Below are 57,671 nucleotides of genomic sequence, written 5' to 3'. Positions count from 1 at the left end.
CCGCCCGCCGCCGCGAAGACGGCGCGCAGCCCGGGGACGTACGGCAGCAGCGCCGGCACCGCCTGTGCCGCCGCGTGGAGCCGCTGGTCCATCTCCCCGGCAAGGTGCTCCGTCTGCGTCCGGTGCAGCCGCTCGGTCGGCAGCGCCGTCGCCAGCGCGAGGTGCACCTCGGCCGTCGCCCGGCCGAGGGCGTGCGCCTCGCTGGTGAACTCCCTGCCGTCCGCCAGCGCGTCGAGGGCGAGCCGCCAGCCGTCCCGGGAGTCCCGCAGGTACGGCTGGAGGACGCCGAGCGTGCTCGCGCCCGACTCGAACCAGGCCACCGGCGCCGGTACCCGCGAGCAGCCGGCGCGCGCGAGCGCGAGCGGCAGCTCCAGGTCGGGATTGGCGCCGGGGCTGACCCGGCGGAAGATCTTCAGGATGTACGTATCGCCGTACACGAGCGAGGAGTTGGACTGCTCGGCGTCCAGCATCCGGGGCGCGAGCGAGGGCGGCAGTTCGACGGTGCGGTGGAAACCGAGCGGGCCGATCCGGCCCGGTGTGCGCAGCCGTTCGTAGAGCAGCCCGGCGAGCCGCGGATCGCGCAGCCCTTCGTAGACCGCCCGGCCGGCCAGCGGCCCCTGCCGGATCCGCCCGATCAGGGCGGGGGCGAGGCGGGGCGGCAGCTGGGTCCGTACACCCAGGAGCAGTTGATAGCAGTCGGCGGGCGTACCGGCCGGGCGGCCCGGCTGTTCCACCCGTACGAGCAGGTGCAGCAGCCCGGGTCCCGCGCCGTCCAGCGGCAGCAGCTCGGTGGCCGCTTCCAGCGTGAATCCGATGACCCGGCGGCCCTTGCCCGCGAACCAGCGCTGCCGGGGCAGCCATTCATGGAGCAGGGGAGCGAGTGACGGGAGGAGGGCGGCCGGGGCCCGGGTGGTGGATGCGGTCTCCGGCATGGCATCGCGTCCTTTCCCCGGGGGGCGCAGATTCGAGTTCGTGTGAATCGAGTTCAAATGCGCAAAGTGTCCCGGATGGCGGCTTCGACTGTCCGGATGTGCGGGACGTGTCGGGAGGGGAAGATCCGTACGGGCCCGACAAGAAGGCCCGTATGGACCTGAATCGACCGTGTGTGGGACACAGTGCCCAGGGTGGCGCGGGGGAAACCCGCTCCACCCCGGGCAGTTGGCCGTTCTTCGGTCAGATCTTCGGTCGGTGGTCCGTCAGTGGTTCGGTCGGCTCGTGGCCGACCGGGCCTTCAGGCGGAACCAGTAGAAGCCGTGACCCGCCAGGGTGAGCAGGTACGGCCACTGTCCGATCGCCGGGAACCGCACCTGGCCGATCAGCTCGACCGGGCTCATCCCGTCGAACTGCCGCAGGTCCAGCTCCGTCGGCTGCGCGAACCGCGAGAAGTTGTTCACGCAGAGGACCAGATCGTCGCCGTCCTCCCGGAGGAAGGCGAGCACCGCCGGATTGGACGAGGGCAGTTCCGTGTACGAGCCGAGTCCGAAGGCCCGGTTCTGCTTACGGATCTCGATCATCCGCTTCGTCCAGTGGAGCAGCGAGGACGGCGAGGCCATGCCCGACTCGACATTGGTGACCTGGTAGCCGTGGACCGGGTCCATGATGGCCGGCAGGGTGAGCCGGCCCGGGTCGCAGGACGAGAAGCCCGCGTTCCGGTCCGGTGTCCACTGCATCGGGGTCCGCACCCCGTCCCGGTCGCCCAGCCAGATGTTGTCGCCCATCCCGATCTCGTCGCCGTAGTACAGCACCGGCGAACCGGGCAGCGAGAAGAGCAGTGCGGTGAACAGCTCCATCTGCTTGCGGTCGTTGTCGAGCAGCGGGGCCAGCCGCCGGCGGATGCCGATATTGGCCCGCATCCGGGGATCCTTGGCGTACTCCGCGTACATGTAGTCGCGCTCTTCGTCCGTGACCATCTCGAGCGTCAGCTCGTCGTGGTTGCGCAGGAAGATGCCCCACTGGCAGTGCGCCGGGATCGCCGGCGTCTTGGCCAGGATCTCGGAGACCGGGTGGCGCGACTCCCGCCGTACCGCCATGAAGATCCGTGGCATCACCGGGAAGTGGAACGCCATGTGACACTCGTCGCCGCCCGAGGCGAAGTCCCCGAAGTAGTCGACCACGTCCTCGGGCCACTGGTTCGCCTCGGCGAGCAGCACCGTGTCCGGGTAGTGGTCGTCGATCTCCTTGCGGACCTGCTTGAGGAAGGCGTGGGTGGCGGGGAGGTTCTCGCAGTTGGTCCCCTCCTGCTGGTACAGGTACGGCACGGCGTCCAGCCGGAAGCCGTCGATGCCCAGGTCCAGCCAGAACTTCAGCGCCGAGAGGATCTCCTCCTGCACGGCCGGGTTCTCGTAGTTGAGATCCGGCTGGTGCGAGAAGAACCGGTGCCAGTAGTACTGCTTGCGCACCGGGTCGAAGGTCCAGTTCGACGTCTCCGTGTCGACGAAGATGATCCGGGCGTCCTGGAACTGCTTGTCGTCGTCGGCCCAGACGTAGTAGTCGCCGTACGGCCCGTCGGGGTTGGCGCGCGACTCCTGGAACCACGGGTGCTGGTCGCTCGTGTGGTTCATGACGAAGTCGATGATCACGCGCATTCCGCGCTGGTGCGCCGCGTCCACGAACTCCACGAAGTCGGCGAGATCGCCGAACTCCGGCAGCACGGAGGTGTAGTCGGCGACGTCGTAGCCGCCGTCCCGCAGCGGGGACTTGAAGAACGGCGGCAGCCATAGGCAGTCGACGCCGAGCCACTGCAGATAGTCCAGCTTCGAGGTGATGCCCTTGAGATCGCCTACGCCGTCCCCGTTGCTGTCCTGGAAGGACCTGACGAGCACTTCGTAGAACACGGCCCTTTTGAACCAGTCCGGGTCACGGTCCTTGGCGGGCGTGTCCTCGAACGTGTCGGGGACGGGTTCGTTGACAGTCATGATGTGGGTGACCCTCCGGTCTGCGGGGACGGTCGCAGGGTGAGGATGTGCGCGGGCGTGATGCCCGGCTCGAGGCGCACATAGTTGGCCCTGCCCCAGTGATAGGTCTCGCCGGTGAGCTCGTCGCGCACCGGCACGGTCTCGGGCCAGTCGAGGCCGAGTTCCGGCATGTTCAACGAGACCGTGGCCTCCTGGGTGTGGTGAGGATCGAGGTTCGCGACCACCAGAACGGTGTTCGAGCCCGAACGCTTGCTGTACGCGATCACCGCGTCGTTGTCCGTCGTGTGGAACGTCAGGTTCCGCAGACGGCGCAGGGCCGGGTGGCGGCGCCTGACCCGGTTGAGCGTGGTGATGAGCGGGGCGATCGACGCGCCCGAGCGCTCGGCGGACTCCCAGTCACGGGGGCGCAGTTGGTACTTCTCCGAGTCGAGGTACTCCTCACTGCCGTCCCGTAGCGGAGTCCCCTCGCAGAGCTCGTAGCCGGCGTACACGCCCCAGGTGGGCGAGAGGGTGGCGGCGAGCACCGCCCGCACCTCGAAGGCGGGCCGGCCGCCCTGCTGGAGGTAGGCGTGCAGGATGTCGGGGGTGTTCACGAAGAAGTTCGGCCGCATCTGCGCCGCCACGTCTCCGGACAGCTCCGTGAGGTACTCCGTCAGCTCCGCCTTGGTGTTGCGCCAGGTGAAGTACGTGTACGACTGCTGGAAGCCGATCGCGCCGAGGGTGCGCATCATCGCGGGCCGCGTGAAGGCCTCCGCCAGGAAGATCACGTCCGGATCGGCCCGGTTGATCTCGCCGATCACCCGCTCCCAGAACACCACCGGCTTGGTGTGCGGGTTGTCGACGCGGAAGATCCGTACGCCGTGGTCCATCCAGTGCCGCAGGACCCGCACGGTCTCGGCGACGATGCCGTCCATGTCCTGGTCGAACGCGATCGGATAGATGTCCTGGTACTTCTTCGGCGGGTTCTCGGCGTAGGCGATCGAGCCGTCCGGGCGGTGGTGGAACCACTCCGGGTGCTTCTCCACCCACGGGTGGTCCGGGGAGCACTGGAGCGCGAAGTCCAGCGCGATCTCGAGGCGCAGCTCGCGGGCGCGTGCCACGAAGGCGTCGAAGTCCTCGATCGTGCCCAGGTCCGGGTGGACGGCGTCGTGACCGCCCTCGGGAGAGCCGATCGCCCAGGGGACCCCGACGTCGTTCGGGCTCGCCGAGAGCGCGTTGTTGGGACCCTTGCGGTGGGTGGTGCCGATGGGGTGGATGGGCGGCAGATAGACCACGTCGAAGCCCATCGCGGCGATCGCCGGGAGCCGTTCGGCAGCGGTACGGAAGGTCCCGGGGACGGTCCTGCCGCGGACCTTCTTCACGCCCTCCGAGCGCGGGAAGAACTCGTACCAGGAGCCGAACAGCGCGCGCTCGCGCTCCACCTGGAGGTGCAACGCGGGGGAGGAGCTGACCATTTCGCGCAGCGGATGCCGGTCCAGGGCATCGGTCACCTGCGGGGCGAGCGCCGCCGCGAGCCGCGCGGCGGCCGAGCGGTTCTCGTCGCGCAGCGCGTCCGCGGCGGCCAGCACGGCCTCGCGGCTGCCGCCCTTCTTCGGGACGCCCTTCGCGGCCCGCTCGTGGAGCTCGGCGCCCTCGGCGAGGACGAGTTCGGAGTCGATCCCCGCCGGGATCTTGATTTTGGCGGCGTGCCGCCAGGTGGCGAGGGGGTCGCTCCATGCCTCGACCGTGTACGTCCACAGGCCCTCGACGTCCGGCGTGACCTCGGCGCCCCACCGGTCGGTACCGGGGGCCAGTTCACGCATCGGGGTCCAAGGGCCGGGGCGTCCTGACGGGCGACGCAGCACGACGTTGGCGGCGACGGCGTCGTGGCCCTCGCGGAAGACGGTGGCCGTCACCTCGAAGGTCTCACCGGCCACCGCCTTCGCGGGGCGGCGGCCGCAGTCGACCAGCGGGCGGACGTCCAGTACGGGAATACGTCCCATGAGCGGATTCACAGCATCACCTGAGGGTTTACGGGGGTGCGGGTGGTGGTGCGCTCTTTGTAGCTCCGTCGACGGCTGGCGGGTTGCGGGCATGGCCGCTCCTGTCCGCGTTCACTCGGATGGCGGGTCTACGGGGGTGTACCGGAGGAGCCTTCCACCGACTTCCGGTGGCCAATCCGGCGCTTTGTTAACTACTAGGACGTAGGCGTACGGACAAGCACACGGCACGCACAAGATTCCGGCCCCGTCCTTGTGGGACGGGGCCGGTTCACGAACGAGCGTACGGATGGGGCCTGTCGAGACGTTGTGTTGATCGGGGGCGGCACGAGCGCCGTCGAGTCGTCTCGACCGAGCTGCTCGGCTGTCTCGTTCTCAACCCTGCGATGACGGCCTCAACCCTGCGCGGACGGTGACTGTTCCTCCGCGTCACCGGCCCACACCTGCCACGGCTGACGAGTCACCCACTCGTCCACCGGCGCCGCGCGCACCCCGAGAACTTCGGCCGAAACACCGTCGTCCGCCGCCAGCAGGAGAGGGTCGGCGCCCGTCGCCATGTAGTGGTAGATCCCCGCGACTCCGGCCGCCGTCTCCGGCCCGAGCAGTTGGGCGAGCCCGCGCTGGAAGACCGCGGGGGGAAGCTGTACGTACCGCACCGTCCTGCCGAGCCCGCGGCCGAACGCGGCCGCCAGATCCGGGCCGGTCAGCGAGTGCGTCCCGCCGATGTCGAAGGTGCGGCCTTCGAGGCCGTCCACGGTCAGCGCCGCGTACACGGCCTCCGCCAGATCCCGGTGCGACAGCCACGCCGTCGGCGTCGACGGGGGCAGCGGATAGGCGAGGACGCCCTCGTCGACGAGGGCAGGGCCGTTCCACGGGGAGAAGAGGTTGTCCAGATAGATCGGAGGCCGTACGACGACCAGCGGGACGCCGCTGTCGCGCAGCACCTCCTCGACGATCCGCCGGGTCTCGAAAGCGGGCACCGTGGTCGGGCCCTGCGGGACACGGGTGTTGGCGTTGTGGACCAGGCGCTCGACACCGGCGTCCAGGGCCGCGAGGGCGATGTTGCGGGCGTACAGCCTTACCCGCTCCGGCTCGTACACCAGCGGCATCGTCACCACGGCATGGGTCGTCCCCTCGAAGAGCCGCCGGACGTCCTTCGCGTTCGACAGGTCGCCGGGCACGAAGGAGGCGCCGGGCAGGGGAGGGCGGTCGCCCGCGCGGCGGCGGGTGAGCGTACGTACCCGGTGGTGCCGCTCGCCGAGCAGACGCGCCACCGCGCCGCCCTGGAAACCGGTCGCTCCTACGACCGCCACCCGCATCGGTATCTCACTGGACATGTGTGGTTGAGGCCCTTCGATAGGCTGTCGCTGTTGCCGTGACGGCCTTCTCAGGCTGGCGGCGGTGGCTTCGTCCGTTCAATTAACAAACCGGGGCGGAAGTTGAAGGATCGTCCATGGACATGGCGGGAACCGACCGTGACGACCGACACGGGGCCGAGCACGACGACCTCCTGAGCGAACTGCTGCAACCACTGCGCCTCACCGGCGTCTTCGACAGCCGCTGGCACGTCCGCGCGCCCTGGGCCATCGAGGGCGACGCCGAACAGAGCTGCGCCGTGCTGCACTACATCGTCGAGGGCGGGTGCTGGATCACGGGCGACGACCGGACACCGCTGGAGCTGCACGCCGGCGACCTCATCGTCTTCCCGACCGGCACCGCCCACCGGCTCGCCGACCGGCCGGACCGCCAGGGCATACCGCTCAAGGCCGTGCTGCCCGAGCGCCGGCCCGGCACGTCCGGCGAGATCGTCATCGACGGCACCGGCCCGGAGAGCCGGCTGCTGTGCGCCGGACTCCACTACGACCTCAGCGCAGCCACCGGCCTCTACACCTCGCTGCCCTGGGCACTCGTCCTCGACGGCGCCCAGGTCGACCGCGAACCGCTGCTCCGCGACACCCTCCGCCTCCTGGCCTCGCCCGACCGCCCGGTGGGCCCCGGGGACCGCCTGATCACCCTGCGCGCCTTCGAGATGGCGTTGGTCCTCGCCCTGCGCCCGCTCCTGCGGGAGCTCGCCGACAACCCGACGTCGCTCCCGATGCTCCGCCACCCGGGCATCAGCCGCGCCCTGGTGGTGATCGCCACGCGCTTCGCCGAACCGTGGACGATCGACTCCCTGGCCCGCGAGGTCGGCATGTCCCGCTCCGCCTTCACGGCCGCCTTCCGCGCCCTGGTCGGCGAGTCCCCGGCCCGCCACCTCACCAGCCGCCGCATGCAGGAAGCGGCCCGCCTCCTCACCGAGACCTCGTTGGCACAGTCCGGCGTCCCGGCCAGGGTCGGGTACCAGAGTGCGGTCGGCTTCCATCTGGCGTTCAGGAAGTGGTTCGGGGTGACGCCGGGGGAGTACCGGACGGGCGTGAGCAGCGCGGCCTGAGCCGCTCACGACCCTCGGGTCGACTCCCGCCGGGCGGCAGACGCTCCTGACCGACGTTGGGGGTCCGCAGCGGGGCGTTCGGACACGTCGGCCTCGGTGAATGTGCCGGCGGCCGCTGCAGGTCGGAATCTCTTGAGAGGAGTGGGCTGTGAGGATGCAGGAGCTTGTGTCTGTATCCTCCAGATCCGCGAGGAAGGTTGCCGCCTCTTCACCGAGGCCACCCGGCTCCCAGTCATGACACCCAAGAATGACGACCGCATATCCGTCCATGCCGTCGGTGACTCGAAGAAAGTCTCGATACGAGGACTCAAGAGACTCTCCGAAACGGCGCTCCAGCTCCTCCCAGGCGCATTGATATGTGTGCGGTACATCGACGGCAGAAGCGCCCTGTCAGTACGGCACAGGCTCGGAGGGGAAGCAGACCGCCCGGTCGCTCCGACAGATCTTGGCCTCCGGGTCGAGCTCCCATCCGTGTCCGGGGTGGTCGAACGTCAGGAAGGTGACCATGCGGCCCGAGGGAAACCTCGCGACCGCCTGGTGCACCGGTCCCATTTCCTTGCTGCGCTTGACGTGGTCGAAGCGCTTCGGACCGCCCTCTGCGATCACGAAGACCACTCGCCGGACCTCGTCGAGACTGTCCTCGCTCGCCACCCGGTCGCTGTCACCGACGTGCGTGAGAAGCAGACCGGGCGCCGGCGCCTCTTCGGGAAGCCGCCCGCATTTGAACGAGCTGTAGCTTCCCCGGACCATGCCGTAGCAGAAGGTGCGCCCGTCGGGCATCCACGCCAGCTCGCCGGATTCTGCGCTCAGTCGATGGATGACGGCGACCTCGTCGACAGGTGGAACCTTGTACCCCGTCGGCACCTGGTGAGTGAACGCCGCCCGCAGGAAGGCGAGGTCACGTTCGCCGACCGCCTCGTCCAGCGGCCGCGCCGGCACCCTCTCGTACGGCCGTGGCGTGACGGCTGGTCGTATCGCGGCCGAGGGCTTCACGGCCGGCGCCTTCGAGTGCTCCCGCGGCTGCTCCGTCCCCGACGTACATCCAGCCACTGCCACCAGCAACGTGGCTGCAGTGCTCATGAGAAACCGTCGCCTCACCACAAATCCCCCCCGGGTGTACGGATCTTGTCCGGCAGACGATAGCGCCGAACCATCGGGCCGTCCGGGGCAACGGTTCACTGCCGGTTCGCCGAGTGGTCGAAGGCAAGAGTGTGGGCGGTGAGCTGGACTGGTCGAGGTGCGCGCTCCTTGTTCGATGGCGGTTCCGCGTAACCGCACGCCGTCCCTGCGCGGCGGCCGCCTGGTTCGGAGGGCCAGCACCAGGCGGCCGTGCGGCGGGCGGGTTCGGGGCTTGGCTGGGTGCCCGGATGTTCGAGCTGCCGTGTCAGGCGCGTGCCTGTGGGAGTGCTTGTCGTAACTCCCGGCGTCCGGGGCAGCGGCGGCTGTCGGTGATCACCGCTCGTCTCCCTCCCGTCTGCGCCAGCCGGTTGCGAGCAGGTCGAGCGCGTCCGGCAGGGGAGGGAAGTGTGGTGCGCAGGTGGGGCAGGCGTAGACGTTGAAGCCCGGGCCGGAGGCCTGGTGGACCTCGGAGACGGTGATCGGGGTCGTGGTGACCCGCGCGCAGCGGACGCACATGCGGACCGGCTTGCGGGGGCTGGGTGGTGCGGCGGTGGCTGCGCACCGGTGGCAGATCCGGTGCCGGTCGTTGTCGGTCGTCGTGACCGTGATCAACGGGCCTCTGCCCGTACCGCACGCCTCGCATGCGCCCTCCATCAGGCCACCCCCAGCCCGTGCATGTCCCGTGTGTCCAGGTCGATGCCGAAGTCCGCCGCCAGCACCAGGGCGAGCCGTCGCTGGAGCTGGCGCGCCCGTCGTTCGTGCGCGACGAGGTACGGCCGGACCATGGCCGTTTCGTCGGCGTCCAGCGGCTCGTCGAGCCCGTACGGGGAACGCGGGGTGGAAGGTCGCGCCGGCTCCGGGGGCTGGAGCGCGGGGCGGAACGCGACGGTGCGTGTCCGGTGCCGGTCGCTGGGACTCGGCGCGAGCAGCAGCCTCACCCAGAGGGCGAGGGCGCGGATAAGGTCTGACATGTCGACGCTCCTTCGAAGCGTTGGCCATGCCCCCGGACCCGTCGGAAGGTCGCGGGGGTCTCGTCTTTGGACGAGCATACTGAAGTATACCGAGGCGTACTGAAGATGCGAAGAATACCGAGGCGTACTCAGATGGCCTCATGTCCATTGATCGAACTCGCGCGATGTGGCCGCAGATCGCGGCAGTCATCGTTGAGCGCATCCGCAACGGCACCTATCCCCCTGGCGGCAAGGTCCCGAGCGTGGTCCAGCTGGCCAACGAGTTCGGCGTGGTGAACTCCACGGCGCAGCGGGCCATGGAAGCCGTACGGAAGGAAGGGCTCACGCGGTCCGAGGCCGGCATGGGGACCTACGTGCTGAGGCCGGAGGAGCGGCCTCCCACCGAGTAGCGCGCCTCCCAAGTACGCGAACCCCTTGTGAACCCGAGTTGGCTGGACGGTTCTTAAGGAGCGCTGGACGGACGTTCATTGCCTCCCGCCGTCCTCGCGATGAAGGCTCGGGGCGGTGCCCGCCCTGCGGGTGCTGTCGTGGTTCGCGAGGAGAGGCGATGCTGACGTGACGAGGTCCGGGCACGAGTATCTGGAGGCGCTGCGCGACGGGCGCGAGGTCTGGCTCGACGGTGAGCGGATCAAGGACGTCACCACGCATCCCGCCTTCCGGGCCACCGCCGCCTCCTTCGCCCGGCTCTTCGACCTCGCCCATGACTCGCCGCAGGCGCCCGCCCTCGTTCAGGGCGGGGTGCATCGCGCCTACGCCGTGCCCCGGTCGTACGAGGATCTGGTCGCGCGCCGACGGGCGTACAAGGTGTGGGCCGAGGCGAGTTACGGGTTCCTCGGGCGGACCCCCGACTACATGGCCTCCGGCGCCGCCGGGTTCGCCGCCGTGCCCGAGGTGTTCGACACCGAGTGTTTCGGAGGGGCCGAGAACGCCCTCGCCTATCACCGGCGGCTCGCCGAAGGCGGACTGCACTGCGCGTTCACGCTCACGAACCCGTCCGGCGAGAGCGTGCGGGTCGTCGAGGACCGGGCCGACGGGATCGTCGTACGCGGCGCCAAGACCATCGGCACCGGCGCGGTCTTCGCCGACGAGATCCTCGTCGGGACGATCGAGCCGCTCGCCGCCGGGGACCTCGACCGGGGGCTGACGTTCTCCTTACGCGTGGACACACCCGGGCTCAAGCTCATCTCGCGGGTCTCGTACGAAGGGCAGGCCCGGTCCGTCTTCGACCAGCCGCTCTCCTCCCGCTACGACGAGAACGACGCGCTGCTCGTCTGCGACGACGTCTTCGTGCCGTGGGAGCGCGTGCTGACCTACCGCGATCCCGCCGCCACCGCCGCGATGTGGTGGGACACCCCCGCCTATCTGAACCTCGTGCACCAGTCCGCCACCCGCTTCTGGACCAAGCTGGAGTTCCTCACCGGACTCGCCGTTCTGATCGCCCGGTCGAACGGCACCGACACGCTGCCGGCCGTCACCCAGGCGATCGGGCGGCTCCTCGGGATGGTCGCGCAGGCCAAGGCCTTCGTGCTCGCCGCCGAGGCGTCGTACGAGGAAGTGGACGGCGGGCGGGGCGGCGTGCGGCCCGGGCGGGACATCTCCTTCGCCCAGCGCATCATGGCCGGCGAGCTGTACCCCCGGGCCGTCCAGGACATCAAGCTGCTCGCGGGCGGCGCGCTCGTCCAGACACCGGCGAGCGGCCGCGACCTGCTCCACCCCGAGCTGGGGAGGCTCGTACAGCAGTACTTCCGTACGCCCGGGCATCCCGCCGAGGACCGCATCAAGCTTCTCAAGCTCGCCTGGGACGCGCTCGGTTCGGAGTTCGCCGGCCGGCACGAGCAGTACGAGCGCTTCTACCACGGCGCCCCGCACGTCTATCTGACCATGCAGACCTGGGCGGGCGCCGCCGACCACTGCGAGGGCCTGGCCCAGGCCTGTCTGGACGGGTACGACCTGGGGACGACGCGGTGACGACGTCCCGCCCGCCGCGCGGCGCTCTCGCGCTGCTCGCCGCCACACAGCTGCTGCTCATCCTCGACACCGCCGTCGTCAACGTCGCCCTGCCCTCCATCGGTGCCGACCTCGGCGCCGGAGCCGCCGGGCTGTCCTGGGTGGCGAACGCGTATCTCATCACCTTCGGGGGGCTGTTGCTGCTCGGAGGGCGGGTCGCCGACCTGCTCGGGCATCGACGGGTGTTCCTCGCCGGGCTCGGGCTGCTCGCGGTCGCCTCCGCCGTCGGGGCCCTCGCGCCCGGACCGGGTGCACTGATCGCCGCTCGTGCCGCCCAGGGAGTCGGTGCCGCGCTCGCCGCGGCCGCCGCGTTCGCGCTGCTGCTGGTCCTCTTCCCCGACGGGCCCGCCCGGCACAAGGCGCTCGGCGCGTTCGCCGCGATGGGCGGCCTCGGCGGTGTCCTCGGGACCGTACTCGGCGGAGTCCTCACCGATCTCCTCGGATGGCGGTCCACGCTGTGGCTCAACGTCCTCGCCGCCGTGCTCCTGGGCGCCCTCGCCCTCCGTCTGCTCGAAGGGGCCCGCGGCGCCGAGGGCGGCAGCCGGTTCGACCTCACCGGGGCCCTCACCGGCACCGGCGGCCTCGGGCTCGTCGCCTACGCGCTCGTCGGCGCCGCCGAGACCGGGTGGCTGTCCCCGACGACCCTGACCGCCGGCGCCGGCGGGCTCGCTCTCCTCGCCGCCTTCGCCGTCGTCGAGACGCGCACGCCGGTGCCGCTCGTCCCGCCTGCCGTCCTGCGACGGCCCGCCCTCCGGCGCGCCAACATCCTCAGCGGCCTCGCCCAGATGACGTTGTTCCCGATGTTCTTCCTGGTCAGCGTCCATCTGCAGAGCGTCCTCGGGTACACGCCCCTCGGCGGCGGTCTCGGCCTGCTGCCCCTCTCCCTCGTGGTCGTCGCCGTCGCGCCACAGACCGGCCGGCTCATCTTCCGGCTCGGACTGACCCGGACCATGACCCTCGGCTTCGCGCTGCTGTGCGCCGGCACGATCTGGCTGGCCCTCGCGCTCACCCCCGACGGCGGCTTCCTCACCACCGTCCTCGCCCCGAGCCTCCTCCTGGGCGCCGCCCTGCCGCTCGTCATGGTCACCACGAACGTGGCCGCCACGGCCGATGCCGCCCCCGAAGAGACCGGACTCGCCTCCGGGCTGGTCAACACGAGCCAGCAGTTCGGCTCGGTCCTCGGCCTCGCCGTCCTCGTGGCCGTCGCCACCACCCGTACCGAATCAGCCACCGCGGCCGCCCAGACCGACGGCTTCCGGGCCGCTCTGCTCGTCGGAGGGGCTTTCGCCGCCCTCGCCACGTTGATCTCCGTACGCTTGCGCCTGCCCATGCCCACCCCGGCGCCGCCACGCCGCGGGCGAGTGGCCGAACCACGGTGACCACGTAACCTCGGCGAGCGAGCCGAAGGGGAGTGCGCCCGTCGACGCGCGCCCCGGAGGTGAGCGAGCCCCCGACCGGAAGGGGCATTCCGTTGGCCCTGTACGACCTTGTCGCGCCCCGACTCGAAGAACGCGGCGACCCTCGCTACTGCTTAGCCGACATATGCGCCGCCGACCCGCTCGGCGCCGACGCCGTCCTCGCCGCGTTGCCCGCGATGAACGCCGACGCCGACGCGCCCGCGCTCACGGTCGCCCTGCGCACCCTCGTCCCCGACCCCGACCTGGCCGCCGAGTGGAGCGTGATCGACGCGCTCGCCGCGATGCGCGACCTCGGCATCCTGCTCGGCTCGCTCAAACGGCACGGCGTCCAGCCCGTGGCCGCCGTCCCGGAAGTCCTCCCGGTCCTCGAACTGCTGGGCCGCCGCACCGACATGGTGCCCCGCGACACCGTGCACCATTACACGACCTGGAACCCGTCCGGCCCCCGCCGGCGGATGTACACCGGCCACCCCATGGAGGCCCATCTCCAGGAAGCCGTCCGGATGGTGTTCCCGGGACTCGTCGCCGCCCTCGACACCTGCTCCCGGCTCGCCCGGCTCGAACCGTACGACCCCGGCTTCGCCTGTGCCCTCGACCGCATCGGCCGGCACCTCCGGTCGACGGTCGACTCCATCGACCACACGGTCACCCACGTCAGCCCGGAGTTCTTCGCGCTCACCCTGCGCCCCTACTTCGAGGAGGTCGACATCGCGGGACGCGACTACCTCGGCCCCGCCGCGGCCCAGGTCCCGCTCTGGCTGGTCGATCTGACGCTCTGGCAGTGCGACCGCTCGAATCCGGCCTACGACGCGTTCCTCGCCGGCTCCCTCCAGTACAGCCTGCCGTCCTGGCGGGACTTCCACGACCGGCACGCGGGCGGTGTCTCCGCCGTCAGCAAGCTCTCCGCGGCCATCAGCTGGGAGAACGTCGAGCGGCTTCCCCCGCAACTGGCCGCCTCCGCGCAGGCGCTCGGCCGGGTGCTCCGCATCCTCAAGACCTTCCGCGCCCGCCACCTGGGTGTCGCCCGCAAGGCGTACGCGGACGATCTGCGGCTCTACGACGAGGGGAGCGGCGGCGCCCCGATCACCCTGCTGCGTTCGATCCTCGACCTGACCCGGGACAACGAGACGTTGGCGCGCCACGCGACCGGAGCCCGCTCGGAGTGCGTGACGGCTCTCAGTCGCCCGGACCGTTCGGACCGCTCGAACCCCTCGGACGGAGACCGTTCCGGTCGCGCGAGCGACCCACGTTCCGGCGGATCGTCGTGTTGAGGGAGGGCCCGATGACCTACGGCACCCCGTACGATCCCTTCCTCCCGGACGGTGGGCGCGGTCTGCCCGGCGGCGGGCTTCTGCACATCGTCGTCGCCGGAGGCGGCATCGCCGGGCTCACCACCGCCCTCGCCCTGCACGCCGCCGGATTCGACCGCGTCACCGTCGTCGAGTCCGCCAGGGAGAACCGCTCCGTCGGCGCCGGCCTCAACCTCCTGCCGCCCGCCGTCCGTGAGCTCGACGCGCTCGGGCTGCTCCCGCGCCTCGAAGCCGGTGCCCTGCGCACCCGCGAACTGCGTTACTACCACCGCTCCGGCGGCCTGATCTCCCGTGAGCCGCGCGGGCTCGGTGCCGGGTACCGCTGGCCGCAGCTCTCGATCCACCGCGCCCATCTCCAGCAGGTCCTCGCCGACGCCGTACGGGAACGGCTCGGCGCGGCCGCCCTGGTCACCGGGGTCCGGGTCACCCGGGTGGAGCCGCTGCCCGACGGCCGGCCCCGTGTCCAGCTGGAGCACCGCGACGGCGCCCGGCGCGGCCGGGCCTCCCTGGAACCCGATGTGCTCGTCGGCGCGGACGGCATCCGCTCCGCCGTCAGGGCGGCGCTCAACCCCGGTGAGGGCAGCCCGCCCTGGAACGGGCAGCTCGTGTGGCGCGGGGTCTCGCGGATGCCGGCCCGCGCCGTCGGCTCGTTCATGTTCATCGCGGGCGACGACCGGCAGAAGGCCGTGGTCTACCCGATGCGCCGGTCGGGCGGCGACGTCCTCGTGAACTGGGCGCTCGCCCGGCCCGCCGACGCCGCGGACGAGGAGTACCGGGGGGACTGGAACCGTCCCGTCCCTGTAGAAACGTTCCTGCAGTATTACGAGGGGTGGGAGTTCGACGGCGTCAGCGTGCCCGAGGTGCTGAGAGCCGCCGACACCGCCCACGAGTACCCGATGGTCGACCGCGAGCCCCTCGACCGGTGGAGCCACGGCCGTACCACCCTGATCGGCGACGCGGCCCACGCGATGTACCCGATCGGGTCCAACGGAGCCACCCAGTCCGTCGTCGACGCCCGGGCCCTCGCCCACGCCCTCACGCTCCACCGTGACCCGGCGGAGGCCCTCGCCGTGTACGAGCGCGACCGCAGACCCGCCACCACCGCACTCCAGCTCGCCAACCGGCGGCTCGGCCCCGAGGTCGTCATCGATCTGGCGCACCAGCGGGCCCCGCACGGGTTCACCGACATCCACGAGGTGATCCCCGCCGCCGAGCTGGCCGCGATCGCCGCCCGCTACGCGGCCACCGGCGCCTGCGAACCGACCGCCGTCAACCAGGGATCGCCCTACACCGTGCCGCTGGGCGCACTGCCCTGACCTCGCGCGCCGCCCCGGCACCGCGCGCTCCCCCGACACCGCGCCACCGCCCGTGCCACGGCGCGCGACCCCCGCGCGCCGTGGTCCGGGAGGACGACGTGGCCTACCGTCAGGGGGATGCTCTGTCGGCTGCACAGCGTGGTGCGTCCGCTCCGCTCCGTACTCCCCTGCGAAGGTGGAACGCGTGAAGGCAATCCGTCGATTCACCGTGCGTCCCGTCCTCCCCGACACCCTTCGACCCCTCACCGAACTGGCGCGGAACCTGCGCTGGTCCTGGCATGAGCCGACCCGTGAACTCTTCGACTCCCTCGCTCCCGTCGCCGGCTCCTGCGACGGCGCCGACGGCGCCGGCCGGCCGGGGGCCCGCTGCGGCGAGGACGTCGACCCGGTTCAACTCCTCAGCACCGTCTCCGCCGACCGCCTCGCCGCACTCGCCGCCGACCAGGACTTCCTGGCCCGGCTGCGCGCCGCGGCCGAGGACCTCGACCACTATCTGCACGCCCCCCGCTGGTACCAGGAGCAGAACGGCAGGCTGCCCGCCTCGATCGGGTACTTCTCACCCGAGTTCGGGGTGACCGCGGCACTGCCGCAGTACTCCGGCGGTCTCGGCATCCTGGCCGGTGACCACCTCAAGGCCGCCAGCGACCTCGGCGTCCCTCTCGTGGGCGTCGGCCTGCTCTACCGCCACGGCTACTTCCGGCAGTCACTCTCCCGCGAGGGCTGGCAGCAGGAGCACTACCCCGTCCTCGACCCCGGCGAGCTGCCCGTCGCACTGCTCCGCGAGAACGACGGCACACCCGCCCGGGTCACCCTCGCCCTCCCCGGCGGCCGCAGTCTGCACGCCCACATCTGGATCGCGCAGGTCGGCCGCGTGCCGCTGCTCATGCTCGACTCCGACGTCGAGGAGAACGCGCCCGCCGAACGCGAGGTCACCGACCGGCTGTACGGCGGCGGCAGCGAGCACCGGCTGCTCCAGGAGATGCTCCTCGGCATCGGCGGCGTCCGCGCCGTCCGCACGTACTGCCGGCTCACCGGCACTCCCGCACCCGAGGTGTTCCACACCAACGAGGGCCACGCCGGCTTCCTCGGCCTCGAACGCATCCGGGAGCTGGCGGGCGAGGGGCTCGACTTCGACGCGGCACTGGAGACCGTCCGCGCGGGAACGGTCTTCACCACCCACACGCCCGTCCCCGCCGGCATCGACCGCTTCGAGCGCGGCATCGTCGCCCGCCACCTCGGCGAGGACGGCGAGCTGCCCGGCGTCGACGTGGGCCGCATCCTCGCCCTCGGCGACGAGACCCCGCTCGGCGGCGAGCACGGGCTCTTCAACATGGCCGCCATGGGCCTGCGGCTCGCACAGCGCGCCAACGGCGTCTCCACCCTCCACGGGGCCGTCAGCCGCGGGATGTTCGCCGGTCTGTGGCCGGGCTTCGATCCGGAGGAGGTGCCGATCGGCTCGATCACCAACGGGGTCCACGCGCCGACATGGACCGCGCCGGAGGTCGGCCGCTGTTCGGCGGGGGCCGACGACCGGGAGCTGTGGGAGCTGCGCAGGACCCTGCGCGAACAGCTCGTGACCGAGGTACGGGAACGGCTGCGGGCCTCTTGGCGGCAGCGGGGCGCCGCGGCCGCCGAACTCGGCTGGACGGACTCCGTCCTCGACCCCGACGTGCTCACCATCGGCTTCGCCCGCCGGGTCCCCTCGTACAAACGGCTCACGCTGATGCTGCGCGACCCCGACCGGCTGCGGGCATTGCTCCTGCACCCGGAGCGGCCGGTGCAGCTCGTCGTCGCGGGCAAGGCCCACCCCGCCGACCACGGTGGCAAGCGGCTCGTGCAGGAGCTGGTGCGGTTCGCCGACGATCCGCGGGTGCGGCACCGGATCGTCTTCCTGCCCGACTACGGCATGGCCATGGCGCGCAAGCTGTACCCGGGCTGCGACGTCTGGCTCAACAACCCGCTGCGCCCCTTGGAGGCCTGCGGGACCAGCGGGATGAAGGCCGCCCTGAACGGCTGTCTCAACCTGTCGGTCCTGGACGGCTGGTGGGACGAGTGGTTCGAGCCCGACTTCGGCTGGGCGATCCCGACGGCCGACGGGGCGGCGGCGCAGGACGAGGAGCGCCGTGACGACCTGGAGGCGGCCGCGCTCTACGAGCTGATCGAGCGCCGTGTCGCCCCGCGCTTCTACGACCGGGGCGCGGACGGGGTGCCGGCCCGCTGGACGGAGATGGTCCGCCGAACGCTGGGCGACCTCGGCCCGAAGGTGCTCGCGGACCGGATGGTGCGCGAGTACGTGGAGAAGCTGTACGCCCCGGCGGCCCTGGCCCACCGGGCGCTCCCGGCGCGCACCGCCCGGGAGCTGGCCGACTGGAAGGGGCGGGTGCGCGGCGCCTGGCCCAAGGTCGCCCTCGACCACATCGAGATCGGTGAGGTCGGCGAGGACCTGGCCGACGCGGAACTCGGTGCGACGACGGCGGTACGGGTCCGGGTGGCGCTCGGCGAACTGCGGCCGGACGACGTGGAGGTCCAGGCGGTCGCCGGCCGGGTCACCCCCGACGACGCGCTGGTCGACACCCGGGTGTGCGCGCTGAAGCCCGCGGGCGGACCGGATCTGGAGGGCCGGGTGCCGTACGAGGGCTCCCTCGTCCTGGACCGGACCGGCCCCTACGGCTGCACGGTTCGGGTGCTGCCCTCCCATCCGTTGCTCGCCTCGCAGACGGAGCTGGGTCTGGTGGCCCTGCCGACGGAGACGACGGGGGAGGGGGCGGGCGTTCTGTTGCGCTGACCTGACGCGCTGACTGGTATGGACCAAGGTCTTGACGTGTCCATGGAGCGGCCTCTAGGTTCCACGCTCGACGCGGAGTTCATTCACCCGCTCGACGTTCACATACAGGAACGAAAGGCACCCCCCACATGCGCCTCAAAGCCCTGGTCCCCGCCCTCGCCACCGCCCTGGCGGCGGCCGTCGCCGTCACATTGGCCCCGACGGCCGCCGCCGGACCCGAACAGGCCCCGGCGGCCCGCCCGGCCGCCCCCGCCGGGGCCGCCGCCCCCGCGACCTTCACCCACCCCGGCGTCGTCGTGAGCCGGTCGCAGCTCGACTTCGTACGGGCGAAGGTGCAGGCGGGCGCGCAGCCCTGGAAGGCCGCCCACGACCAGATGATGGCGAGCTCCTACGCGTCCCTGACGCGCGCGCCGAAGCCGCGCGCCATCGTCGAGTGCGGCTCGTCCTCCAACCCCAACAACGGCTGCACGGACGAGCGGCAGGACGCGGTCGCCGCCTACACCCAGGCGCTCGCCTGGTACATCACCCGCGACGACCGGCACGCCCGGAAGGCGATCGAGATCATGGACGCCTGGTCGGCCGTGATCAAGGACCACACCAACTCCAACGCCCCGCTCCAGACCGGCTGGGCCGGCTCCTCCTGGCCCCGGGCCGCCGAGATCATCAAGCACACCTACACCGGCGGCTGGGCGAACTCGGGCCGCTTCGCGACCATGCTCCGCAACGTCTATCTCCCCGAGATCATCAACGGCGCCGCGACGAAGAACGGCAACTGGGAACTCATCATGACCGAGGCCGCGCTCGGCATCGCCGTCCATCTGGAGGACCGCGCGGCCTACGACAAGGCCGTGAAGACCTATCTCGGCCGGGTCCCCGCGTACATCTACCTGTCCACCGACGGCGCCACGCCCAAGCCGCCGCCGAACAGCAGCATCGACACCCGCGACGAGATCGTGAAGTACTGGCAGGGCCAGTCCACCTTCGCCGACGGCCTCTCCCAGGAGACCTGCCGGGACTTCGGCCACACCGGCTGGGGCCTCGCCGCCGCCGTCCACACCGCCGAGACCAGCCGTATCCAGGGCGCGGACCTCTACCCCCAGGTCTCCGAACGGCTGCGGCACGCGCTGGGCTTCCACACCAAGTACGAGAACGGTACGGCGATCCCGTCCTGGCTCTGCGGCGGCACGGTGAAGCCGGGCCTCGGGCGGGTGACGGAGGTCGGCTTCAACGCCCTCAACGGGCGCATGGGGATCTCCATGACCAACACGCAGATCTACACCGAGGGACACCGGCCCTCCGGCACGGACAACTATTTCGTCTCCTGGGAGACGCTGACCCACGCGGGGAACCCGAACTGACGCCGGCTCATCCCACGAGTGCCTTGTCGGCGAGCCGCCCGTCGACGAGGCACAGGCGGTAGACGGGAACGGCTGCCGTCATCGTCGCCCGGTAGTACAGACACCGGTCCAGACCGTGCGGCTCCGGCGGGGCGTCGGCGGGCGGTCCGTCCAGCGGGTGCGGCGGGAGGCGTTCGGCGTCGGCGGAGAGCGGATCGCCGACGCGCAGCGAGACGTAGTCGTCCCGGTCCAGGAAGGACCGGGACTGCGTCCACAGCCCGAAGAGCAGCATCACGAGACCGAGCGCGGCGACCAGCGTGAGCGGGATCCAGATCGCCCGCGCGAGGCCGCGTCGCACCTCCCGCCGGGCCAGGTCCCGCTCCCGTACGGAGGTGGGCGCGGCGGGCGCGGCAGGCTGCGCCCCCGCGGCACCGGGCTCCAGCGGCAGCACCGCCCGCACGGCGAACCCGCCCGCCCCGTCCGGACCGTGACTCAGTCGCCCCCCGGCCAGCCGCACGCGCTCGTCGAGCCCGACGAGTCCGGTACCGCCGGAGCCGGGTCGGGCGGGGCGGTCGCCGACCCGGCCGGACAGGCCACCGGCCCGCGCCTCCCGCTCCGTACGGGCACGGTCCGACACGATTTCGGCCGTGCCCGTGCGGCTCCGCGGGTCGCCGGCGTCACCGGCCGGCACCCGTCCGCGGCTCGACGGGCCGTCGGTCTGCTGCGTCCGGGCACGGCCCGACCCGACGTCGGCCGTGCCCTTACGGCTCCGCAGATCGCCGGCAGCCTCGCTCCCGGGGCCGTTGGACACCGACACCGTCAGCATGCCGTCCGCGCGCTCCAGCGCGACCCGGACCGGGGCGCCCGGCGCGTGCTTGGCAGCGTTCGTGAGGGACTCCACCACCAGCCGGTGGACCGCACGGTCGACCATCGGCGGTGTCCCACCGTCCGGTCCGGTCTCCGTCAGCTCCACCCGCAGCCCGGACGCGCCCGCCCGTTCCACGACCTCCTCGACCGTCTCCCCGACCGGCGTCGTCGGGGCGGCCCCCGGTCCCTCCTCCTCGTCCGCCCTGAGGACACCGATGATGTCCCGCAGCCGGGCCGTCGCCTCGGCGGCCGCCACGCGCAGCTCCCCGGCGGCGGCCTGCTGCCGGGCGCCGAGCCCGGGATCGACCTCCAGCGCGGCGGCGCGCAGCGCGATCAGCGCGAGGTCGTGACCGAGCGAGTCGTGCATGTCGCCCGCGATGCGGGAGCGTTCGCGCAGCCGCTCCCGGTCGGCGACGGCGGCCTGCTCGCGCTCCATGCGCGCGGCCAGCTCCCAGCCGGCCCGGACGAGCCGGGCGTACTGGCGTACGTAACGGCCCGTCAGCCAGGGCGCCACGATCGCCAGGGCGAGGACCAGGACGACCGTGAACCCCTGGGAGACGTTTCCGTCCGACAGCGGGACGAGCGCGAAGCCGAGCACCGCGACCGCGGCGAACAGGGACAGCGCGGCCCGGGTGTGCTGCTGCCGCCGCCCGGCGAGATAGCCGAAGACGACGAGCGCGAGCGCGTACGGCGCGGTGAACAGCTCGGGGGAGGTGGCGAGGCTCAGCGCGACGGCGAGGGCGAGCGAGACGAGCGGCAGCGCCCGGCAGCACGCCACGGCCGCGCCGAGGACGACGATCCCCACGGCGACCTGACTCCAGGAGCCGCCGTCATTGGGGTCGAGGCGCAGCAGCACGGGGGTGCCGAGCAGCCCCCAAAGTGCCAGGTCGAGCAGAAGATCCCGAAGTCGTTCACGCCGCATCCACCCAGCTTGCCGGACGGCCCGGATCGGGACCCCTGACGAAAGTCAGTGGTCCCGACCGTCCAGGAGATCCACCAGCCCCGCCTCGTACGCCAGGATCGCGAGCTGCACCCGGTTCCGCAGGCCGAGCCGGGCCAGGACGGCGCTCACATGGGCCTTCACGGTGCCCTCCACAATGTGCAGCCGGGTGGCGATCTCGCCGTTGGAGAGGCCGGAGCCGACCAGCGCGACGACTTCCCGCTCCCGCCCCGTCAGCGGCTCCAAGCGCTCCCGCGCCTCCGCCGCCCGGGAGAGCCGCCCGGTCGGCAGCCGGTCGATGACCCGTCGGGTGACCTCGGGCGAGAGGAACGCGGCCCCACCGGCCACGGCCCGCACGCCCGCGAGCAGCTCCCTGGGATCCCCGGACTTGAGCAGGAAGCCGCTCGCCCCCGAGCCGAGGGCCTGGGCGACGTACTCGTCCTCGGAGAAGGTCGTGAGCATCACGACCGCCGTCTCCGGGGCCGCACGGCGCAGTTCCGCCACCGCTCCGAGCCCGTCGAGCCTCGGCATCCGGATGTCGAGCAGCACGACGTCCGGACGGTGCCCGCGGGCCAGCTCGACGGCCTCGTGCCCGTCCCCGGCCTCGGCGACCACCTCGATCCCCGGATCAGCACCGAGAATCGCCCGCACCCCGGCCCGGATCATCGCCTCGTCGTCGGCGAGCAGCACCCTGATCATGCCCACCAGCCTATGCACGAACGCGCGGACGCCCGGAGGGAACGAGCCCTCCGGGCGTCCGTCACTCACCCGGTGTTACGGGAAGGTGAGCTTGACGCTGTTGATGTAGCCGGTGTCGATCGCGGCCCGGTCCTGGACGCGGAGCTTCCAGGCGCCGTTGGCGACCTCCGAGGAGGCGTTCACGGTGTAGGTCTGCACGATGTTGTCGGCGCTGCCGCCGGACCGGTTGTGCAGGTTGTAGACCGAGCCGTCGGGGGCGACGAGGTCGACGACGAGGTCACCGCGGTAGGTGTGGACGATGTTCACGTCCACCTTGAGGGCCGAGGGCGCGTTGCCGGTGACGCCGGTGACGTTGACCGTGGAGGTCACCGCGGCGCCGTTGTCCGGGATGGAGACGTCGGCCGTGTTCTCGAAGACCTTGCCGGGGTCGGGGTTGCCACCACCGGGGCGCGAGCCCACGTTGATGCCGGCCCAGGCGTGCTCGACGGCCAGGACCTCGGGGCTGCCGGCGCCGTACAGCTCGGTGGCCACCGCGACCGTACCGGTGCGGGCACCGGCGTAGTTGGTGTTCGAGCTGAACTTGGTGGTGAGCGCCTTGAACCAGATCAGCGACGCCTTGTCCCGGCCGATGCCGGTGACGGGCAGGCCGTCGGAGGTCGGCGAGTCGTAGTTGACGCCGTTGATGGTCTTCGCGCCGCTGCCCTCGGAGAGCAGGTAGTACCAGTGGTTCGCCGGGCCCGAGGAGTAGTGGACGTCGATGCCGCCGATGCCCGAGTACCAGGCGTCCTTGGACGAGCCGTCCTTGCTCGGCTTGTCCATGTAGCGCAGCGGCGTGCCGTTGCCGCGGATGTCGATCTTCTCGCCGACGAGGTAGTCGCCCTTGTCCGAGGCGTTGTTGGCGTAGAACTCGACGGCCGCCGCGAAGATGTCGGAGGTGGCCTCGTTCAGACCGCCGGACTCCCCGCTGTAGACCAGACCGGCGGTGTTGGAGGTGACGCCGTGCGTCATCTCGTGCGCGGCCACGTCGATCGACGTGAGCGGCTTGGTGTTGCCGGAACCGTCGCCGTAGGTCATGCAGAAGCAGGAGTCCTGCCAGAAGGCGTTGACGTACGCGTTGCCGTAGTGGACCCGGGAGTACGCGCCGACGCCGTCACCCCGGATGCCGGAGCGGCCGTGCACGTTCTTGTAGTAGTCCCAGGTGACCCCGGCGCCGAAGTGCGCGTCCGCGCCCGCGGTCTCCAGGTTCTGCGGGGTGCCGTCGCCCCAGATGTCGTCGGAGCCGGAGAAGAGCGTCCCGGTGCCGGACGTACCCCGGTTGAGGTTGTACGTCTTGTGGTTGCCGCGGCCGGTGTCGGTCAGCGTGTACGAGGGCGCGGTGCCCAGCGTCACCTGGCCGCTGTACTGCGTGTTGCCGGTGCCGGTGTGGACGGCCTGCCACTCGTACAGCTTCGCGCCGGTGGTGGCGTCGGTGACGACGTGCAGCTCGTTCGGGGTGCCGTCGTGCTGGAGGCCGCCGACGACGGTCTCGTACGCGAGGACGGGCGAACCCTGTGCCATCCAGACGACCTTGCGCGGGGCGCGCTCGGCGGCGGTCTTCTTCGAGCCCTCCGCGGCGGCGGCGCCGAGCGCCTGCTTCTCGGCGGCGGCCGGGGCGACGTCGGCGGTCGTGTCGACGTTCTTCAGCTCCGCGCGGGACGCCTTGGTGACGCCCTGGGTCACTCCGGCCTTGGTCTCCTGGACGACCATGTCGCCGCCGAGGACCGGGAGTCCGGCGTAGGTGCGCTCGTAGCGCGTGTGGGTCGTGCCGTCGCGGTCCTGCACGACGTCGCGGACGACGAGCTTCTCCTGGGCGCCGAGGCCGAGGGCCTTGGCGGTCGCCGCCTTGTCGGCGTCGGCCGCGCGTATCAGCGCGCTGCGCTGGGCGGGGGAGAGGTCGGCCGGCAGCTTGCCGGGGTTGGCCGCGGTGCCGGCCTGTGCCTTCGGAGCGACCGTCCACTGGTCGTCCGCCGCGGTGGCGGAACCTGCCTGGACGGTGACGGCGATCATGGCGGCGGCAGCGATCAGAGCGCCGGTCGCGGTGGCGCGACGGCTGGGCGTGGATCTCACGCAGACTCCTTTTGCGAGGGGGGTACCGGGCCACTGGGTGGGTCGGCCCGGGCAGAGCAAACAGAGCTGTGGAGCACGTACCTGTGAAGCGCGAACTCTCTTACGAGTCGGGGAGAGATTGGCAGCAGTGACGGGCGTCTGTCAGGAGCGCGTCAACAAGTTGGCCGGAAATCGTCCGGTGCCCGAAAGGTCGTGTTCGTTAACCGGACGTTTCGTCGATCATGGCTGCGACGCCGTCCAGCGTTCTCCGGAGCCCGAATTCGAAAAGGGACTCAAGGTCCACCTCGAAGTCCGCGCCCTCCGAGAGCGCGTCGAGCAGGGGGTAGGAGCCCCCGGCCGAAATCGCGTCGAACCGTGGCTCGTTCTGGTCCATCCACTCGCCGTCCGACATCCCGGTGTCCTGGCGCGCCTGCTCCTCCAGATCGTCCGCCATCGCCAGACCCTGGATGTAGGCGAAGATCGCCAGATGGGTGTGGAGCTTCTCGAACGGTGTCAGTGGCGTGCCGCGCAGGACCCCCAGGATCCACTCCAGATACGCCATCGCGTTGGGTGAGGCGACGGGCCGGGTGAAGGAGGCCATCGCCTGCGCCATCCAGCGGTGCCGGGTGTACACCCCGCGCAACCAGCGGGCGCCGTGCTCGAGTCCGCTGCGCCAGTCGGCCGGCACCGGCCCCAACGGCACCTCTCCGCAGGCCGTGTCCGCCATCAGCCGCACCAGCTCGCCCTTGCCCGGCACATGCCGGTACAGCGCCATGGTCGAGGTCGAGAGGGAGGTGGCCAGCCGGCGCATCGTCAGCGCCGGAAGCCCCTCGGCGTCGGCGAGTTCGATCGCGGCACGGACGATCCGCTCGCGTGTCGGCGCCGTCGCGGGGACGGGGGCCGCCGGCGTGGAGACGACCGTGCCGACACCCGGCTCGGGGTGGACGAGACCTTCCTGGCGCAGCGCCGCCAGCGCCTTGGACGCCGTCGCCATCGCGACGCCCCACTCGCGGGTGATGGCCCGTGTGGACGGGACCAGATCGCCGGGGGAGAGTTCGCCGGAGAGGATCCGCCGACGTATCTCGGCGGCGATGGCGAGGTAGGGCGGTGGGCTGGTCATCGCGGCAGTGTACTAGTGCACTTCGGGGCTCGTACGCGCCTCTGAACTGCGGCTTCCCCGGACTTCCGCGGGGTGCACTAGGGCGACCGTGGCACCGTACGCGGACGGCTGCTTCGCTCCCCGCATGACGCTCACGACACCACCGGAAACCGTCCTCGCCGGCCGCCGCGAATGGACCGCGCTCGCCGTGCTGATGCTGCCGCTCCTCCTCGTCTCCATGGACGTCTCGATCCTCTACTTCGCCATCCCCTCCATCAGCGCCGACCTCCACCCCGGGGCCACCGCGCAGCTGTGGATCCTCGACATGTACGGCTTCGTCCTCGCCGGACTCCTCATCACCATGGGGGCGCTCGGGGACCGCATCGGCCGCCGCAAGCTGCTCCTCGGCGGCGCCGCGCTCTTCGGGATCGCGTCGGTCGCCGCCGCCTACGCCCACAGCCCGGGCACACTGATCGCCGCCCGCGCGCTGCTCGGGGTCGCCGGGGCCTGCCTGATGCCGTCCACGCTCGCCCTGATCCGCACGCTCTTCCGCGACGAGGCCCAGCGGGCCAAGGCGGTCACGCTGTGGACGACCGTGATGGCGAGCGGGATCTCCCTCGGACCGGTCGTCAGCGGCGCGCTCGTCGAACACTTCTGGTGGGGCTCGGTCTTCCTCATCAACCTGCCCGCGATGGTCCTCCTCCTGATCCTCGGGCCCGTACTCCTTCCCGAGTCCACGGGGGCGGCGGCGCGCGGGCGGTTCGACTGGACCAGCGCGCTGCTGTCGCTGGCAGCGCTGCTGCCGCTGATCCACGGCATCAAGGAGGTCGCCAAGGACGGCTGGCGACCGCTGCCGGCGCTCGCGATCGCGGCAGGCCTGCTGATCGCCCTGGTGTTCCTGCGCCGCCAGAGTCGGCTCGCCGAGCCGATGGTGGACCTCGCGCTGCTGCGCAAGCGGGCGTACGGGGGGTCGGTGCTGGTGAACCTGCTCGCCATGGTCGCGACCGTCGGCTTCGCCGTCTTCCTCACCCAGTACCTGCAGTCCGTCCTCGGCCAGAGCCCGTTGGAGGCGGCGCTGTGGAGCCTGGCGCCGTCGGTGGGCGTCATGATCGCCGCGCCCCTGGCCGCGGTGCTCGCGGGGCGGGTGGACCGGGCGTACGTGATGACCGGCGGCTTCCTGCTCTCGGCGGTCGGCTTCGCGTTGCTGACGCTCATCGAGGCCGACACTCCGCTGTGGGTCGTCCTCGTCGGCGCCACCGTGTACGCCTCCGGTCTCGTCTCGGCGATGACCCTCGCCAACGAGAGCGCGCTCGGCGCGGCCCCGCCGGAGCGGGCGGGCGCGGCGGCGGCGGTCCTGGAATCGGGCACGGAGCTGGGTGGGGCGCTCGGGATGGCGGTCCTCGGCTCGATCGGAGCGGCGGTCTACACGGCCCACATGCCGTCATCGGCGCCGGCGGCGGCACGGGAGACGCTGGGTGGGGCGATGGGGTTCCCGGGGGAGGTCCTGGACGCGGCGAGGTCCGCGTTCACGTCTGCCCTGAACGGGGCGGCGTACGGGGCGGCGGGGGTCATGCTCCTGGCGGCGGCGCTGTGTGTGGTGCTGCTGCGGGGGCGCAGGACCTGACGGGGCGCCGGGGGCGGGGGCCTGGGCGCCGGGGGTGGGCCGGCCCGGCGGGCTGTCCGGCCGGGCTGTCCGGCCAGGCGGGGCACGGCGGAGGGCTGCCCCGCCTGGCTGTCCGGCAGGGTGGGCGCCGGGGGTGGGCCCGTCGGGCGGTCCGGCCGGGTGGGCGCCGGGGCAGGGTCAGCCCTCCGGGCTGTCCCGCCGCGGGGCGCCGCGGGAGGGCTGGCCCACCAGGCTGTCCCGCGAGGCGGGGCACCGGGGTTGGGCTGTCCCTCGGGCTGCCCGCCAGGCAGCGCCTGGGGGAGGGTCGGCCCTCCGGGCTGTCCCGGCAGGCGGGACGCCGGGGGAGGGCTGGCCCACGTGGCTGTCCGGCCGGGCGAGGCGCCGGGGGAGGGGTGCCCCGCCGGGCTGTCCGGCCACGCGGGGCGCCGGGGGTTGGGCTGTCCCTAGGGCTGCCCCGCCAGGCAGCGCCTGGGGGAGGGTCGGCCCTCCGGGCTGTCCCGGCAGGCGGGACGCCGGGGGAGAGCTGGCCCACGTGGCTGTCCGGCCGGGCGAGGCGCCGGGGGTGGGCTGGCTCGTCGGGATGTCCGGCCAGGCGGGCGCCGGGGGTTGGGCTGTCCCTCGGGGCTGTCCCGCCAGGCGGGCGCCGGAGGGAGGGCTTGCCCGCCGGGCCGTCCCGCCGCGGGGCGCCGCAGGAGGGCTAGCCCACCAGGCTGTCCCGCCAGGCGCGATGGAGGGTCGCGAAGCGGCCCTCGCCGCTCACCAGGTCCGACGGGTGGCCGTCCTCGACGATGCGGCCGTGTTCCATCACCAGGACGCGGTCGGCGATCTCCACCGTCGACAGGCGGTGGGCGATCACCACCGCCGTCCGACCGGCGAGCACCGTGTCCATGGCCCGCTGCACCGCCCGTTCCCCCGGCACGTCCAGCGAACTCGTCGCCTCGTCCAGGATGAGCACCGCCGGGTCCGCGAGGAGAGCGCGGGCGAAGGCCACCAACTGCCGCTGACCCGCCGAGATCCGCCCGCCCCGCTTCCGTACGTCCGTGTCGTAGCCGTCCGGGAGCCCCGCGATGAACTCGTGCGCGCCGATCGCCTTCGCCGCCTGCTCGATCTCCGCCCGGGTCGCGTCCGGACGCCCGATCGCGATGTTCTCGGCGACCGTCCCCGAGAACAGGAACGCCTCCTGCGTCACCATCACCACACCGCGTCGCAGTTCGGGTGTCGCGAGGTCCCGGACGTCGACCCCGTCGAGCAGCACCCGCCCCTCGGTCGGGTCGTAGAAGCGGGCGAGCAGCTTGGCGAGCGTCGACTTGCCGGCGCCCGTCGAACCGACCACCGCGACCGTCTGCCCCGCCGGGATCGTCAGGTCGAAGCGGGGCAGCACCTCGCCGCCGGTCCGGTACGCGAACCGCACGCCCTCGAACACGACCTCGCGCCCCGGCGTCCCGGTCCGGCGCGCCGGGAGCTCCTTCGGCGAGGCGGCCTCAGGGACGCCCGGCTCCTGCGCCAGCAGGCCCGCGATCTTGGCGAGCGACGCGGCCGCCGACTGGTACGAGTTGAGGAACATGCCGAGCCGGTCGATCGGGTCGTACAGCCGCCGCATGTACAGCACGGCCGCCGCCAGCACTCCGAGCGCCAGCGTCCCCCCGGCCACCCGGTACGCGCCCCACAGACACATCCCGGCCACGGCCGTGTTCGCCACGAGGCGCGAGCCGACGACATAGCGGGCCATCTCCAGAAGCGCGTCGCCGTTGCTGCGCTCGTGGCGGTGGTTGAGCGCGGCGAACTCGGTGTCGTTGGCCTGCTCCCTGCGGAAGGCCCGCACCGGCCGGATCCCGTTCATCGTCTCCGCGAACTTCACGATCACGCCCGCGATGGCCGTGGACCGCTCGGCGAAGACGAGGGCCGCGCGCCGCTGGTAGATCCGTACGAGCAGATACAGCGGTACGAAGGAGGCGACGGCCACCGCGCCGATGCCCAGATCCAGCCAGAGCAGCATCGCCGCGATGTACACGAACGCGAGGACGACGCCGATCAGTTCCTGGAGCCCCTCGGCGAGCAGCTCCCGCAGGGACTCCACGTCCGTGGTGGAGCGGGAGATGAGCCGGCCGGAGGTGTACCGCTCGTGGAAGTCCACGCTGAGGGCCTGGGCGTGGCGGAAGATCCGTCCGCGCAGGTCGAGGAGCACGTCCTGGTTGACGCGGGCGGCGCCGCGGACGAAGGCGTACTGGAGCAGTCCGGCCGCCGCCGCGCAGAGGAGGTACCCGACGGCGACGGCCACGACGGGCCCGTAGTCCCCGTCCCGGATGGCGGGCACGCCGCTGTCGATGGCGTACGCGACGAGCAGCGGACCGGCCTGCACGGCGGCCTGCTGGACCAGCAGCACGAGCGCGGCGACGGCCACGCGCGCGCGGTGCGCGGAGAGCAGCGAACGCAGCAGCGCGCCGGTGGCCCCGGGCGCGGTGGGCAGATCGTCCCGGTCGAAGGGATCCCCGTGGGGCGCACCGGCGGCGGCAGACGGATCGCCTTCGGGCTTCCCGATGTCGGAAGGATCGGGCCGGTCCCCGGGCGCCTCGGCCCCTGGCGCTCCGGCCGCGGGGAGGCCGGAACCCGTCCCGGGCTTCCCGGCGCCGGACGGATCGGGCCGGCCCGCACCCGTCCCGGGCTTCCCGGTCCCGGACAGACCCGATACGGCCCCGGGCGCACCGGTCCCTGGCGCTCCGGATGCGGGCCGGCCCGCGGCCGTCCCGAAAGGTGCGACCTCCGGCGTCCCCGGCGCCTCCCCGGGCGCCGTTCCCTCCGTGTCCGTCGCTGATGTCGTCGTGGGATCCGTCATCGTTCCTCGTTTCCCTCGCCCGACATCAGCCAGGCGTACTCGGCGTTGCTCCGCAGCAGTTCGTGGTGGGTGCCCACCGCCGCGATCCGGCCCTCCGACAGGAGCGCGACCCGGTCCGCGAGCATCACGGTCGACGGGCGGTGCGCCACGACCAGCGCGGTCGTCTCGCGCAGGACCTCCCGCAGCGCCGCCTCCACCAAGGCCTCGGTGTGCACGTCCAGCGCGGACAGCGGGTCGTCGAGGACCAGGAAGCGCGGGCGGCCGACGACCGCGCGGGCCAGGGCGAGGCGCTGGCGCTGGCCTCCCGACAGGCTCAGGCCCTGCTCGCCCACCTGGGTCGCCGCGCCCTCGGGGAGCGCGGTGACGAACCCCTCGGCCTGGGCCACCCCCAGCGCGCGCCGCAGCTCCGGCTCGCCGGCCCCTGCCCCCACGCCCATCAGTACGTTCTCGCCCACGCTCGCCGAGAACAGGGTCGGCTCCTCGAAGGCCACCGACACCAGCGCGCGCAGCCGTTCACGCTCCATGCGGGCGATGTCCTCGCCGTCGAGCAGGATCCGTCCGCCGGTCGCCTCGTGCAGCCGGGGCACGAGCGCGGTCAGGGTCGTCTTGCCCGAGCCGGTGCCGCCCACCAGCGCGAGGGTCTCGCCGGGCCGGATGTGCAGGTCGATCCCGTCGAGTACCGGCGGTGTGTCCTCGGGAGCGTCCGGGTAGCGGAACGTGACGTTCTCGAACCGCAGACCGTCCGAGGCCGCGGCGCCGGTGGTCGACACCGCCACCTCAGGCCCCGGTGTCTCCTCGGCCTCGTCCATCACCTCGAAGTACCGCTCCGTCGCCGTCGCCGCCTCCTGGCTCATCGCGAGCAGGAAGCCGATCGACTCCACCGGCCACCGCAGCGCGAGCGCCGTCGACAGGAAGGCGACCAGCGTGCCCGCCGACAGATCGCCGTCGGCGACCTGAACGGTGCCGAGCACGAGCGCCGCGCCGATCGCCAGCTCCGGAATGACGGTGATGAACGCCCAGATTCCGGCGAGCAGCCGGGCCTTGACCAGCTCCGTGCCCCGCAGCCGCTCGGCCAGTTCCCGGAAGGCGAGCGCCTGGCTGCGGTGGCGGCCGAAGCCCTTGACGATCCGGATGCCGAGGACGCTCTCCTCGACGACGGTGGTCAGGTCGCCGACCTGGTCCTGGGCGCGCCGGGCGACGACGGAGTACTTCGTCTCGAACAGCGAGCAGAGGATCACCAGCGGGGCGACGGGCGTGAGCAGCACCAGGCCGAGCGTCCAGTCCTGGCCCAGCAGCAGGACGTAACCGGCCAGGATCGTCACGCCGTTGACCAGCAGGAACGTCAGCGGGAAGGCGAGGAACATGCGCAGCAGCATCAGATCGGTCGTGCCGCGCGACAGCAGCTGACCCGAGGCCCACCGGTCGTGGAAGGCGATCGGCAGCCGTTGCAGACGCCGGAAGAGGTCGGCCCGCATCCGCGCCTCGACCCCGGCCAGCGGCCGTGCGACCAGCCACCGCCGGAAACCGAAGAGCACCGCCTCCGCGATCCCGAGCAGCAGCAGATACAGGGCGCCCAGCCACACGCCGCCCGGATCGCCCGCGGCGACGGGCCCGTCGACCATCCACTTCAGGACGAGCGGAATGACGAGCGACAGGCACGAGGCGACTATCGCGACGACGGCGGCGACGGCCAACCGCCCCCGCACCGGTCGTACATAGGGCCACAGGCGCAACAGCGTGCGTACGGCCGAGCGGTCGGGGGAATCCTGGGCGACTGCATCTTCTCCGGGCATCAGGTCCGAGCCTAGGGTTCACCACTGACAACCCTCATCTGGTTTTCTCCCCGCACCTACCCTCCCGATCCGCGGCTTGACGGTGAAACCCGCAGGCCACAGACTTCTGCGACCCCGGATTCGGGGTACGGACACAGGGGTGGGAACCGGGATGACGACAGCCGAGACAGAGGCCGAGGCGTACTTCGAACGTTGCGAACAACTCTTCCTCGCGGGCGGCAGCGCCGCCGTCCGGCGCGCGGCGCAGGAGGGGCTCGACGCCCTCGGCCCGACGGCCGATCTGTACTGCTGGCTCGGCGTCGGCCATGCGCTCGAGGACGAGGACGACCACGACGACCGTGCCGAGGAGGCGTTCCGGGCCGGGCTGAGGCTGGATCCCGACCACCTCGGACTGCTCGGCGGGTACGCGGAGCTCTGCCTGCGCGCCGACGGGTTCAACCACCCCGGGCGGGCCGCCCGCGCGGTCCGACTCGCCGCCAGGATCAAGGAGCTGGACTCCGAGTCCCCGGAGGCCCAGCGCCTCGACGCCGCCGAACGATGGCACGGTCGGAGCTACTGGGAGGACCTCCGCTTCCACGCCGCACAGGGCGCGGTGAAGCGGCAGGCCGTCGAGCAGCAGAGCACGGACCTCGCGTACGCGCTGCGCAACGGAGGCCGGGGGCAGGTGCGCGAGTCCGCAGAGGCGTACGTCGCCGCCCGGCCGGACGACCACCGTGCCGCCGTGCTCGCCGCGACCCTCGACATCCTCGCCGAGCCGGGACAGGCGCCCGTACGTTTCCTGGCGCGCCACCGGGCCGCCGCCTGGGTCGTCTCCGTCCTGTTGGCCTTCGCCACCAACTACACGCTCCGCGCGGCCGACATCGTCGACTTCTCCCTGTGGGGCTGGCTCTGGGCGCTCCCGATGCTGTTGGTCGACCGGCGCCTGAAGGCGGCCCGACGCCTCGCCGAGGAGCGGGTCCTGGCGCGGATCGAGACCGAGCACGCCGCGGCGAAGAGCTGACCCCGGGCGGCCCGAGCTTTCGCGCCCGGGCCGCTACCCCTGCACCCGGGAGGCTCCGAGCCCCGGGGTCGTACCCGCCATCAACCGATCGGTTGATGGCGGTTCGAGCGCGATGGCCGATGCCCCGGGACCGCCTCCGCGGCCACGCTTGAGTCATGCCAATGATCGAAGTTCAGGGCCTGCACAAGGCCTACGGCGGCCGGAAGGTCGTCGACGGTGTCTCGTTCGAGGTCGCCGAGGGGGAGATCTTCGGGATCCTCGGGCCCAACGGGGCCGGCAAGACCACGACCGTCGAGTGCGTCGAGGGGCTGCGGATCCCCGACGCCGGGACCGTACGCGTCGGCGGGCTCGACCCCGTCGCCCAGCACGCCGACGTCACCCGGATCCTCGGGGTGCAGCTCCAGGAGAGCGAGCTCCAGGCCAAACTGACCGTACGGGAGGCCCTGGAGCTGTACGCCTCCTTCTACGAGCGGCCCGCCGACTGGCGGACCCTCACCGAAAGGCTCGGGCTCGACGCCCATCTCGGATCCCGGTTCGGGAAGCTGTCCGGCGGGCAGAAGCAGCGGCTGTTCATCGCGCTCGCCCTCGTCGGCAACCCGCGCGCCGTCGTCCTCGACGAGCTCACCACCGGGCTCGACCCGCGCGCCCGGCGCGAGACCTGGTCCCTCGTCGAGGACATCCGGGCGGGCGGGGTGACCGTGCTGCTCGTCACCCACTTCATGGAGGAGGCCCAGCGCCTCTGCGACCGGATCGCCGTCATCGACAAGGGCCGGATCGCCGCGCTCGACACCCCCCACGGGCTGATCGGCCGCGCCAGCGCCTCCAAGGTGATCTCCTTCGCCGCCGAGACTCCTCTCGACCCGTCCGAACTCCGTGCCCTGCCGCAGGCGGCGGCCGTGGAGACGAAGGACGGCCGGACCGTCGTCACCGGCACCGACGAGACCGTCAACGCCCTCATCCAGCTCATCGCCCGGCGCGCCGTCACCGCCCAACAGCTTCGCGTCGTCGACGCCACCCTCGACGACGCCTTCCTCGACCTGACAGGAGCCGACCAGCGATGAGCACCGCCACCACCCTCGTCCTCAGGACCGAGGTCCGTCTCTTCACCCGTGAACCCGGCGCGCTGTTCTGGGTGATGATCTCGCCGACCGTCCTCCTGGTGATCCTCGGTCTGATCCCGTCCTTCCGCGAGGTGTCCGAGGACCTCGGAGGCCGCCGCGTCATCGACCTCTACGTCCCCGTCTCCGTCCTCTTCGCGATGATCATGGCCGGGCTCCAGGCCATGCCCCCGGTCCTCGCCGGCTACCGCGAACGCGGCATCCTGCGACGGATGTCGACCACCCCGGTCCGTCCGGCGTCCCTCCTCACCGCCCAGATCGCCCTGCACGGAGCCGCGGCCCTCGTCTCCTCCGCGCTCGTCATCCTCGTCGGCCGGCTGGCCTTCGGCGTCCGGCTGCCGCAGAACCTCCCCGGGTACGTCCTCGCGCTGCTTCTCGCGATCGCCGCCGGCCTCGCCCTCGGCGCCGCCGTCTGCGCCGTCTCCCGTACCCAGAAGATCGCCACGGCGGTCGGGTCGGCCGTCTTCTTCCCGACGATGTTCACTGCCGGCGTCTGGGTCCCGGTCCAGGCCATGCCGGATACGCTGCAGCGCATCGTCGAGTTCACGCCGTACGGCGCCGCCTCGCAGGCGCTCGACGCGGCGACGACCGGCGGTTGGCCCGGGTGGGCGGTGCTCGGGGTCATGGCCCTCTGGACGGTCGTGCTGACCGCCACGGCGGCCCGCTGGTTCCGCTGGGAGTGACGGTATGGGGGAGAGCCGATGAGTGCGACGACGGTCGAGGAACGCTGGCAGCAGTTCTTCCGCTGGGGGCCGCACGGTCTGCTGGCCATCGCCACGGTCCTCGCCGCGGCGGCCGCCGACCAGATCATGGACCGTACGGAGATGGCCACGGCCGCGGTCCTGGTCGTCGCGGTGCTCGCCCTCCAGCTCGGGTGGGACGTCCGCCAACGCCGCGCCAGAGCGGCGGAGTCCGACCCCGCAGCGTCGTCCACCGACGCCGGGGACACCGGTACCTCCGCCTCGTCCACCGACGCCGCGGGTGCCGGTCCCGCCGCGTCGGACACCGGCCTCACCACCGGGCACGCGCCCGCTTCCGCAGTCGCGGACACGCGTCCCGCCGGGCTCGTCGTCGACTCCGTACGGCTCGTGCCCGGCGCCCCCAGCGCGGCGTCCTTCCGCTACTTCACCGTCCGCACGGTCCTCGCCTTCGCGCTCACCTGGCTCAACCCCTTCTTCGCCGTCTACGCCTGCATCGGCTACTTCGACGTCGTCCAACTCCTGCCCCGCCGCCTCGTCCGCGCCGGGCTCCTCGTCACCGCCGTCACCATGGCCGGGTCCCAGTCCGGCGGTCTGCCGCCCGCCTCGCTCATGAACTGGATCGCCTTCGGCGGCCTGTTCGCCCTCAACGCCTGCCTCGCCGTCGTCTTCGCCCACCTCGGTTCGAAGGAAGCCGAACGGGCCGCCGAACGCGCCACCACCATCACCGAACTCGCCCGCGCCAACGCCCGTCTGGAACAGGCCCTCGCCGAGAACGCCGCTCTCCAGGCGCAACTCCTGCTCCAGGCCCGCGAGGCCGGGGTCGCCGACGAGCGGCGGCGGCTCGCCGCCGAGATCCACGACACCCTCGCCCAGGGCCTGGCGGGGATCATCGCCCAGCTCCAGGTCGTCACCGCCACCCCCGACCCGGAGCTCGCCCGGGTCCACGTCCAGCGCGCCGCCGACCTCGCCCGCCACAGCCTCGGCGAGGCCCGCCGCTCCGTGCAGAACCTGAGCCCGGTCGCCCTGGAGCACGACACGCTTCCCGAGGCGCTGAAGAAGACCGTCGCCGACTGGTCCGAACGCACGGGCATCACCACCCGGTTCACCGTCACCGGCACCGAGGAACCCCTGCACGACGAGGTGGCCGCCACCCTGCTGCGGATCGCCCAGGAGGCCCTGGCCAACGCCGAGCGCCACTCCGGCGCCTCCCGGGCCGGCGTCACCCTCTCGTACATGGGCGACGAGATCACCCTCGACGTACGGGACGACGGCCGCGGCTTCGACCCCGGAGCCGTCCCCGCCCGCACCGGCGGTGGCGGCTTCGGCCTCGACGGCATGAGGGCCCGCGCCGAACGGCTCACCGGCACCGTCGCCCTGGAGACCCGGCCCGGCGAGGGAACGGCGGTCTCCGCCCGCGTACCGTTGGTGCACCATGGCTGAGCTCAAGCGCATCACCCTGCTGATCGTCGACGACCATCCCGTCGTACGGGACGGCCTGCGCGGGATGTTCACCGCCGCCGACCCGGGCGCCGCCGAACCGGGCTTCCACGTCCTCGGCGAGGCGTCCGGCGGCGTCGAGGCCGTCGAACTCGCCCTGCGTCTCGACCCGGACGTGGTCCTCATGGACCTGCGGATGCCGGGCGGCAACGGCGTCGACGCCATCGTCGAGCTCACCCGGCGCGGCGCCCGCTCCCAGATCCTCGTCCTCACCACGTACGACACCGACACGGACACCCTCCCCGCGATCGAGGCCGGTGCCACCGGCTACCTCCTCAAGGACGCGCCCCGCGAGGAGTTGTTCGCCGCGGTCCGGGCGGCCGCCGAAGGACGTACCGTGCTCTCCCCGGCCGTCGCCTCCCGGCTGGTCTCCCGCGTCCGCACCCCCGCCGCTCCCGTGGAGGAGAGCCTCTCCGCGCGTGAACGCGAGGTCCTCGAACTCGTCGCCAAGGGCACCTCCAACCGTGCGATCGCGGTCGAGCTCTTCATCAGCGAGGCGACGGTGAAGACCCATCTGACGCACATCTATGCCAAGTTGGGCGTCAAGGACCGGGCGGCCGCGGTCGCGGTGGCGTACGACCGGGGCATCCTGGGCCGCCACTGACCGACGTGTGACGCGCTCCGCCTCACCCCCCGACCCGCAGCAGCAGCACCGACCGGGCCCCCACGGTCACCGTCTCCCCGCCCCGGTGCACCGTTCCCGGGGCCCGGGACTGGTCCTCCGAGGTCGTGTCCAGGACCAGCTCGTACGACTCCGCCCACGGCGGGCCCGGCAGTCGGTACGCGAGCGGGCGCGGGCCCGCGTGGAGGATCGCCAGGAAGCTGTCGTCGGTGATCTGGGCGCCGCGGGCGTCCCGTCCCGGGATGTCGCGCCCCGAGAGGTAGAGGCCCAGAGTGGCGGCGGGGGCGTACCAGTCCTGCTCGGTCATCTCCTGGCCGTCCGGCGTGAACCACGCCAGGTCCCGCAGGCCGTCCGCGGCCTGCGGGCGGCCGGAGAAGAACGCGCGCCGTCGCAGCACCGGGTGGGCGTGGCGCAGGGCGAGCAGCCGGCGGGTGAGGGCGAGCAGCTCCCGTCGCCCGGGGTCCTCGGGCAGCGACCAGTCCAGCCAGCTCGTCTCGTTGTCCTGGCAGTACGCGTTGTTGTTGCCGCCCTGCGTGCGGCCCATCTCGTCGCCCGCGACCAGCATCGGCACTCCGGTCGACAGCAGCAGTGTCGTCAGCAGGTTCCGCAGCTGGCGCAGGCGCAGCGCGCCGATCTCCGGGTCGTCGGTCTCGCCTTCCGTCCCGCAGTTCCAGGCGCGGTTGTCGTTCGTGCCGTCCCGGTTGCCCTCCCCGTTGGCCTCGTTGTGCTTCCGCTCGTAGGTGACGAGGTCCCGTAACGTGAACCCGTCGTGGGCGGTGATGAAGTTGACGGAGGCGTACGGCCGCCGGCCGCCCCACGCATACAGGTCGCTGGAGCCCGACAGCCGGTAGCCGAGGTCGCGTACGTCGGGCAGCGCGCCGCGCCAGAAGTCCCGCACCGCGTCGCGGTAGCGGTCGTTCCACTCCGTCCACAGCGGCGGGAAGGCGCCGACCTGATAGCCGCCGTTGCCGACGTCCCACGGCTCGGCGATCAGTTTGACCCGGCGCAGCACCGGGTCCTGGGCGATGACCGCGAGAAAGGGCGAGAGCATGTCGACGTCGTGCATCGACCGGGCGAGCGCCGCCGCCAGGTCGAAGCGGAAGCCGTCGACGCCCATCTCCGTCACCCAGTACCGCAGCGAGTCCGTGATCAGCCGCAGTACCTGCGGCTGGACCACGTGCAGCGTGTTGCCGCAGCCCGTGTAGTCGGCGTACCGGCGGGCGTCGGACTGGAGCCGGTAGTAGCCCCGGTTGTCGATGCCCTTCAGGGAGAGCGTGGGGCCCAGTTCGCCCGCCTCGGCCGTGTGGTTGTAGACCACGTCGAGGATGACCTCGATCCCGGCGGCGTGCAGCGCCCGCACCATCCGCTTGAACTCGCCGACCTGCTGGCCGGTGGTCCCCGACGAGGAGTAGCCGGCGTGCGGGGCGAAGTAGCCGATGGAGTTGTAGCCCCAGTAGTTGCGCAGGTCCCGGCGCAGCAGATGGTCCTCGTGGGCGAACTGGTGCACCGGAAGCAGCTCGACCGCCGTCACCCCGAGCCGTACGAGATGCTCGATCGCCGCCGGGTGCGCGAGCCCGGCGTACGTGCCCCGCAGCTCCTCGGGGATGCCCGGGTGGAGCTTGGTGAAGCCCTTCACGTGCAGCTCGTAGATGACCGAATCCGGCCACGGGGTCTTCGGTCGGCGGTCGTCCGACCAGTCGTCGTCGTCCAGGACGACGACGCCCTTCGGCACGAACGGCGCCGAGTCCCGGTCGTCCCGCACGGTGTCGGCCACATGCTGCTGCGGCCAGTCCCGGACGTGCCCGTACACCTCCGGCGGCAGCGTGAAGTCCCCGTCGACTGCCCGGGCGTACGGATCCAGGAGCAGCTTGGCCGGGTTCCAGCGGGCGCCCGTCCACGGGTCCCAGCGGCCCCGCACCCGGAAGCCGTACCGCTGCCCGGCCACCACCCCCGGCACGAAGCCGTGCCAGATCTCATGGGTCAGCTCGGTCAGCGGCAGCCGTCTCTCCGTTTCGTTCCCCGCGGGGTCGGTGTCGAAGAGGCACAGCTCGACGGCCTCCGCCCCGCCCGCCCACAGCGCGAAGTTGGTGCCGGCGACCCCGTCGGGTCCCACCCGGCACCGCGCGCCCAACGGGGTGGGCGCCCCCGGCCACACCACGGGCCGGGGCCGCTCCGGGGCAGGGGAGAGCCCCACTCCGTCCCGTACCGCCTCCTGCTCGGCTGCGCTCGACACCTGTCGGCCTCCCGCGGCTCGTCGGGCCCTCCCCCACAGCCACCGGCATGGGAGGTACCCCCATGTCGCGGAGGGCGCGGCGTCCCGGCCGCGACTCCCCGCACGTGGTCCTCCCACCTGTTCTGCCCGGACGACCGGACTCCCAACATGACCCGCACGCACGTTTCCCCTGGAGGGTGGCTGTCGTTGGGCCAGGCGTGAAACACGTACTGAAGCGGGTGAGGACCGGTGCGGTGCTCGCCCTGGCGGCGGCGGGACTGGTGGCCGGGCTTGCGGGCTGCACCGACAAGGGCGGCGACGACGGCGGAGGCATCGACATCTCGCTGCCCGGGAAGGCGCGGGCGCCCGGCGACGTCATCCGGATCAGCCCGGAGGACGGCAGCCGGGCCGTGCCCGCCGAGGGGCCGATCGAGGTGAGGGTCGACAGCGGACGCCTCGAACGGGTCACCGTCGTCCAGGTCGAGGACGCCCAGCGGACCGAGGTCCCGGGCGCGATCAGCGAGGACGGGCTGCGCTGGCGGCCGAAGGCGGACGAGCGGCTCGCGCTCGCCGCCAAGTACAGCGTGGACGCCGTGGCGCTGGACGCGCACGGCCGACGCTCCGCCCGGCACACCACGTTCACCACGGTCGTGCCCGAGCGTCGCTTCATCGGCTACTTCAAGCCGGAGAACCGCTCCACGGTCGGCACCGGCATGATCGTTTCGTTCGGGTTCAACCGGGCCATCGAGAACCGGGAAGCGGTCGAACGGGCCATCAGGATCACCTCCGAGCCCCCGGTGGACGTCGTCGGCCACTGGTTCGGCGACGAGCGGCTCGACTTCCGTCCGGAGGAGTACTGGCAGCCCGGCACCAAGGTGACCGTCGAGCTCGCGCTGCGCGATGTCGAGGGCGCGCCGGGGGTGTACGGCATCCAGCGCAAGAAGGTCGGGTTCACGGTCGGGCGCTCCCAGGTGTCCGTGGTCGACGCGGCCGCGCACACGATGGAGGTGCACCGGGACGGTGACGTCCTCGCGACCGTGCCGATCACGGCCGGGGCGCCGAAGACCACCACGTACAACGGGAAGATGGTGGTCACGGAGCTCTTCGACGTGACGCGGATGGACGGCCGCACGGTCGGCTTCGGCGGTGAGTACGACATCAAGGACGTGCCGCACGCGATGCGGTTGACCGACTCGGGGACCTTCCTGCACGGCAACTACTGGGCCGATCCCTCGACCTTCGGCTCGGCCAACGTCAGCCACGGCTGTGTCGGCCTGCGGGACGAGAAGGGCGGCAGCCCGGAATCCCCGGCGGGCTGGTTCTTCGACCGGACGCTCATCGGGGACGTGGTGGAAGTGGTCAACTCCCGTGACCGAAAGGTCGCTCCCGACAACGGGCTCGGAGGCTGGAACATGGAGTGGAACCAGTGGAAGGCAGGTTCCGCCCTGCGGTGAGCCCCTCGTCGTCCCCTCGCTGACCTGCGTCGCGTGCACGGTTCCTGGATCAACTGGGACTGAACGGTGACATTCGCGTGGAACTTTCGTGTCCTGCGGTGTGATTATCTAGCGCCGTGTGCGCGGAGGATGCGCGCGGGGGTGCGGGCCGTGGTGAGACCAGGCCGTGCGAGGGGAGACGACCATTTTGAACGGGCAGCCGATATCGGCCGGGGTGGGGCGCGGACGGCGGCGCGGGGGCGCGCGTCTGCAGGCCCTGGCTGTGGGAGCGTTGCTCCTGGTGCTGACGGCCTGCGGGGGCGGGGAGCCGGCGGGCGGCGGCAAGGGCGGACAGGACCCGGCGCAGAGCGGCGGGGGCAAGCAGGAGAACGCGGCGTCGCAGGCGGTCGTCACGATCGCCCCGAAGGACGGCGCCGACGCGGTCGCCACCAGCGGTGCGCTGAAGGTGACGGCCGAGCAGGGCAAGCTGACGACGGTCACCGTCGCCGACACCAAGGGTGTCGAGGTCGAGGGCAAGATCGCCGCGGACGGCGCCAGCTGGACGCCGGTCGGCCACCTGTCCGCGGGTACGCAGTACAAGGTCCACGCGATCGCGAAGGACTCCGAGGGCCGTGAGTCGGCGAAGGACACCACCTTCACCACCCTGACCCCGAAGAACACCTTCATCGGCCACTACACGCCCGAGGACGGCTCGACCGTCGGCGTCGGCATGCCGGTCTCGATCAACTTCACCCGGGGCATCACCAACCCGGCGGCCGTCGAGAACGCCATCAAGGTGACCGCCGAGCCCGCCGTCGAGGTCGAGGGCCACTGGTTCGGCAACGACCGCCTCGACTTCCGCCCCAAGGAGTACTGGGCCGCGGGCACCAAGGTGACCGTCGAGCTCAACCTGGACGGCGTCGAGGGCCGCCCGGGCGTCTACGGCAAGCAGAAGAAGAAGGTCACCTTCACCATCGGCCGCCGTCAGGTCTCCACGGTCGACGCCAGCGCCAAGACGATGAAGGTCGAGCGCGACGGCAAGATCATCAAGACGATCCCGATCACCGCGGGCGCTCCGTCCACGACCACGTACAACGGTCAGATGGTCATCAGCGAGAAGTACAAGGTGACCCGGATGAACGGCGCCACGGTCGGCTTCGGCGGTGAGTACGACATCAAGGACGTGCCGCACGCGATGCGTCTGTCGACCTCGGGCACCTTCGTCCACGGCAACTACTGGGCCTCGTCCGGCACCTTCGGCTCGGCCAACGTCAGCCACGGCTGCGTCGGTCTGCGGGACGCGCGCGGCGCCGGCGACGGCTCCACCCCGGCGGCCTGGTTCTACGACCGCTCGCTCATCGGCGACGTGGTGGTCGTGAAGAACTCCAAGGACAAGCAGATCGCTCCGGACAACGGCCTCAACGGCTGGAACATGAGCTGGTCGGAGTGGATCAAGTAGGTCCCCGATCCACTCCGTACGACGGACCCGGCGCTGTGAGCAACAGCACCGGGTCCGTTGTCGTTAACGGCGGCTAACCTGCCGGGTATGACTGTGAACCTCGAAGTCGCCGAAGGCGTCGGCACCATCCGCCTCGACCGCCCTCCGATGAACGCCCTCGACATCGCCACCCAGGACCGGCTGCTCGAGCTGGCCCAGGAGGCGACCGACCGCGACGACGTGCGCGCCGTGATCCTGTACGGCGGCGAGAAGGTGTTCGCGGCGGGCGCGGACATCAAGGAGATGCAGGTCATGGACCACGCGGCCATGGTCAAGCGGTCGCGCGCACTCCAGGACTCCTTCACCGCGGTCGCCCGCATCCCCAAGCCCGTCGTCGCCGCCATCACCGGCTACGCCCTGGGCGGCGGCTGCGAACTGGCCCTGTGCGCCGACTACCGGATCGCCGCGGACAACGCCAAGCTCGGCCAGCCCGAGATCCTGCTCGGTCTGATCCCCGGCGCCGGCGGCACCCAGCGGCTGTCCCGTCTGGTCGGCCCGTCGAAGGCCAAGGACCTCATCTTCACCGGCCGGATGGTCAAGGCCGACGAGGCCCTGACGCTCGGTCTGGTCGACCGGGTCGTCCCGGCGGCCGAGGTGTACGAGCAGGCGCACGCCTGGGCCGCGAAGCTCGCCCAGGGCCCCGCCATCGCGCTGCGCGCCGCGAAGGAGGCCGTCGACCAGGGTCTGGAGGCCGACATCGACACCGGTCTCGCGATCGAACGCACCTGGTTCGCGGGTCTGTTCGCGACCGAGGACCGCGAGCGCGGGATGCGCAGCTTCGTCGAGGAGGGTCCGGGCAAGGCGAAGTTCGTCTGATTTCCGGCGGCCCGAGGCGGTCGGCGGACCCTACTCTCCAGTACCGCCGTCCGCCAAGGGCATATGCCATGCGAATTCAGCGGAATTGTCGATTCCGGGGCCTCGATTCCGTCGGAACGGCCCCGCGGCCCGTTCCGTCCGGCCATGATGGGGGGCATGGCGGGCCTGGAGGGTGTGGAACAGCCGCGGCAGCACGGCGGTGCGACCGCAGCACGGTGGGTACCGGCCGTCGATGACGAACAGGCCCTCAAGGCGCTGGAGTTGTACGGGAATCCGGCCGAGGAGGACGTGCGGCTGCCGTCCCGTCCCGAGTCCGCCGCGATCGCCCGCCGGCTCACCCAGTGCGTCGTCCTTCGGCAGTGGGCCCTGTCCCCGCAGATCGCCGAGCACGCCGTCCTGCTCGTCTCCGAACTCGTCGGCAACGCCGTCCGGCACACCGGCGCCCGGGTCTTCGGGCTGCGGATGCTGCGCCGTCGTGGCTGGATCCGGATCGAGGTCCGCGACCCCTCGCGAGGGCTGCCGTGTCTCATGCCCGTCCAGGAGCTCGACATCAGCGGGCGCGGGCTCTTCCTCGTCGACAAGCTCTCCGACCGCTGGGGCGTGGATCTGCAGCCGCGCGGCAAGACGACGTGGTTCGAGATGCGCGTCTCGGACCGCTGACCGCAAGCCGTCGGCCTCTGGCTGTCGGTCTTCGGCTGCTGCTCGCGGGTCGTCGGCCGTCCCCGGATGCACCGAAGCCCCCGTCCGCCGCGGTGGGGCGCCTGGGGGCTTCCGTGAGGACGGCCGTGGATCGGGGGGGTGTATCCACGGCCGTGAAAACGACCTGGCCCGGGTCAATGGGGGTCGTGTCTCCGACTATGGCAGACAGGGGGCCATCGCGCCAAAAGTCCCTACTGGGGCAAATCAGTCAAAGGGTGACAGTTTACCGATGAATCGTTGGTGACCTAGAGCACCTGCCTTGTAAATGGTGAATAAGTATGGGGTTCACCGCTTGTTTCCTCGACTCCTTCACATGGCGGGCACTGGAGTGCGACCCGTAAACGTCCTGAAATGGCTTAATCGTTAGAAAACGGGTGCTACGGGCCTTAAATGGGCGCGTGACCCTGACCGACCGCCGTGGCGCACTCCGGGCGGGCGCGGCGGCCGCCCTCGCGGGAGCGCTCACCGCCGCCTGCGGCAGCGACGGCCGCCCCCCACCCGACGGCCCCGCCCCCGCCCCCGAGCCCGTCGCACCGGGCCCCCGCCGCTTCCCCGGCCTGCCGGTCGAGATCACGAGCGGGCCGCGCGACCGCCCCCGGGTCGCCCTCACCTTCCACGGCCAGGGCGACCCCGCTCTCGCTCGCGCCGTCCTCGCCGAGGCCGAGAAGGGCGGCGCCCGGGTCACCGTCCTCGCCGTCGGCGACTGGCTCGACACCCACCCCGAGCTGGCCCGCCGGATCCTCGACGGCGGCCACGACCTCGGCAACCACACCCAGCGCCATCTCGACGTCAACGCGATGACCGAGGACGAGGCGCACGCGGAGATCAGCGCCTGCGCCACGCGGCTGCGCCGGCTCACCGGCTCCATCGGCAGCTGGTTCCGGCCGTCCAGAGGCCGGAACGCGAGCCCGGCCGTCCAGCGGGCCGCCCGCCAGGTCGGCTACCCGCACGTCCTCTCGTACGACGTCGACTCCCTCGACTTCACCTCGCCCGGCGCCGCGGCCGTCGTCCGCAACGTCACCGGGCCGATCCGCAACGGATCGGTGGTGAGCCTGCACCTCGGCTACGCAGACACGCTCGCCGCCCTGCCGCCCCTCCTCGCCGACCTCGACCGCCGCGGCCTGCGCGCGGTGACGACCACGGAGCTGCTGACCTGATGCTGCCTCTCACCAAGCGTTCGAAGAGCCTCCTCGCCGCCGCCCTGCTCGCCGCGCTCGCCGGGTGCGGTACCGCGGACAACGGCACCGAGCCCCGTGGCGGCGCCAAGAAGGAGGCGGCGGCGCGCCCGGTCGTACCGAAGGAGGCCGTCCCGGACGGCCTCCCCGGAATGCCACCGCTCCTCGACCCCAAGGACGTCTACGCGGCCGACCGGCCGGGCCTGCTCTCGCCCGTCGTCAAGGACTTCCCGTCCCGGGTCTACGTGCCCAACACCAACTCCAACACCGTCTCCGTCATCGACCCGGCGACCTACAAGGTGATCGAGACCATCCCGGTCGGCATCCAGCCGCAGCACGTCGTCCCGTCGTGGGACCTGAAGACGCTCTGGGTCAACAACAACCGCGGCCACACGCTCACCCCGATCGACCCCGCCACCGGAGTGGCGGGCAAGCCCGTCGAGGTCCACGACCCGTACAACCTCTACTTCACCCCCGACGGCAAGTACGCCGTCGTCATGGCCTCCCTCGACCGCGAGCTGGTCTTCCGCGACCCGCACACCATGGACCGGAAGAAGACCGTCCCGGTCTCCTGCTACGGCGTCAACCACGCGGACTTCTCCGCGGACGGCCGGTACTTCGTCGTCTCCTGCGAGTTCTCCGGCGAGCTGCTGAAGGTCGACACGGCGAAGATGGAGGTCATCGGCCAGCAGAAGCTCCCCTTCCAGGGCGCGATGCCGCAGGACGTGAAGCTCTCCCCGGACGGCAAGACCTTCTACATCGCCGACATGATGGCCCACGGCATGTGGGTCCTGGACGGCGAGAAGTTCACCACCCCGCGACTGATGCCGACCGGCAAGGGCGCCCACGGCCTCTACGTCTCCCGGGACTCCAAGGAGATGTACGTCCCCAACCGGGGCGAGGGCTCCATCTCGGTCTTCGACTTCGGGCAGAACAAGCTGACGAAGAAGTGGTGGCTGCCGGACGGCGGCTCCCCGGACATGGGCGGTGTCTCGGCCGACGGCAAGGTGCTGTGGCTGTCGGGACGTTACGACTCCGAGGTCTACGCGATCGACACCAAGACCGGCAAGCAGCTCGCCCGCATCCCGGTCGGCGGCGGCCCCCACGGCCTCGCGGTCTATCCCCAGCCCGGGCGCTACTCCCTCGGCCACACCGGAGTGTTCCGCTAGCTCCTCGGGGCCCGGCCGGTCTCCGGGCCCCTCGGGAGGGGCCTCTGCGCACTCGCCGGGCGCGGGTCAGCCCGCCGTGAGCAGGGCCTCCGAGGCCACCGGGCGGTAGCCCGCCGCCTGGAAGACGCGCACGCTGCGGGCGTTGCCCGGGGACTGCTGCGCCCAGACCACGTCGCCCGGTGTCAGATGCCGGGCGGCGAGGGCCAGCGCCCGGCCGATCCCGCGGTGCCTGACCTCCTCGTCGACCTCGATCGCCGCCTCCCAACGGCCCGCCACTCCCCGGCCCAGGATCACCACGCCGCCGTGGGCCGCCCACACCCGTACGTCGTCGCGGTACTTCATCGCCCGCGCCACCCGGGGATGCTCCGGGTCCTCGATCTCCCGCAGCGGCAGCTCGGGTTCCCCGGGCAGCGCCGTGGCGACCGTCAGCAGGTCGATGGTGTTCATGCGCCGGCCCGTGTGCCGCATCAGGGCGAGGAGGAACCCCGGGTTCATCGAGGCGGCCAGCGGGTCGCTGGAGGCGGCCGCCAGCTCCGCCCGCACCCATGCGGGATCCGCGTCCGTGAAGACGACCGAGTGCGCGGTGAAGGCGAGGACACCGGCGTCCCGGTCGTTCGGCGGCGGGACGACGGTCGTCGAACCGTCGGGCGGCGGGAACTGTCCGCGGGCCGCCGCTGCCAGGATCCGTGCCACGTCGTCGCTCATACCTCCCATGATCCGCCATGGCCCGCCACTCCCCGGCGCCCGGCCCCCGGGGAACGCCCGATAATCTGAGCCCCGTCATCGAAGCATCAAGAAGGGGCGGAAGCTGTGGCGGACATCGAGTCGGCGCGCAAGGCATTCGAGCGGTTCGACGTGGACGGGGACGGTTTCATCACCGCCTCCGAGTACAAGAGCGTCATGGCGCAGCTGGGTGACTTCAACGTCACCGAGACGGTCGCGGAGGCCCTGATCGGCCAGCGTGACGGCAACGCCGACGGCAAGCTGTCCTGGGACGAGTTCTGGGCGGACCTCAACAAGGCCTGACCCCGCCGGGCGAGGACGGGCGGCGCCGTACCGCGACAGCCGGCCGAGCGGCGAACCACGGGCCGCCCGCCTCACGCGACGTCGCTGCCGTCCGCGGCCCGGGCGGCCGGGGTCTCCGTCAAGGAGGCGGCCGTGGCCGTGCGGAGACTGACCGACGGCGGTCTCCTGGCGGAGACCGAAGGCGAACTCCACGCCCTGAGCGAGCAGTTCAAGGGCATCGTCCGCACCACGCGCCCGCCCGCCGAGGAGCCGGAGAGCCACGGCTACGAGAACGACGAGGTGGAGTCGCTGCTGCGCACCTTCGTACGGAACGACCGGCTGATCCGGCTTCCCTCCCAGTGGGTGCGCCGCCGTGTGGTGCTGCAGCACTGCTCGGCCGCGAGGGCGGCCGCTACTGGCTCCGCACGGACATCCAGCCCGCGCTCCGACGGCCGGTACGACGACCGAGGGGCCCGCTTCGGCGGGCCCCTCGGTCGTGGCGTTCGTGTGCGCGGAGATCGTGCCGGGACGTACGGCGCACGCGCCGGTCAGGCCCTACGACGTCAGCACTCGATGATGTTCACCGCGAGACCGCCGCGGGCCGTCTCCTTGTACTTGACCGACATGTCCGCGCCGGTCTCCTTCATGGTCTTGATGACCTTGTCGAGGGAGACCAGGTGGCTGCCGTCGCCGCGCATCGCCATCTTCGCCGCCGTGACCGCCTTGACCGCCGCCATGCCGTTGCGCTCGATGCACGGGATCTGGACCAGGCCGCCGACCGGGTCGCAGGTCAGCCCCAGGTTGTGCTCCATGCCGATCTCGGCCGCGTTCTCGACCTGCTCGGGGGTGCCGCCCAGGACCTCCGCGAGGGCGCCGGCGGCCATCGAGCAGGCCGAGCCGACCTCGCCCTGGCAGCCGACCTCGGCGCCGGAGATGGAGGCGTTCTCCTTGAAGAGCATGCCGACCGCGCCCGCCGCCAGCATGAAGCGGACCACACCGTCCTCGTCCGCGCCGGGCACGAAGTTCATGTAGTAGTGCAGGACGGCCGGGATGATGCCCGCCGCGCCGTTCGTCGGGGCGGTGACCACGCGGCCGCCCGCCGCGTTCTCCTCGTTCACGGCCATCGCGTAGAGCGTGATCCACTCCATCGCGAGCGCGGCCGGGTCGCCCTCGGAGCGCAGCTTCCGGGCCGTGTTCGCGGCGCGGCGGCGGACCTTCAGGCCGCCCGGCAGGATGCCCTCGCGGGACATGCCGCGCGAGACACAGGCCTGCATGACCCGCCAGATCTCGAGCAGGCCCGCGCGGATCTCGTCCTCGCTGCGCCAGGCCTTCTCGTTCTCCAGCATCAGCGCCGAGATCGACAGGCCGGTCTCCTTCGCCAGGCGCAGCAGCTCGTCGCCCGTACGGAAGGGGTACTTCAGGACGGTGTCGTCCGGGACGATCGGGTTCTCACCCTGGACCGCGTCCTCGTCCACGACGAAGCCGCCGCCTACCGAGTAGTAGGTCTTCTCCAGGACCAGCGCGCCCTCCGCGTCGTACGCGAAGATCGTCATGCCGTTGGCGTGGTACGGCAGCGCCTTGCGGCGGTGCAGGATCAGGTCCTCGTCGAAGTCGAAGGGGATCTCGTGCGCGCCGAGGAGGTTGATCCGGCCGCTGGACTTGATCCGCTCGACCTCGTCGTCCGCCGTCTCGACGTCGACCGTGCGCGGGGAGCTGCCCTCCAGGCCCAGCAGGACGGCCTTCGGCGTGCCGTGGCCGTGCCCCGTCGCGCCCAGCGAGCCGTACAGCTCCGCGCGTATCGACGCGGTGTGGGCGAGGAGCCCCTCGTTCTTCAGTCGGCGGGCGAACATCCGGGCCGCGCGCATGGGGCCCACCGTGTGGGAGCTCGACGGGCCGATACCGATCGAGAACAGGTCGAAGACCGAGATGGCCACGGGGAACTCCTTGTGGGGGGCTAGACGCCGTTGTCTGCCGGGGTGGTGCAGAACAGCAGGAAAAGGGGGTGGGGCACCGCGCTCACTGTCCAGTGTGCGCGGTGCCCCGGAGCTTTCGTACGAACGAGCCTGGAACTAAAGCGTACGAAATTACTTCAGGCCGGGGTACAGCGGGTGCTTCTCCGCAAGCGCGGACACGCGGGCCTTCAGCGCCTCGGCGTCGAAGCCGGGCTTCAGGGTCTCCGCGATGACGTCGGCCACCTCACGGAAGTCCTCGTCGCCGAAACCGCGGGTCGCGAGCGCCGGCGTACCGATGCGCAGACCCGAGGTGACCATCGGCGGACGCGGGTCGTTCGGGATCGCGTTCCGGTTGACCGTGATGCCGACCTCGTGGAGACGGTCCTCGGCCTGCTGGCCGTCCAGCTCGGAGTTGCGCAGGTCCACCAGGACCAGGTGCACGTCCGTGCCGCCGGACAGGACCGAGACACCGTGCGCGGTGACGTCGTCCTGGACCAGACGCTCGGCGAGGATCCGGGCGCCGTCCAGCGTGCGCTGCTGGCGCTCCTTGAACTCCTCCGAGGCCGCGACCTTGAAGGAGACGGCCTTGGCCGCGATCACGTGCTCCAGCGGGCCGCCCTGGAAACCGGGGAAGACCGAGGAGTTCAGCTTCTTCGCGAACTCCTTCTTCGCGAGGATGATGCCGCCGCGCGGGCCGCCCAGCGTCTTGTGCGTGGTGGAGGTCACCACGTCCGCGTACTCGACCGGGTTCGGGTGCAGACCGGCCGCGACCAGGCCCGCGAAGTGGGCCATGTCGACCCACAGGTACGCCTCGACCTCGTCGGCGATCCGGCGGAACTCGGCGAAGTCCAGCTGACGCGGGTAGGCGGACCAGCCCGCGATGATCACCTTGGGGCGGTGCTCCTTGGCCAGGCGCTCCACCTCGGCCATGTCGACCAGACCGGCTTCGTCCACGTGGTACGCGACCACGTTGAACTGCTTGCCCGAGAAGTTCAGGCGCATGCCGTGGGTCAGGTGACCGCCGTGGGCCAGGTCCAGGCCCAGGATCGTGTCGCCGGGCTGGGCGATCGCGAACAGCGCGGCCTGGTTCGCGGAGGCACCGGAGTGCGGCTGGACGTTGGCGTACTCGGCGCCGAACAGGTCCTTGATCCGGTCGATCGCGATCTGCTCGGCGACGTCGACGTGCTCGCAGCCACCGTAGTAGCGGCGGCCCGGGTAGCCCTCGGCGTACTTGTTGGTGAGAACGGAGCCCTGGGCCTCCATGACCGCGACCGGAGCGAAGTTCTCCGAGGCGATCATCTCGAGGGTGGACTGCTGACGGTGGAGCTCGGCGTCGACGGCGGCGGCGACGTCCGGGTCCAGCTCGTGAAGAGGGGTGTTCAGCACAGACATGAATCGATCCCTAAGGGGTCTCAGTTCCCGGCGGAGAACTCGGCGTACGCGTCGGCGGAAAGCAGGTCGTCCGGCTCACCCGTGACGCGCACCTTGAACAGCCAGCCACCCTCGAACGGAGCGGTGTTCACCAGCGACGGGTCGTCCACCACGTCCTGGTTGGCCGCCACGACCTCACCGGTGACCGGGGAGTACAGGTCGCTGACGGACTTGGTCGACTCCAGCTCACCGCAGGTCTCGCCCGCGGTCACCGTGTCACCGACCTCCGGGAGCTGGGCGTAGACGACGTCACCGAGCGCGTTGGCCGCGAACTCCGTGATGCCGACCGTCGCGACGCCGTCCTCGGCGGCCGACAGCCACTCGTGCTCCTTGGTGTAGCGCAGCTGCTGGGGGTTGCTCATGACCTGATTCTCCTGGATCGAGGGAGTGCTGATGAACGTGGGTCTTGCGGGGTGAGACGCGGAGCGAGACGGATGCGTCACTTCTGGCGCTTGTAGAACGGCAGCGCCACGACCTCGTACGGCTCGTGGGTGCCGCGGATGTCCACACCTACACCCTGCGTGCCGGGCTCGGCGTGCGCCGCGTCCACGTACGCCATGGCGATCGGCTTTCCGAGGGTGGGGGACGGGGCACCGGAGGTGACCTCGCCGACGACCTCGCCGTTCGCGACGACGGAGAAGCCGGCGCGCGGGACGCGGCGGCCCTCGGCGATCAGGCCGACGAGCTTGCGCGGCGGGTTGGAGGCGGCACGCTCGGCGGCGGCCTCCAGCGCCTTGCGGCCGACGAAGACGCCGTCGTTGGTCGTCTTCTCGAACTTCACGACCCGGCCGAGGCCCGCGTCGAACGGGGTGAGGGAGGTGGTCAGCTCGTGCCCGTACAGCGGCATCCCCGCCTCCAGGCGGAGCGTGTCACGGCAGGACAGGCCGCACGGGATCAGGCCGACCGGCGCGCCCGCCTCGGTCAGCGCCTTCCAGACGCCCTCGGCGTGCTCGGGCTTCAGGAACAGCTCGAAGCCGTCCTCGCCGGTGTAGCCGGTACGGGCGATCAGCGCGGGGACCCCGGCGACCGTGCCCGGGAGGCCGGCGTAGTACTTCAGACCGTCCAGGTCGGCGTCGGTGAGCGACTTCAGGATGCCGGGGGACTCCGGGCCCTGGACGGCGATCAGGGCGTACGCGTCACGGTCGTCCCGCACCTCGGCGTCGAAGCCGGCCGCGCGCTCGGTCAGCGCGTCGAGGACGATCTGCGCGTTGGAGGCGTTGGCGACGACCATGTACTCCGTCTCGCCGAGGCGGTACACGATCAGGTCGTCGAGGATGCCGCCGTCCTCCTGGCAGATCATCGTGTAGCGGGCACGGCCCACACCGACCGTGGAGATGTTGCCGACCAGCGCGAAGTCGAGGAGCTCGACGGCCTGCGGGCCGGTGACGGTGATCTCACCCATGTGGGAGAGGTCGAAGAGGCCCGCCTTGGTGCGGACGGCGTTGTGCTCGTCGCGCTCGCTGGCGTAGCGCAGCGGCATGTCCCAGCCGGCGAAGTCGGTCATGGTCGCGCCCAGGGAGCGATGCAGCGCATCGAGGGCGGTCAGACGGGGGGCGGCAGTGCTCATGGGTGTGGCTCCCGGGTCCCAAGGCAGAAAAATCATGACGGACGAGGACGATCCTCCCCATCTGTCATGGAACCTGAGAGGTTCACCGAGAGCATCCTCGGCTTGCACCTTGGGTGGAGCCGCACCGGGCACGCCGGGGCGGTTCGCTTTTCAGATCTGCCTCATCCACGCGGTACGGGGCCTGAGAGATTCAAGGGAGGGTCTTGCTCCTTCGGCGCCCGGGGCCCACCGTGGTGGTTCCGGGACTCTCCCGCGCGGATTCGAGCGGCCGGTATGAGGTTGTGTGCGCTTGGCGCGCACATCATTGCACGAGGGGTCTGATCGGCAAATCGCTTGTGCCTCATTACCGCTTCTTTACACTTTGTGGGCAAGGGTTCCCGGGAACCCGACTGGGGGAGAAGCGATGACGTTCCAGCACTCCGGCGCCTACGCCACAGGGACGGGGATACCGTCCCCGCGCGCCAGGGCCAGGACCCGCAGGCGCGGCTCCGCCGTGCCTCTGCTGCGCGATCTGCGCGAGCGGGGCGGCCGTGGCCCCCGTGTGCTCTCCTTCGCCGCCGGTGACCTCGTCGTGGTCTCCGGCCTGCCCGGCAGCGGCAAGTCGACGCTCATGCGACGCGCGGCGGGGGGTCTGGGCATCGATTCGCAGGACGCCCGCGAGCGCTGGGAGGGACGGCTGCCCCGCTTCCTGCCGTACGCCGTCTACCGCCCGCTGGCCCGTATCGCCCACTACGCCGGGCTGCGCCGGGCGCTGCGCTCCGGGCGGAGCGTGGTCGTCCACGACTGCGGCACGCAGTCCTGGGTGCGGAACTGGCTCGCCCGCGAGGCCCGCCGCCGTGGCGGCGCCCTGCACCTGGTGCTGCTGGACGTCACCCCGGCCGCCGCGCGGGAGGGGCAGCGCGAGCGTGGCCGAGGTGTGTCGGGATACGCCTTCGCCCGGCACCGCCGGGCCGTCGGCCGGCTCCTGAGCTCCGTCGAGTCCGGCCGCCTGCCGAGGGGCTGCTCCTCGGCGACCCTCCTCGACAGGGACGCGGCGGGCGCCCTGCGGAGAATCACCTTCCGTCCCACGGACTGACGGCGCCCGCACCGGCCCGAGCGAGCGCCCGCACCGGCCCGAGCGGGCGCGGTGCACCGCCCGAGCCGTTACCGGTCCATCCGGACCGGGGTGCTCCGTACACTTTTGGCCACGGCGGCGCCAGGGCGGCGTTAGGGTTCTGCCCCGAGGGCGCCGCGACCAGGGCGTGCGAGACGCGACCAGGGCGCGAGAAGGGGAACCGGGAACCGTGGACGTCACATGGCCGGGCAATGAGCTCGAAGAGGTGCTGGCCGCCTCGCTCGGCAACCCCGCAGCCGGAGGCCGGCTCGTCGAGGTGCTCGGGCGGAGCCCCGTCTGGGTGCCCCTCCCCAACGGCGGCAGCCCCGAGAGCCGGGACCTCGATCTGCCCACGATGGAGATCGACGGACTGCCGTACGTCCCCGTCTTCAGCTCCGAGCAGCAGTTCCTGGCCTGTGTGGGCGGTCACATGTCCTTCACCGTCGCCCCCGCCCGAGACTTCGCCCGCGGTCTGCCCCCGCAGCTCGGCATCGCCGTGAACCCAGGCGGCACGGTCGGCGCCCCGCTGCCTCCGCCCGCCGTCGCCGAGCTCTGCCGGGTCGGCCGCAGCCCGCTGGACGGGCCCGCGAGCGGCGGCCGCGTCCGGCTCTTCGAGCCCGACTGGCAGGACGACCCCGTCGACTTCCTCGCCGCCGCGTCCGCGGAGTTCGAGGCCACCGGAGTCGTCGTCACCGCGCGCCGCGCCCTGGCCAGCGTCGAGGGCACGGAGCCGGCGCTCTTCGTCGGCGTCCAGCTCGCCACCTGGGACGGCGTCGACCGCAACGCCCCGCTCGACGCGCTCGGCCGCGCGCTGGGCCGGGTCGAGGTGGCCTGGCCGGTCAATCTCATCCTGCTGGACGTTGCGCAGGACCCGGTCGGCGACTGGATGCTGGAGCGGGTGCGCCCCTTCTATCAGCGGGCGTCCGCGTAATTAAGCTGGTTCGGTGGACGGAAGAGGGGCGGGACCCAGGGTGAGCGCGTCGAGCACCGCTGCGGCCGGACAGGTCGAGCACATGCTGCGCCAGGTGGCACCGGGACGCTACGACGCGTACGAGAAGCTGTTGCACGCCCTCGCCGAAGGCGATGTCTGGATGCTGCTCTGGCAGGGCGCACCCGGTTCGCCCGACGCGCAGTACGGGAACATGGAGGTCGATGGCTTCGGGTACGCCCCGTGCGTCACCTCCGCGCAGGAGCTCGCCGCCTCCGGCTGGAACCGTGCCCACGAAGTGGTCACGGGGCGCGACATCGCGCGCTCCCTCTACCCCGACCGCTGGGGCATCTGGCTCAACCCGCACGACCCGGGCGGCGGCGTCGGCATCCCCTGGGCCGATCTCCGGCGGATCGCCACCGGTCTCGACCGGATGCCCGCCGGGCCGCTGCGGCTCTCCGAACCCTCCCTGGAGATCCCGCAGTTCTACGCCCTGCTGACCCAGAACGCCCATCGCACCTCGGCCGTACGGGCGTTGCGCCGTGCCTGGGTGCAACCCGCGCTCGGCTCCCCGTACCTCGCCATCGGTCTCGACCTCTACGACACCTCCGCCGCCTCGGTCGAGGCGGTGCGGGCCATGATGCGCCAGTCGATCGCGGCGGTCCCCGACGGGCTGCCCGTCTCGACGGTCGCGATGTCCGACGAGTACGACCCGGTGACGATGTGGCTGCGCGCCAACGCCCGCCCGTTCTACGACCGCGACGCCCACGTTCCCGTCTATCGCTGACTCCTGACAGCTCGTCCGCATCGCGAGACGCCTGTCCGAAAAGGCCGCACCGAGATCCTCGGTGCGGCCTTCGTCGTCCTCGGCGAATCCACCCAAAAAGCGGCCAGGAAGGTGCTGTTGGCCGTGATGTCCGTTCCGTGCCGAACGGGCGGTGTTGCTTCGCTCAGCAGATCGCCCGGTCCGGATAACGGAAGGCTCCGGGCCACATCACGGTTGCGCATCACATCCCGAGCAGGTCTGGCGGGTGATCGTGAGCCCGATAAAGACTCCCCGGAACACCGGGCGTTCGGCCTCCTGGCCGGTGCCTCGCAGTTGTTCCACCAAGCCGCTACCCGCGGCGGGCAAGGGCCGGCTACCGGCGGCCGAGAGGGGTCCTGACCACGATGACGGCACCACTGCACGAGACGAGTGCGGTCGAGTCGACCACCGCCGTCGACGCCGTGCCCGACGCGCCGCCGGGCAAGACGATCGAGGGACGTTCCCCCTGGCAGATCGCCTGGATGCGACTGAAGCGGGACAAGCTCGCGCTGGCCGGCGGCGCGATCGTGATCTTCCTGGTCATCGTCGCCGTCCTCGCACCCGTCATTGTGGGCCTGCTCGGTCACCCGCCGGACGAGTTCCACGAGGACCAGATCGACCCGCTCTTCGGCACCCCGATCGGCTCGTACGGCGGCATCAGTTCCGACTTCCTCCTCGGCGTCGAGCCGGTGAACGGCCGTGACGTCTTCAGCCGGATCATCTACGGTGCCCGCATCTCACTGCTCGTCGCCTTCCTCGCGGCCATGTTCGCGGTCGTGCTCGGCACGATCCTCGGCATCGTCGCCGGCTACTTCGGCGGCTGGGTCGACGCGGCGCTCAGCCGCGTCATGGACGTCATGCTCGCCTTCCCGCAGCTGCTGTTCACCATCGCCCTGGTGTCCGTGCTCCCCAACGAGCTGCTCGGCTTCTCCGGTTCGGGAGTCCGCATCGGTGCGCTGGTGGTCGTGATCGGCTTCTTCGGCTGGCCGTACGTCGGCCGGATCGTCCGCGGCCAGACCCTCTCCCTGCGCGAGCGCGAGTACGTGGACGCCGCCCGCAGCCTGGGCGCCGGCCGCCTGTACATCCTGCGCCGGGAGCTGCTGCCCAACCTGATCGCCCCGATCATGGTCTACGCGACCCTCATGATCCCCACCAACATCCTCACCGAAGCGGCCCTCAGCTTCCTCGGCGCCGGTGTCAAGCCGCCCACCGCTTCCTGGGGCCAGATGCTGTCGACGGCCATCTCCACCTATGAATCGGACCCCCTGTTCATGGTGATCCCCGGCCTCGCGATCTTCATCACCGTTCTGGCGTTCAACCTCTTCGGCGACGGCGTGCGCGACGCGCTCGACCCGAAGGCCGCTCGCTGAGCACCTGCTGACCGCCCGCACGCCCGTACAGACCCGCCCCTGCCGCTGGTGACAGGAGGCAATCAACACCGGCGGACCGTCGTGACGGCCGCCACTAAACCGGAGGTTGCGAGACCATGACTCTGAACAGCTCTCAGCGGCGCAGAATCGCCGCGGGCGCGCTGCTCGCGGCGGCCACGATGGTCGTCACCACCGCCTGCGGTGGCGGCAGCGGCGACGGAGACAAGGGCAAGACCGGCGCGGCCGGCTTCAACGCCGCTGTGAACAAGGTCGCCAACCCCTCCGACAAGAAGGGCGGCGAGCTGAAGTTCATCGGCTCGCAGGAGGCCGACTCGTGGGACCCGCAGCGCGGCTACTACGGCTTCGTGTGGGACTTCGCCCGCTACTACACGCGCCAGCTGGTCACCTTCAAGGCCGAGCCGGGCGCCGCCTCCACCGAGCTGGTCCCCGACCTCGCCACCGACGCCGGCAAGGTCTCGCCCGACGGCCTCACCTACACCTTCACGCTGAAGGACGGGGTGACCTGGGAGGACGGCAAGCCGATCACCTCCAAGGACATCAAGTACGGCATCGAGCGCATCTGGGCCCAGGACGTCATCTCCGGCGGCCCGATCTACCTCCAGCAGGTCCTCGACCCCAAGGGCGAGTACAAGGGTCCCTACAAGGACACCTCCGCGGACAAGCTCGGCCTGAAGGCGATCGAGACCCCGGACGACAAGACCATCATCTTCAAGCTGCCGGTCGCCAACGGTGACTTCCTGCAGATGCTGGCCATGCCCGCCGCCTCTCCGGTCCGCCAGGACAAGGACACCAAGGCCCAGTACGGCCTGAAGCCCTTCTCCTCCGGCCCGTACAAGTGGCAGTCCTACACTCCCAACAAGTCGATGCTGCTCGTCCGCAACGACAAGTGGGACGCCAAGACGGACACGATTCGCAAGGCGCTGCCGGACAAGATCAGCGTCAAGTTCACCACCAACGCCGACGACATGGACAACCGTCTGGTCGAGGGCGAGTACGACCTCGACATCAACGCCACCGGTGTCGGCGCGGCGGCCCGTGCCAAGGTGCTTCAGCAGCACAAGGGGAACGCGGACAACCCGCAGACCGGCTTCATCCGCTACGCGGTCTTCCCGCAGACGGTCATCGACAACGTCGAGTGCCGCAAGGCGATCATCTACGCGGCCGACTCCAAGTCCCTCCAGACCGCCCGTGGCGGCCCGCAGGCCGGTGGCGACATCGCCTCCAACATGCTGCCGCCGGCGATCAAGGGTGCCGACCCGAAGGCCGACCCGTACGGCAAGCTCGCCGGCGCGCCGGACATCGCCAAGGCGAAGGAGGCCCTGGCGAAGTGCGGTAAGCCGAACGGCTTCAAGACCACCATCGCGGTCCGCAACAACAAGAAGATCGAGATCGCGACCGCCGAGTCCCTCCAGCAGTCGCTGAAGGCCGTCGGCATCGACGCCCAGATCGACCAGTTCGACGGCGCCCAGACCTCCGGCATCATCGGTTCGCCGAAGGTGGTCAAGGACAAGGGCTACGGCATCATCATCATGGGCTGGGGTGCCGACTTCCCCTCCGGTCAGGGCTTCCTGCAGCCGCTGGTCGACGGCCGCTTCATCCTCCAGAGCGGTAACAACAACTTCTCGGAGCTGAACGACCCGGCGGTCAACAAGCTCTTCGACGAAGCGCTGAAGGAGACCGACCCGGTCAAGGCCGGCGAGCTCTACAAGCAGATCAACACGAAGGTCTCGGACGCCGCGGTGTACCTGCCCTTCACCCACGAGAAGAACATCATCTGGCGCTCCTCGCGACTGACCAACGTCTACACGGCCGACGCCTACAACGGCCGCTACGACTACGCGTCGCTCGGCGTCATGAAGTAAGTCGAGTCTCCATCCACCCGCTCCAACGGCGCACCACCCGCCGCTAGGTCCGAAGGGCAGGTGATGGCCGCTCACGGCGGCCGGCGGGGACCCCACGGATAAACACCACCCCCCGCGCCCCCACCCACCAAAGAAAAAGGTATACCCCCCAGAGGTGCAACACCCAAAG

45 protein-coding genes and 1 riboswitch (1 of these 46 running past the window's edge) are annotated in these 57,671 nt (G+C 71.4%); of the genes, 26 read left to right on the top strand and 19 right to left on the bottom strand.

Annotation, left to right across the window (positions count from 1 at the left end):
- From ACFC0D_RS19875 to ACFC0D_RS19860, 4 genes are all read right to left on the bottom strand, one after another.
- On the bottom strand, positions 1 to 932 hold the 5' portion of the coding sequence (locus ACFC0D_RS19875) for a phosphotransferase (protein ID WP_376437402.1). Its footprint begins 421 nt before the window's first position; only the first 932 of its 1,353 coding nucleotides appear in the window; it begins with the start codon at positions 930 to 932; its stop codon lies beyond the left edge, outside the window.
- 264 nt (positions 933 to 1,196) lie between these two features.
- Positions 1,197 to 2,915, bottom strand: a complete 1,719-nt coding sequence (treS, locus tag ACFC0D_RS19870) for a maltose alpha-D-glucosyltransferase (protein WP_376437400.1) — start codon at positions 2,913 to 2,915, stop codon at positions 1,197 to 1,199.
- On the bottom strand, positions 2,912 to 4,897 hold the full coding sequence (locus ACFC0D_RS19865) for an alpha-1,4-glucan--maltose-1-phosphate maltosyltransferase (protein WP_376437397.1): 1,986 nt from the start codon (positions 4,895 to 4,897) through the stop codon (positions 2,912 to 2,914). The genes treS and ACFC0D_RS19865 overlap by 4 nt, the downstream gene beginning before the upstream one ends.
- A 392-nt stretch (positions 4,898 to 5,289) precedes the next feature.
- Complete coding sequence (locus ACFC0D_RS19860; protein ID WP_376437395.1) at positions 5,290 to 6,231, bottom strand: SDR family oxidoreductase; 942 nt, start codon at positions 6,229 to 6,231, stop codon at positions 5,290 to 5,292.
- Between the two features lie 116 nt (positions 6,232 to 6,347).
- Between ACFC0D_RS19860 and ACFC0D_RS19855 the strand changes: the two genes are divergently transcribed.
- Positions 6,348 to 7,325 carry an AraC family transcriptional regulator gene (locus tag ACFC0D_RS19855; protein WP_376437392.1) on the top strand — a complete coding sequence of 326 codons (978 nt, stop codon included), beginning with the start codon at positions 6,348 to 6,350 and terminating at the stop codon, positions 7,323 to 7,325.
- Positions 7,326 to 7,715: 390 nt separating this feature from the next.
- Here ACFC0D_RS19855 and ACFC0D_RS19850 read toward each other — a convergent pair whose 3' ends face one another.
- From ACFC0D_RS19850 to ACFC0D_RS19840, 3 genes are all read right to left on the bottom strand, one after another.
- Entirely contained in the window at positions 7,716 to 8,405 is a 690-nt protein-coding gene (locus tag ACFC0D_RS19850) for a hypothetical protein (protein ID WP_376437390.1), read from the bottom strand.
- Positions 8,406 to 8,777: 372 nt separating this feature from the next.
- On the bottom strand, positions 8,778 to 9,098 hold the full coding sequence (locus tag ACFC0D_RS19845; protein ID WP_376437387.1) for a hypothetical protein: 321 nt from the start codon (positions 9,096 to 9,098) through the stop codon (positions 8,778 to 8,780).
- Positions 9,098 to 9,415, bottom strand: a complete 318-nt coding sequence (locus ACFC0D_RS19840; protein ID WP_376437385.1) for a hypothetical protein — start codon at positions 9,413 to 9,415, stop codon at positions 9,098 to 9,100. Before ACFC0D_RS19840 ends, ACFC0D_RS19845 begins: the two co-directional genes overlap by 1 nt.
- A gap of 140 nt (positions 9,416 to 9,555) precedes the next feature.
- Between ACFC0D_RS19840 and ACFC0D_RS19835 the strand changes: the two genes are divergently transcribed.
- The 7 genes from ACFC0D_RS19835 (at position 9,556) to ACFC0D_RS19805 (ending at position 19,609) form a co-directional block, all read left to right on the top strand.
- On the top strand, positions 9,556 to 9,804 hold the full coding sequence (locus ACFC0D_RS19835) for a GntR family transcriptional regulator (RefSeq protein WP_376437382.1): 249 nt from the start codon (positions 9,556 to 9,558) through the stop codon (positions 9,802 to 9,804).
- Between the two features lie 166 nt (positions 9,805 to 9,970).
- Positions 9,971 to 11,383, top strand: a complete 1,413-nt coding sequence (locus tag ACFC0D_RS19830) for a 4-hydroxyphenylacetate 3-hydroxylase family protein (protein WP_376437379.1) — start codon at positions 9,971 to 9,973, stop codon at positions 11,381 to 11,383.
- Positions 11,380 to 12,801: an MFS transporter gene (locus ACFC0D_RS19825; protein ID WP_376437376.1), complete on the top strand. Its 1,422-nt coding sequence runs from the start codon at positions 11,380 to 11,382 to the stop codon at positions 12,799 to 12,801. The genes ACFC0D_RS19830 and ACFC0D_RS19825 overlap by 4 nt, the downstream gene beginning before the upstream one ends.
- A 92-nt stretch (positions 12,802 to 12,893) precedes the next feature.
- Entirely contained in the window at positions 12,894 to 14,111 is a 1,218-nt protein-coding gene (locus ACFC0D_RS19820) for a monodechloroaminopyrrolnitrin synthase PrnB family protein (RefSeq protein ID WP_376437374.1), read from the top strand.
- A gap of 11 nt (positions 14,112 to 14,122) precedes the next feature.
- Positions 14,123 to 15,466 (top strand): FAD-dependent monooxygenase, encoded by a 1,344-nt coding sequence (locus ACFC0D_RS19815; RefSeq protein WP_376437371.1) that lies wholly within the window; start codon positions 14,123 to 14,125, stop codon positions 15,464 to 15,466.
- A 184-nt stretch (positions 15,467 to 15,650) separates the two neighbouring features.
- Entirely contained in the window at positions 15,651 to 18,251 is a 2,601-nt protein-coding gene (gene glgP, locus ACFC0D_RS19810) for an alpha-glucan family phosphorylase (protein WP_376437368.1), read from the top strand.
- A gap of 128 nt (positions 18,252 to 18,379) precedes the next feature.
- Positions 18,380 to 19,609, top strand: a complete 1,230-nt coding sequence (locus ACFC0D_RS19805; protein ID WP_376437365.1) for an alginate lyase family protein — start codon at positions 18,380 to 18,382, stop codon at positions 19,607 to 19,609.
- A gap of 7 nt (positions 19,610 to 19,616) precedes the next feature.
- Here the strand turns inward: ACFC0D_RS19805 and ACFC0D_RS19800 are convergent, their stop codons facing one another.
- The 4 genes from ACFC0D_RS19800 to ACFC0D_RS19785 all read right to left on the bottom strand — a co-directional run bounded on the left by ACFC0D_RS19800 (position 19,617) and on the right by ACFC0D_RS19785 (position 25,299).
- Complete coding sequence (locus ACFC0D_RS19800; RefSeq protein ID WP_376437362.1) at positions 19,617 to 21,377, bottom strand: sensor histidine kinase; 1,761 nt, start codon at positions 21,375 to 21,377, stop codon at positions 19,617 to 19,619.
- A 45-nt stretch (positions 21,378 to 21,422) separates the two neighbouring features.
- Positions 21,423 to 22,094 carry a response regulator gene (locus ACFC0D_RS19795; RefSeq protein ID WP_376437359.1) on the bottom strand — a complete coding sequence of 224 codons (672 nt, stop codon included), beginning with the start codon at positions 22,092 to 22,094 and terminating at the stop codon, positions 21,423 to 21,425.
- 75 nt (positions 22,095 to 22,169) lie between these two features.
- Positions 22,170 to 24,200, bottom strand: a complete 2,031-nt coding sequence (locus tag ACFC0D_RS19790) for a M4 family metallopeptidase (protein ID WP_376437356.1) — start codon at positions 24,198 to 24,200, stop codon at positions 22,170 to 22,172.
- A gap of 199 nt (positions 24,201 to 24,399) precedes the next feature.
- The gene (locus tag ACFC0D_RS19785; RefSeq protein ID WP_376437353.1) at positions 24,400 to 25,299 is read right to left on the bottom strand and encodes a TetR/AcrR family transcriptional regulator C-terminal domain-containing protein; all 900 of its coding nucleotides are present in this window, start codon (positions 25,297 to 25,299) and stop codon (positions 24,400 to 24,402) included.
- Positions 25,300 to 25,423: 124 nt separating this feature from the next.
- Between ACFC0D_RS19785 and ACFC0D_RS19780 the strand changes: the two genes are divergently transcribed.
- The gene (locus tag ACFC0D_RS19780) at positions 25,424 to 26,902 is read left to right on the top strand and encodes an MFS transporter (protein WP_376437351.1); all 1,479 of its coding nucleotides are present in this window, start codon (positions 25,424 to 25,426) and stop codon (positions 26,900 to 26,902) included.
- Positions 26,903 to 27,599: 697 nt separating this feature from the next.
- On the opposite strand, the gene ACFC0D_RS19775 is transcribed toward ACFC0D_RS19780, so the two are convergent.
- Both ACFC0D_RS19775 and ACFC0D_RS19770 read right to left on the bottom strand, forming a co-directional pair.
- The gene (locus tag ACFC0D_RS19775) at positions 27,600 to 29,735 is read right to left on the bottom strand and encodes an ABC transporter ATP-binding protein (protein ID WP_376437348.1); all 2,136 of its coding nucleotides are present in this window, start codon (positions 29,733 to 29,735) and stop codon (positions 27,600 to 27,602) included.
- Positions 29,732 to 31,528, bottom strand: coding sequence for an ABC transporter ATP-binding protein (locus ACFC0D_RS19770; RefSeq protein ID WP_376437345.1), 1,797 nt, complete (start codon positions 31,526 to 31,528; stop codon positions 29,732 to 29,734). The genes ACFC0D_RS19775 and ACFC0D_RS19770 overlap by 4 nt, the downstream gene beginning before the upstream one ends.
- A 151-nt stretch (positions 31,529 to 31,679) precedes the next feature.
- Between ACFC0D_RS19770 and ACFC0D_RS19765 the strand changes: the two genes are divergently transcribed.
- The 5 genes from ACFC0D_RS19765 (at position 31,680) to ACFC0D_RS19745 (ending at position 36,448) form a co-directional block, all read left to right on the top strand.
- A complete protein-coding gene (locus ACFC0D_RS19765; protein ID WP_376437343.1) occupies positions 31,680 to 32,528 on the top strand; it encodes a hypothetical protein in 849 nt (282 codons plus the stop codon).
- A 155-nt stretch (positions 32,529 to 32,683) separates the two neighbouring features.
- Entirely contained in the window at positions 32,684 to 33,589 is a 906-nt protein-coding gene (locus ACFC0D_RS19760; protein ID WP_376437340.1) for an ABC transporter ATP-binding protein, read from the top strand.
- Positions 33,586 to 34,329, top strand: coding sequence for an ABC transporter permease (locus ACFC0D_RS19755; protein ID WP_376437338.1), 744 nt, complete (start codon positions 33,586 to 33,588; stop codon positions 34,327 to 34,329). Before ACFC0D_RS19760 ends, ACFC0D_RS19755 begins: the two co-directional genes overlap by 4 nt.
- Before the next feature lie 18 nt (positions 34,330 to 34,347).
- Complete coding sequence (locus tag ACFC0D_RS19750; RefSeq protein ID WP_376437335.1) at positions 34,348 to 35,787, top strand: sensor histidine kinase; 1,440 nt, start codon at positions 34,348 to 34,350, stop codon at positions 35,785 to 35,787.
- A complete protein-coding gene (locus ACFC0D_RS19745; protein WP_376437333.1) occupies positions 35,780 to 36,448 on the top strand; it encodes a response regulator in 669 nt (222 codons plus the stop codon). The genes ACFC0D_RS19750 and ACFC0D_RS19745 overlap by 8 nt, the downstream gene beginning before the upstream one ends.
- 22 nt (positions 36,449 to 36,470) lie before the next feature.
- Here ACFC0D_RS19745 and glgX read toward each other — a convergent pair whose 3' ends face one another.
- On the bottom strand, positions 36,471 to 38,699 hold the full coding sequence (gene glgX / locus ACFC0D_RS19740) for a glycogen debranching protein GlgX (protein ID WP_376437330.1): 2,229 nt from the start codon (positions 38,697 to 38,699) through the stop codon (positions 36,471 to 36,473).
- A 197-nt stretch (positions 38,700 to 38,896) separates the two neighbouring features.
- On the opposite strand from glgX, the gene ACFC0D_RS19735 reads away from it, so the two are divergent.
- The 6 genes from ACFC0D_RS19735 (at position 38,897) to ACFC0D_RS19710 (ending at position 45,468) form a co-directional block, all read left to right on the top strand.
- Entirely contained in the window at positions 38,897 to 40,132 is a 1,236-nt protein-coding gene (locus ACFC0D_RS19735; RefSeq protein WP_376437327.1) for an Ig-like domain-containing protein, read from the top strand.
- A 187-nt stretch (positions 40,133 to 40,319) separates the two neighbouring features.
- Positions 40,320 to 41,570 carry an Ig-like domain-containing protein gene (locus ACFC0D_RS19730; protein ID WP_376437324.1) on the top strand — a complete coding sequence of 417 codons (1,251 nt, stop codon included), beginning with the start codon at positions 40,320 to 40,322 and terminating at the stop codon, positions 41,568 to 41,570.
- A gap of 87 nt (positions 41,571 to 41,657) precedes the next feature.
- Positions 41,658 to 42,425 (top strand): enoyl-CoA hydratase/isomerase family protein, encoded by a 768-nt coding sequence (locus ACFC0D_RS19725; protein WP_376437321.1) that lies wholly within the window; start codon positions 41,658 to 41,660, stop codon positions 42,423 to 42,425.
- A 156-nt stretch (positions 42,426 to 42,581) separates the two neighbouring features.
- Complete coding sequence (locus tag ACFC0D_RS19720) at positions 42,582 to 43,085, top strand: ATP-binding protein (RefSeq protein WP_376437318.1); 504 nt, start codon at positions 42,582 to 42,584, stop codon at positions 43,083 to 43,085.
- Positions 43,086 to 43,522: 437 nt separating this feature from the next.
- Complete coding sequence (locus ACFC0D_RS19715) at positions 43,523 to 44,281, top strand: polysaccharide deacetylase family protein (RefSeq protein ID WP_376437316.1); 759 nt, start codon at positions 43,523 to 43,525, stop codon at positions 44,279 to 44,281.
- The gene (locus ACFC0D_RS19710; protein WP_376437313.1) at positions 44,281 to 45,468 is read left to right on the top strand and encodes a YncE family protein; all 1,188 of its coding nucleotides are present in this window, start codon (positions 44,281 to 44,283) and stop codon (positions 45,466 to 45,468) included. The genes ACFC0D_RS19715 and ACFC0D_RS19710 overlap by 1 nt, the downstream gene beginning before the upstream one ends.
- Positions 45,469 to 45,534: 66 nt before the next feature.
- Here the strand turns inward: ACFC0D_RS19710 and ACFC0D_RS19705 are convergent, their stop codons facing one another.
- A complete protein-coding gene (locus ACFC0D_RS19705) occupies positions 45,535 to 46,173 on the bottom strand; it encodes a GNAT family N-acetyltransferase (protein ID WP_376437310.1) in 639 nt (212 codons plus the stop codon).
- A 105-nt stretch (positions 46,174 to 46,278) separates the two neighbouring features.
- On the opposite strand from ACFC0D_RS19705, the gene ACFC0D_RS19700 reads away from it, so the two are divergent.
- Positions 46,279 to 46,494, top strand: a complete 216-nt coding sequence (locus ACFC0D_RS19700; protein WP_376437307.1) for an EF-hand domain-containing protein — start codon at positions 46,279 to 46,281, stop codon at positions 46,492 to 46,494.
- A gap of 542 nt (positions 46,495 to 47,036) precedes the next feature.
- On the opposite strand, the gene ACFC0D_RS19695 is transcribed toward ACFC0D_RS19700, so the two are convergent.
- From ACFC0D_RS19695 to gcvT, 4 genes are all read right to left on the bottom strand, one after another.
- Positions 47,037 to 48,407 (bottom strand): L-serine ammonia-lyase, encoded by a 1,371-nt coding sequence (locus ACFC0D_RS19695; RefSeq protein WP_376437304.1) that lies wholly within the window; start codon positions 48,405 to 48,407, stop codon positions 47,037 to 47,039.
- A 150-nt stretch (positions 48,408 to 48,557) separates the two neighbouring features.
- Positions 48,558 to 49,817: a serine hydroxymethyltransferase gene (gene glyA, locus ACFC0D_RS19690; RefSeq protein ID WP_376437301.1), complete on the bottom strand. Its 1,260-nt coding sequence runs from the start codon at positions 49,815 to 49,817 to the stop codon at positions 48,558 to 48,560.
- A gap of 20 nt (positions 49,818 to 49,837) precedes the next feature.
- Positions 49,838 to 50,218: a glycine cleavage system protein GcvH gene (gene gcvH, locus ACFC0D_RS19685; RefSeq protein ID WP_329115655.1), complete on the bottom strand. Its 381-nt coding sequence runs from the start codon at positions 50,216 to 50,218 to the stop codon at positions 49,838 to 49,840.
- Between the two features lie 77 nt (positions 50,219 to 50,295).
- Positions 50,296 to 51,423, bottom strand: coding sequence for a glycine cleavage system aminomethyltransferase GcvT (gene gcvT / locus ACFC0D_RS19680; RefSeq protein WP_376437298.1), 1,128 nt, complete (start codon positions 51,421 to 51,423; stop codon positions 50,296 to 50,298).
- 160 nt (positions 51,424 to 51,583) lie between these two features.
- Positions 51,584 to 51,686, bottom strand: a riboswitch (glycine riboswitch).
- A 140-nt stretch (positions 51,687 to 51,826) separates the two neighbouring features.
- Here gcvT and ACFC0D_RS19675 point away from each other — a divergent pair.
- The 5 genes from ACFC0D_RS19675 (at position 51,827) to ACFC0D_RS19655 (ending at position 57,502) form a co-directional block, all read left to right on the top strand.
- A complete protein-coding gene (locus ACFC0D_RS19675; protein WP_376437295.1) occupies positions 51,827 to 52,498 on the top strand; it encodes an AAA family ATPase in 672 nt (223 codons plus the stop codon).
- A 208-nt stretch (positions 52,499 to 52,706) separates the two neighbouring features.
- On the top strand, positions 52,707 to 53,447 hold the full coding sequence (locus ACFC0D_RS19670) for an enhanced serine sensitivity protein SseB (protein WP_376437292.1): 741 nt from the start codon (positions 52,707 to 52,709) through the stop codon (positions 53,445 to 53,447).
- A 40-nt stretch (positions 53,448 to 53,487) separates the two neighbouring features.
- Positions 53,488 to 54,231, top strand: a complete 744-nt coding sequence (locus tag ACFC0D_RS19665; RefSeq protein ID WP_376437289.1) for an enhanced serine sensitivity protein SseB C-terminal domain-containing protein — start codon at positions 53,488 to 53,490, stop codon at positions 54,229 to 54,231.
- A gap of 383 nt (positions 54,232 to 54,614) precedes the next feature.
- The gene (locus tag ACFC0D_RS19660; RefSeq protein ID WP_376437287.1) at positions 54,615 to 55,619 is read left to right on the top strand and encodes an ABC transporter permease; all 1,005 of its coding nucleotides are present in this window, start codon (positions 54,615 to 54,617) and stop codon (positions 55,617 to 55,619) included.
- Between the two features lie 116 nt (positions 55,620 to 55,735).
- Positions 55,736 to 57,502, top strand: coding sequence for an ABC transporter substrate-binding protein (locus ACFC0D_RS19655; protein ID WP_376437284.1), 1,767 nt, complete (start codon positions 55,736 to 55,738; stop codon positions 57,500 to 57,502).
- The last annotated feature ends 169 nt before the right edge of the window (positions 57,503 to 57,671 follow it).

This window comes from Streptomyces sp. NPDC056222 (assembly GCF_042264065.1).
GTDB lineage: Bacteria > Actinomycetota > Actinomycetes > Streptomycetales > Streptomycetaceae > Streptomyces.
The sequence above is the reverse complement of the archived record's forward strand: the minus strand, read 5'-3'. Positions and strand labels throughout refer to the sequence as shown.

What these genes read in the sequence shown, in the direction of transcription:
- treS (WP_376437400.1), bottom strand. Translation starts at nt 2,915, where the DNA reads ATGACTGTCAACGAACCCGTCCCCGACACGTTCGAGGACACGCCCGCC.
- ACFC0D_RS19865 (WP_376437397.1), bottom strand. Translation starts at nt 4,897, where the DNA reads ATGGGACGTATTCCCGTACTGGACGTCCGCCCGCTGGTCGACTGCGGC.
- ACFC0D_RS19860 (WP_376437395.1), bottom strand. Translation starts at nt 6,231, where the DNA reads ATGTCCAGTGAGATACCGATGCGGGTGGCGGTCGTAGGAGCGACCGGT.
- ACFC0D_RS19855 (WP_376437392.1), top strand. Translation starts at nt 6,348, where the DNA reads ATGGACATGGCGGGAACCGACCGTGACGACCGACACGGGGCCGAGCAC.
- ACFC0D_RS19850 (WP_376437390.1), bottom strand. Translation starts at nt 8,405, where the DNA reads ATGAGCACTGCAGCCACGTTGCTGGTGGCAGTGGCTGGATGTACGTCG.
- ACFC0D_RS19845 (WP_376437387.1), bottom strand. Translation starts at nt 9,098, where the DNA reads ATGGAGGGCGCATGCGAGGCGTGCGGTACGGGCAGAGGCCCGTTGATC.
- ACFC0D_RS19840 (WP_376437385.1), bottom strand. Translation starts at nt 9,415, where the DNA reads ATGTCAGACCTTATCCGCGCCCTCGCCCTCTGGGTGAGGCTGCTGCTC.
- ACFC0D_RS19835 (WP_376437382.1), top strand. Translation starts at nt 9,556, where the DNA reads ATGTCCATTGATCGAACTCGCGCGATGTGGCCGCAGATCGCGGCAGTC.
- ACFC0D_RS19815 (WP_376437371.1), top strand. Translation starts at nt 14,123, where the DNA reads ATGACCTACGGCACCCCGTACGATCCCTTCCTCCCGGACGGTGGGCGC.
- ACFC0D_RS19805 (WP_376437365.1), top strand. Translation starts at nt 18,380, where the DNA reads ATGCGCCTCAAAGCCCTGGTCCCCGCCCTCGCCACCGCCCTGGCGGCG.
- ACFC0D_RS19800 (WP_376437362.1), bottom strand. Translation starts at nt 21,377, where the DNA reads ATGCGGCGTGAACGACTTCGGGATCTTCTGCTCGACCTGGCACTTTGG.
- ACFC0D_RS19795 (WP_376437359.1), bottom strand. Translation starts at nt 22,094, where the DNA reads ATGATCAGGGTGCTGCTCGCCGACGACGAGGCGATGATCCGGGCCGGG.
- ACFC0D_RS19785 (WP_376437353.1), bottom strand. Translation starts at nt 25,299, where the DNA reads ATGACCAGCCCACCGCCCTACCTCGCCATCGCCGCCGAGATACGTCGG.
- ACFC0D_RS19780 (WP_376437351.1), top strand. Translation starts at nt 25,424, where the DNA reads ATGACGCTCACGACACCACCGGAAACCGTCCTCGCCGGCCGCCGCGAA.
- ACFC0D_RS19775 (WP_376437348.1), bottom strand. Translation starts at nt 29,735, where the DNA reads ATGACGGATCCCACGACGACATCAGCGACGGACACGGAGGGAACGGCG.
- ACFC0D_RS19770 (WP_376437345.1), bottom strand. Translation starts at nt 31,528, where the DNA reads ATGCCCGGAGAAGATGCAGTCGCCCAGGATTCCCCCGACCGCTCGGCC.
- ACFC0D_RS19765 (WP_376437343.1), top strand. Translation starts at nt 31,680, where the DNA reads ATGACGACAGCCGAGACAGAGGCCGAGGCGTACTTCGAACGTTGCGAA.
- ACFC0D_RS19760 (WP_376437340.1), top strand. Translation starts at nt 32,684, where the DNA reads ATGCCAATGATCGAAGTTCAGGGCCTGCACAAGGCCTACGGCGGCCGG.
- ACFC0D_RS19755 (WP_376437338.1), top strand. Translation starts at nt 33,586, where the DNA reads ATGAGCACCGCCACCACCCTCGTCCTCAGGACCGAGGTCCGTCTCTTC.
- ACFC0D_RS19750 (WP_376437335.1), top strand. Translation starts at nt 34,348, where the DNA reads ATGAGTGCGACGACGGTCGAGGAACGCTGGCAGCAGTTCTTCCGCTGG.
- ACFC0D_RS19745 (WP_376437333.1), top strand. Translation starts at nt 35,780, where the DNA reads ATGGCTGAGCTCAAGCGCATCACCCTGCTGATCGTCGACGACCATCCC.
- ACFC0D_RS19725 (WP_376437321.1), top strand. Translation starts at nt 41,658, where the DNA reads ATGACTGTGAACCTCGAAGTCGCCGAAGGCGTCGGCACCATCCGCCTC.
- ACFC0D_RS19720 (WP_376437318.1), top strand. Translation starts at nt 42,582, where the DNA reads ATGGCGGGCCTGGAGGGTGTGGAACAGCCGCGGCAGCACGGCGGTGCG.
- ACFC0D_RS19710 (WP_376437313.1), top strand. Translation starts at nt 44,281, where the DNA reads ATGCTGCCTCTCACCAAGCGTTCGAAGAGCCTCCTCGCCGCCGCCCTG.
- ACFC0D_RS19705 (WP_376437310.1), bottom strand. Translation starts at nt 46,173, where the DNA reads ATGAGCGACGACGTGGCACGGATCCTGGCAGCGGCGGCCCGCGGACAG.
- glyA (WP_376437301.1), bottom strand. Translation starts at nt 49,817, where the DNA reads ATGTCTGTGCTGAACACCCCTCTTCACGAGCTGGACCCGGACGTCGCC.
- gcvH (WP_329115655.1), bottom strand. Translation starts at nt 50,218, where the DNA reads ATGAGCAACCCCCAGCAGCTGCGCTACACCAAGGAGCACGAGTGGCTG.
- gcvT (WP_376437298.1), bottom strand. Translation starts at nt 51,423, where the DNA reads ATGAGCACTGCCGCCCCCCGTCTGACCGCCCTCGATGCGCTGCATCGC.
- ACFC0D_RS19675 (WP_376437295.1), top strand. Translation starts at nt 51,827, where the DNA reads ATGACGTTCCAGCACTCCGGCGCCTACGCCACAGGGACGGGGATACCG.
- ACFC0D_RS19660 (WP_376437287.1), top strand. Translation starts at nt 54,615, where the DNA reads ATGACGGCACCACTGCACGAGACGAGTGCGGTCGAGTCGACCACCGCC.
- ACFC0D_RS19655 (WP_376437284.1), top strand. Translation starts at nt 55,736, where the DNA reads ATGACTCTGAACAGCTCTCAGCGGCGCAGAATCGCCGCGGGCGCGCTG.